47 protein-coding genes, 2 rRNA genes, 3 pseudogenes and 1 riboswitch (2 of these 53 running past the window's edge) are annotated in these 57,671 nt (G+C 40.5%); of the genes and pseudogenes, 26 read left to right on the top strand and 26 right to left on the bottom strand.

The window, feature by feature from the left end; translation table 11 throughout:
• The 4 genes in view from BC751_RS10680 to BC751_RS10665 are tightly spaced (at most 49 nt apart) and all read left to right on the top strand, a layout consistent with a single transcriptional unit that may run on beyond the window.
• Nucleotides 1-1,023: the 3' portion of a bifunctional UDP-3-O-[3-hydroxymyristoyl] N-acetylglucosamine deacetylase/3-hydroxyacyl-ACP dehydratase gene (locus BC751_RS10680; RefSeq protein WP_130275517.1), read on the top strand. It extends 372 nt beyond the left edge of the window; 1,023 of the gene's 1,395 nt are visible here — the last part of the coding sequence; its start codon lies beyond the left edge, outside the window; the stop codon is at nt 1,021-1,023.
• Entirely contained in the window at nt 1,020-1,799 is a 780-nt protein-coding gene (gene lpxA / locus BC751_RS10675) for an acyl-ACP--UDP-N-acetylglucosamine O-acyltransferase (protein ID WP_130275516.1), read from the top strand. The genes BC751_RS10680 and lpxA overlap by 4 nt, the downstream gene beginning before the upstream one ends.
• 2 nt (nt 1,800-1,801) lie before the next feature.
• Nucleotides 1,802-2,437 carry an ABC transporter ATP-binding protein gene (locus tag BC751_RS10670; RefSeq protein WP_130275515.1) on the top strand — a complete coding sequence of 212 codons (636 nt, stop codon included), beginning with the start codon at nt 1,802-1,804 and terminating at the stop codon, nt 2,435-2,437.
• A gap of 49 nt (nt 2,438-2,486) precedes the next feature.
• Nucleotides 2,487-2,960, top strand: a complete 474-nt coding sequence (locus BC751_RS10665) for a hypothetical protein (RefSeq protein WP_130275514.1) — start codon at nt 2,487-2,489, stop codon at nt 2,958-2,960.
• 57 nt (nt 2,961-3,017) lie between these two features.
• Here the strand turns inward: BC751_RS10665 and BC751_RS10660 are convergent, their stop codons facing one another.
• Nucleotides 3,018-5,405, bottom strand: coding sequence for an endonuclease MutS2 (locus BC751_RS10660; RefSeq protein ID WP_130275513.1), 2,388 nt, complete (start codon nt 5,403-5,405; stop codon nt 3,018-3,020).
• A 5-nt stretch (nt 5,406-5,410) separates the two neighbouring features.
• Entirely contained in the window at nt 5,411-5,749 is a 339-nt protein-coding gene (locus tag BC751_RS10655) for a DUF4296 domain-containing protein (protein ID WP_130275512.1), read from the bottom strand.
• A 173-nt stretch (nt 5,750-5,922) separates the two neighbouring features.
• Between BC751_RS10655 and BC751_RS10650 the strand changes: the two genes are divergently transcribed.
• From BC751_RS10650 to BC751_RS10640, 3 genes are read left to right on the top strand one after another with little or no spacing between them, the layout of a single operon-like run.
• Nucleotides 5,923-6,801, top strand: coding sequence for a DUF58 domain-containing protein (locus BC751_RS10650; RefSeq protein ID WP_130275511.1), 879 nt, complete (start codon nt 5,923-5,925; stop codon nt 6,799-6,801).
• 55 nt (nt 6,802-6,856) lie between these two features.
• On the top strand, nt 6,857-7,699 hold the full coding sequence (locus BC751_RS10645; RefSeq protein ID WP_165389826.1) for a heme biosynthesis protein HemY: 843 nt from the start codon (nt 6,857-6,859) through the stop codon (nt 7,697-7,699).
• Nucleotides 7,686-8,732, top strand: coding sequence for a vWA domain-containing protein (locus BC751_RS10640; protein ID WP_130275509.1), 1,047 nt, complete (start codon nt 7,686-7,688; stop codon nt 8,730-8,732). Before BC751_RS10645 ends, BC751_RS10640 begins: the two co-directional genes overlap by 14 nt.
• A gap of 2 nt (nt 8,733-8,734) precedes the next feature.
• Here BC751_RS10640 and BC751_RS10635 read toward each other — a convergent pair whose 3' ends face one another.
• From BC751_RS10635 to BC751_RS10620, 4 genes are all read right to left on the bottom strand, one after another.
• Nucleotides 8,735-9,364 (bottom strand): hypothetical protein, encoded by a 630-nt coding sequence (locus BC751_RS10635; RefSeq protein ID WP_130275508.1) that lies wholly within the window; start codon nt 9,362-9,364, stop codon nt 8,735-8,737.
• A 17-nt stretch (nt 9,365-9,381) separates the two neighbouring features.
• Nucleotides 9,382-10,752: a cystathionine beta-synthase gene (locus tag BC751_RS10630; RefSeq protein ID WP_130275507.1), complete on the bottom strand. Its 1,371-nt coding sequence runs from the start codon at nt 10,750-10,752 to the stop codon at nt 9,382-9,384.
• Nucleotides 10,753-10,897: 145 nt separating this feature from the next.
• Nucleotides 10,898-11,770 carry an ROK family protein gene (locus BC751_RS10625; protein WP_130275506.1) on the bottom strand — a complete coding sequence of 291 codons (873 nt, stop codon included), beginning with the start codon at nt 11,768-11,770 and terminating at the stop codon, nt 10,898-10,900.
• An 84-nt stretch (nt 11,771-11,854) separates the two neighbouring features.
• Entirely contained in the window at nt 11,855-14,182 is a 2,328-nt protein-coding gene (locus BC751_RS10620; RefSeq protein WP_130275505.1) for a PIG-L family deacetylase, read from the bottom strand.
• A gap of 161 nt (nt 14,183-14,343) precedes the next feature.
• Here BC751_RS10620 and gndA point away from each other — a divergent pair, with 161 nt between their 5' ends.
• Both gndA and BC751_RS10610 read left to right on the top strand, forming a co-directional pair.
• Complete coding sequence (gene gndA, locus BC751_RS10615; protein ID WP_130275504.1) at nt 14,344-16,269, top strand: NADP-dependent phosphogluconate dehydrogenase; 1,926 nt, start codon at nt 14,344-14,346, stop codon at nt 16,267-16,269.
• A gap of 6 nt (nt 16,270-16,275) precedes the next feature.
• Nucleotides 16,276-17,655: an amidohydrolase family protein gene (locus BC751_RS10610; RefSeq protein ID WP_130275503.1), complete on the top strand. Its 1,380-nt coding sequence runs from the start codon at nt 16,276-16,278 to the stop codon at nt 17,653-17,655.
• Nucleotides 17,656-17,705: 50 nt separating this feature from the next.
• Here the strand turns inward: BC751_RS10610 and BC751_RS10605 are convergent, their stop codons facing one another.
• Nucleotides 17,706-17,900 carry a cold-shock protein gene (locus BC751_RS10605; protein WP_130275502.1) on the bottom strand — a complete coding sequence of 65 codons (195 nt, stop codon included), beginning with the start codon at nt 17,898-17,900 and terminating at the stop codon, nt 17,706-17,708.
• A 90-nt stretch (nt 17,901-17,990) separates the two neighbouring features.
• Between BC751_RS10605 and BC751_RS10600 the strand changes: the two genes are divergently transcribed.
• Complete coding sequence (locus tag BC751_RS10600) at nt 17,991-18,485, top strand: SixA phosphatase family protein (protein WP_130275501.1); 495 nt, start codon at nt 17,991-17,993, stop codon at nt 18,483-18,485.
• A gap of 135 nt (nt 18,486-18,620) precedes the next feature.
• Here BC751_RS10600 and BC751_RS10595 read toward each other — a convergent pair whose 3' ends face one another.
• The 3 genes from BC751_RS10595 to BC751_RS10585 all read right to left on the bottom strand — a co-directional run bounded on the left by BC751_RS10595 (nt 18,621) and on the right by BC751_RS10585 (nt 22,427).
• Nucleotides 18,621-19,361: an SDR family NAD(P)-dependent oxidoreductase gene (locus BC751_RS10595; RefSeq protein ID WP_130275500.1), complete on the bottom strand. Its 741-nt coding sequence runs from the start codon at nt 19,359-19,361 to the stop codon at nt 18,621-18,623.
• An 82-nt stretch (nt 19,362-19,443) separates the two neighbouring features.
• On the bottom strand, nt 19,444-20,496 hold the full coding sequence (locus BC751_RS10590; protein ID WP_130275499.1) for a YncE family protein: 1,053 nt from the start codon (nt 20,494-20,496) through the stop codon (nt 19,444-19,446).
• On the bottom strand, nt 20,493-22,427 hold the full coding sequence (locus BC751_RS10585; protein WP_242617436.1) for a TonB-dependent receptor: 1,935 nt from the start codon (nt 22,425-22,427) through the stop codon (nt 20,493-20,495). The genes BC751_RS10590 and BC751_RS10585 overlap by 4 nt, the downstream gene beginning before the upstream one ends.
• A gap of 162 nt (nt 22,428-22,589) precedes the next feature.
• Nucleotides 22,590-22,805, bottom strand: a riboswitch (cobalamin riboswitch).
• Between the two features lie 105 nt (nt 22,806-22,910).
• On the opposite strand from BC751_RS10585, the gene BC751_RS10580 reads away from it, so the two are divergent.
• The 4 genes from BC751_RS10580 to BC751_RS10565 all read left to right on the top strand — a co-directional run bounded on the left by BC751_RS10580 (nt 22,911) and on the right by BC751_RS10565 (nt 26,837).
• On the top strand, nt 22,911-24,062 hold the full coding sequence (locus BC751_RS10580) for an ABC transporter substrate-binding protein (RefSeq protein ID WP_130275498.1): 1,152 nt from the start codon (nt 22,911-22,913) through the stop codon (nt 24,060-24,062).
• Nucleotides 24,052-25,083 carry an iron ABC transporter permease gene (locus tag BC751_RS10575; protein WP_130275497.1) on the top strand — a complete coding sequence of 344 codons (1,032 nt, stop codon included), beginning with the start codon at nt 24,052-24,054 and terminating at the stop codon, nt 25,081-25,083. The genes BC751_RS10580 and BC751_RS10575 overlap by 11 nt, the downstream gene beginning before the upstream one ends.
• Nucleotides 25,083-26,081 carry an ABC transporter ATP-binding protein gene (locus tag BC751_RS10570; protein WP_130275496.1) on the top strand — a complete coding sequence of 333 codons (999 nt, stop codon included), beginning with the start codon at nt 25,083-25,085 and terminating at the stop codon, nt 26,079-26,081. The genes BC751_RS10575 and BC751_RS10570 overlap by 1 nt, the downstream gene beginning before the upstream one ends.
• 135 nt (nt 26,082-26,216) lie before the next feature.
• Nucleotides 26,217-26,837: a helix-turn-helix domain-containing protein gene (locus tag BC751_RS10565; protein ID WP_130275495.1), complete on the top strand. Its 621-nt coding sequence runs from the start codon at nt 26,217-26,219 to the stop codon at nt 26,835-26,837.
• A 47-nt stretch (nt 26,838-26,884) separates the two neighbouring features.
• On the opposite strand, the gene BC751_RS10560 is transcribed toward BC751_RS10565, so the two are convergent.
• Nucleotides 26,885-28,558 carry an IS1182 family transposase gene (locus tag BC751_RS10560; protein WP_130273766.1) on the bottom strand — a complete coding sequence of 558 codons (1,674 nt, stop codon included), beginning with the start codon at nt 28,556-28,558 and terminating at the stop codon, nt 26,885-26,887.
• Nucleotides 28,559-28,706: 148 nt separating this feature from the next.
• Between BC751_RS10560 and BC751_RS10555 the strand changes: the two genes are divergently transcribed.
• Nucleotides 28,707-29,678 carry a c-type cytochrome gene (locus BC751_RS10555; protein WP_130275494.1) on the top strand — a complete coding sequence of 324 codons (972 nt, stop codon included), beginning with the start codon at nt 28,707-28,709 and terminating at the stop codon, nt 29,676-29,678.
• Nucleotides 29,679-29,820: 142 nt separating this feature from the next.
• Here the strand turns inward: BC751_RS10555 and BC751_RS10550 are convergent, their stop codons facing one another.
• From BC751_RS10550 to BC751_RS10535, 3 genes and pseudogenes are all read right to left on the bottom strand, one after another.
• Nucleotides 29,821-30,183, bottom strand: coding sequence for a YraN family protein (locus BC751_RS10550; RefSeq protein WP_130275493.1), 363 nt, complete (start codon nt 30,181-30,183; stop codon nt 29,821-29,823).
• Nucleotides 30,184-30,189: 6 nt separating this feature from the next.
• Nucleotides 30,190-31,701: pseudogene (locus tag BC751_RS10545) on the bottom strand (IS1634 family transposase).
• A 399-nt stretch (nt 31,702-32,100) separates the two neighbouring features.
• The gene (locus tag BC751_RS10535; protein WP_130275492.1) at nt 32,101-32,457 is read right to left on the bottom strand and encodes a YraN family protein; all 357 of its coding nucleotides are present in this window, start codon (nt 32,455-32,457) and stop codon (nt 32,101-32,103) included.
• A 113-nt stretch (nt 32,458-32,570) separates the two neighbouring features.
• Here BC751_RS10535 and lipB point away from each other — a divergent pair, with 113 nt between their 5' ends.
• The 4 genes from lipB (at nt 32,571) to lysM (ending at nt 35,661) form a co-directional block, all read left to right on the top strand.
• Nucleotides 32,571-33,287: a lipoyl(octanoyl) transferase LipB gene (lipB, locus tag BC751_RS10530; protein WP_130275491.1), complete on the top strand. Its 717-nt coding sequence runs from the start codon at nt 32,571-32,573 to the stop codon at nt 33,285-33,287.
• Between the two features lie 136 nt (nt 33,288-33,423).
• Entirely contained in the window at nt 33,424-33,825 is a 402-nt protein-coding gene (locus BC751_RS10525; protein WP_130275490.1) for a hypothetical protein, read from the top strand.
• Nucleotides 33,826-33,973: 148 nt separating this feature from the next.
• Nucleotides 33,974-34,714, top strand: a complete 741-nt coding sequence (locus BC751_RS10520) for a 3'-5' exonuclease (RefSeq protein WP_130275489.1) — start codon at nt 33,974-33,976, stop codon at nt 34,712-34,714.
• Between the two features lie 485 nt (nt 34,715-35,199).
• Complete coding sequence (gene lysM, locus BC751_RS10515; protein WP_130275488.1) at nt 35,200-35,661, top strand: peptidoglycan-binding protein LysM; 462 nt, start codon at nt 35,200-35,202, stop codon at nt 35,659-35,661.
• Nucleotides 35,662-35,715: 54 nt separating this feature from the next.
• Here lysM and BC751_RS10510 read toward each other — a convergent pair whose 3' ends face one another.
• Nucleotides 35,716-36,465 carry a hypothetical protein gene (locus BC751_RS10510; protein ID WP_165389825.1) on the bottom strand — a complete coding sequence of 250 codons (750 nt, stop codon included), beginning with the start codon at nt 36,463-36,465 and terminating at the stop codon, nt 35,716-35,718.
• A gap of 308 nt (nt 36,466-36,773) precedes the next feature.
• Here BC751_RS10510 and rnr point away from each other — a divergent pair, with 308 nt between their 5' ends.
• Genes rnr through BC751_RS10495 form a run of 3 tightly spaced genes read left to right on the top strand, consistent with a single transcriptional unit; the run spans nt 36,774 to nt 40,574 of the window.
• A complete protein-coding gene (rnr, locus tag BC751_RS10505; RefSeq protein WP_130275486.1) occupies nt 36,774-38,969 on the top strand; it encodes a ribonuclease R in 2,196 nt (731 codons plus the stop codon).
• Nucleotides 38,941-39,930, top strand: coding sequence for a polyprenyl synthetase family protein (locus BC751_RS10500; RefSeq protein WP_130275485.1), 990 nt, complete (start codon nt 38,941-38,943; stop codon nt 39,928-39,930). The genes rnr and BC751_RS10500 overlap by 29 nt, the downstream gene beginning before the upstream one ends.
• 14 nt (nt 39,931-39,944) lie before the next feature.
• Entirely contained in the window at nt 39,945-40,574 is a 630-nt protein-coding gene (locus tag BC751_RS10495) for a rhomboid family intramembrane serine protease (protein ID WP_130275484.1), read from the top strand.
• 34 nt (nt 40,575-40,608) lie between these two features.
• Here BC751_RS10495 and BC751_RS10490 read toward each other — a convergent pair whose 3' ends face one another.
• The 3 genes and pseudogenes from BC751_RS10490 to BC751_RS10480 all read right to left on the bottom strand — a co-directional run.
• The gene (locus BC751_RS10490; protein ID WP_130275483.1) at nt 40,609-40,923 is read right to left on the bottom strand and encodes an HPF/RaiA family ribosome-associated protein; all 315 of its coding nucleotides are present in this window, start codon (nt 40,921-40,923) and stop codon (nt 40,609-40,611) included.
• Between the two features lie 285 nt (nt 40,924-41,208).
• Nucleotides 41,209-42,123: a cation diffusion facilitator family transporter gene (locus BC751_RS10485; protein WP_130275482.1), complete on the bottom strand. Its 915-nt coding sequence runs from the start codon at nt 42,121-42,123 to the stop codon at nt 41,209-41,211.
• A gap of 213 nt (nt 42,124-42,336) precedes the next feature.
• Nucleotides 42,337-42,435: pseudogene (locus tag BC751_RS10480) on the bottom strand (IS1595 family transposase); the annotation flags it as partial.
• Nucleotides 42,436-42,550: 115 nt separating this feature from the next.
• On the opposite strand from BC751_RS10480, the pseudogene BC751_RS10475 reads away from it, so the two are divergent.
• A pseudogene (locus BC751_RS10475) lies at nt 42,551-44,062 on the top strand (IS1634 family transposase).
• 80 nt (nt 44,063-44,142) lie between these two features.
• Here BC751_RS10475 and BC751_RS10470 read toward each other — a convergent pair.
• The 4 genes from BC751_RS10470 to rplU form a co-directional block, all read right to left on the bottom strand.
• Nucleotides 44,143-45,063, bottom strand: a complete 921-nt coding sequence (locus tag BC751_RS10470) for an IS1595 family transposase (RefSeq protein WP_130274191.1) — start codon at nt 45,061-45,063, stop codon at nt 44,143-44,145.
• A gap of 181 nt (nt 45,064-45,244) precedes the next feature.
• The gene (locus BC751_RS10465) at nt 45,245-48,313 is read right to left on the bottom strand and encodes a WD40/YVTN/BNR-like repeat-containing protein (RefSeq protein ID WP_130275481.1); all 3,069 of its coding nucleotides are present in this window, start codon (nt 48,311-48,313) and stop codon (nt 45,245-45,247) included.
• Between the two features lie 153 nt (nt 48,314-48,466).
• Nucleotides 48,467-48,727 carry a 50S ribosomal protein L27 gene (gene rpmA, locus BC751_RS10460; RefSeq protein WP_130275480.1) on the bottom strand — a complete coding sequence of 87 codons (261 nt, stop codon included), beginning with the start codon at nt 48,725-48,727 and terminating at the stop codon, nt 48,467-48,469.
• Nucleotides 48,728-48,759: 32 nt separating this feature from the next.
• The gene (gene rplU, locus BC751_RS10455) at nt 48,760-49,071 is read right to left on the bottom strand and encodes a 50S ribosomal protein L21 (protein WP_130275479.1); all 312 of its coding nucleotides are present in this window, start codon (nt 49,069-49,071) and stop codon (nt 48,760-48,762) included.
• A 662-nt stretch (nt 49,072-49,733) separates the two neighbouring features.
• Here rplU and BC751_RS10450 point away from each other — a divergent pair.
• The 3 genes from BC751_RS10450 to BC751_RS10440 all read left to right on the top strand — a co-directional run bounded on the left by BC751_RS10450 (nt 49,734) and on the right by BC751_RS10440 (nt 54,595).
• Complete coding sequence (locus BC751_RS10450; protein WP_130275478.1) at nt 49,734-50,714, top strand: ribonucleoside-diphosphate reductase small subunit; 981 nt, start codon at nt 49,734-49,736, stop codon at nt 50,712-50,714.
• 36 nt (nt 50,715-50,750) lie between these two features.
• Nucleotides 50,751-53,150 (top strand): ribonucleoside-diphosphate reductase subunit alpha, encoded by a 2,400-nt coding sequence (locus tag BC751_RS10445; RefSeq protein WP_130275477.1) that lies wholly within the window; start codon nt 50,751-50,753, stop codon nt 53,148-53,150.
• Between the two features lie 239 nt (nt 53,151-53,389).
• Nucleotides 53,390-54,595 (top strand): IS256 family transposase, encoded by a 1,206-nt coding sequence (locus BC751_RS10440; RefSeq protein ID WP_130274032.1) that lies wholly within the window; start codon nt 53,390-53,392, stop codon nt 54,593-54,595.
• A gap of 453 nt (nt 54,596-55,048) precedes the next feature.
• Here the strand turns inward: BC751_RS10440 and BC751_RS10435 are convergent, their stop codons facing one another.
• The 4 genes from BC751_RS10435 to BC751_RS10420 all read right to left on the bottom strand — a co-directional run.
• Complete coding sequence (locus BC751_RS10435) at nt 55,049-55,927, bottom strand: IS3 family transposase (RefSeq protein ID WP_165389788.1); 879 nt, start codon at nt 55,925-55,927, stop codon at nt 55,049-55,051.
• Nucleotides 55,924-56,304, bottom strand: a complete 381-nt coding sequence (locus BC751_RS10430) for a transposase (RefSeq protein ID WP_130275476.1) — start codon at nt 56,302-56,304, stop codon at nt 55,924-55,926. The genes BC751_RS10435 and BC751_RS10430 overlap by 4 nt, the downstream gene beginning before the upstream one ends.
• 281 nt (nt 56,305-56,585) lie before the next feature.
• Nucleotides 56,586-56,697 (bottom strand): 5S ribosomal RNA (gene rrf, locus BC751_RS10425).
• A 177-nt stretch (nt 56,698-56,874) separates the two neighbouring features.
• A 23S ribosomal RNA gene (locus BC751_RS10420) occupies nt 56,875-57,671 on the bottom strand; it runs 2,082 nt beyond the window's last position.

Below are 57,671 nucleotides of genomic sequence, written 5' to 3'. Positions count from 1 at the left end.
GCGTTGAGGAGATTTTTCGAAGTTCCTGAAAGTATAACTTACAGGGACCCCTCCCGGGAAGTGGAATTAGCTGCGCTACCTTTGGACGATTATAGGGTTACCGTAATGGTAGATTATAATTCTCCGGTCTTGGGAAGTCAGCATGCCTCCATTACCAATATTTCCCAGTTTAAATCCGAAATAGCTTCTTGCAGGACTTTTTGTTTCCTTCATGAGCTGGAAACCCTTTACAATCAAAACCTGATCAAAGGAGGAGACCTCAACAATGCCATTGTAGTGGTAGACAGGGTAGTTGAGGACTCTGAATTGGAGCACTTGGCAAAAATGTTCAACAAACAAAAGGTAGAAGTCCGCAAGGAAGGCATCCTTAATAATGTTGAACTCCGGTATAAAAACGAACCGGCAAGACACAAACTCCTGGACGTCATAGGAGACTTAGCATTGGTGGGAAGACCACTTAAAGCACAGATATTGGCTGCGAGACCAGGGCATGCGGCCAATGTGGCTTTTGCAAAAAAACTCAAAAGAGCCTGGGAAAAAATAGGCCCCACCCATATCCCATATTATGATCCGAAACTACCTCCTGTGATGGATATCAATCAGATCAGTAATATCCTTCCACACAGGTATCCTTTTCAATTATTGGACAAAATCATCTACCTGGACGACACGGTAGTTGCTGGGGTTAAAAATGTCACCATCAACGAACCTTTTTTCATGGGGCATTTCCCCAATAACCCTGTAATGCCAGGAGTATTACAGGTTGAAGCAATGGCACAGACAGGCGGTATTTTGGTATTAAGTACCGTAGAAGACCCTGAAAATTACTGGACTTACTTCCTGGGTATAGAAAGCTGCAAATTCAGAAAAATGGTATTACCTGGGGACACCTTGGTATTCAAATGTGAGCTATTAGCTCCTATCAGAAGAGGGATAGCCAAAATGAAAGGAGAAGCTTTTGTTGGAAACACCTTGGTTTGTGAAGCCGTTATGACCGCCAGCATTGTAAGAAAAGAATCATGATCAGCAAACTAGCCCATATAGACCAGAATGCCAAGATCGGCGAAGGTGTGCACATTGACCCATTCACCATGATTCATGGTGATGTAGAAATTGGGGAGGGCACATGGATCGGTTCAAATGTCACTATTTATCCCGGTGCCAGAATAGGCAAAAACTGTAAAATTTTCCCCGGTGCGGTAATCGCGGCTATTCCCCAGGACCTCAAATTCCAGGGGGAGGAGTCTACTGTTGAAATCGGCGACAATACCACCATCCGTGAATGTGTGACTATCAGTAGGGGGACCTTAGACAAAAAGACCACCAAGGTAGGAAATAACTGCCTTTTAATGGCTTATGTTCATATCGCCCACGATTGTATCGTAGGCAACAATGTGATAATTGCCAACGCGGTACAAGTAGCCGGCCATGTGACCATTGATGATTGGGCCATCATCGGTGGAAGCAGCGCCATCCACCAATTTGTAAAAATAGGTATGCACGCCATGATCTCAGGTGGATCTTTGGTGAGAAAAGATGTACCTCCTTACACAAAAGCAGCCAGAGAACCTTTGAGCTATGCAGGTGTGAACAGCCTTGGATTGCGAAGAAGAGGCTTTTCAGCAGAGACGATCAGCCATATTCAGGAAGTTTACCGGTACCTGTTCCTCAACAGTCTGAACAACAGCCGGGCACTGGAAGAAATCGAAATCAACCTGCCTGCCACTAAAGAAAGGGATGAGATTGTTAACTTTATACGCTCTTCGGAAAGAGGGGTAATGAAGGGTTACATCAGCTAAACATGTTGGAAATCAAGCTAAATTCCATTGGGAAGCGTTTCCAATTTGATTGGATCTTTAAAAACCTTTCGGTACAAATCAGCAAAAACACTGCTTGGGCGATTACAGGAAGCAATGGTTCAGGGAAATCTACTTTGATTAAATGCATTGCAGCCATTAATCCCCTTACAGAAGGTAAAATTGAATATCTTTTTGAGGGGAAAAGTATTCCCGAGTCGGAAATTTTTAACCATTTGGCGATTTCAGCTCCCTATTTGGAATTACCGGAGGAATTCTCTTTGAATGAACTCCTCCAATTTCATTTCCGGTTCAAAAAGCCTTTAAATAATTTGTCATTTGAAGAAATGATGGAAAACATGTACCTGAAAGAGCACAGGAATAAACCCATCAACCAATTCAGCTCAGGCATGAAGCAAAGACTGAAACTGGGGCTGTGTTTTTTTTCGGATGTTCCTTTGATTTTACTGGATGAGCCAAGTTCTAATTTGGATGAGAAGGGGCTCAATTGGTACCTGGGACTTATCGGTGAATTTGGGCAAAACAAAACAATCTTAGTATGCTCCAATGACCCTAAGGAATATGGTTTTTGTCAACAAAAAATCCATGTGGAAGATTATAAGCCGAAGCAAAAACTTTGAATCTTCAATCTTATTTATAATTTTACAATGATTTAAAATTAAATTTTCCATGAAACAAATCATTTTTAGCCTTATTATAATGGGATGGGCAGTTTTTTCTACTTCATGTGGTGAAAAAAGAACGGATCCTGAGCCCCAAAAAACTCCCGAAGAACTGGCAATTTTAGACCTTACGGGAGGTACATCCCAAACTTGGACCGTTGCCGGAGGTGGCTCTGTACAACGGGATGGTCGATCTGAAACCAATATCTATCAGAATTTTGAAATCACCTTTGCTGCTACCAACAAAACCTATCAGACTTTCAACAATAATGGCCTATTTGCTGCCAACGGCAATTGGGAATTTGTTTCCGGCCGAGTAGATAGGATTAGGCTCTCTGGAACAGCCCCTGCCTCGGGTCAGGAAATATCCTTTACCCGTACAGGAAATGACCTGAGACTACAATTTACCATTCCTGTTCCAGGTGCAAGAGTTGAAGCTGTGGCAGGAGGATACACTTTTAACTTGAGAAGAAAACAATAATAACCACCAATACATAAATAAAAAGTCCAACTTAGCAAATGTTGGACTTTTTTGGTTTTATCCCTTTAGAGTGACCAAGGTTACCCCTGCCCCTCCCCTGTCGGCATGTTCATCTTCGATTTTGGCTACGGGCTTCATTCCCCTCAGGATATTCCTTGTGACTTCGCGCAATACCCCGTCTCCTTTACCATGGACTATTCTCAAATCTTTCAAACCCAACATATATCCATCATCAACAAAGTTTTGCACCAAACTTAAAATCTCTTCTGCCCTCTTTCCCCTGATATCCAGATTTGGCGAAAACTCCATCATTTTGGCGTTGGCATCATAACCTGTCCTCTTGGCAAAGGACTTTTTCTCCTTCTTCATTTCCGCATGGGAAATTTTTTCCAAGCGGTTGAGCTTGACCGTAGATTTAAGGTCACCGATGCTGATTTCGGCTTCCTTTTTCTTGATGGAAAGCACCTGTGCAATAGCACCATTATCTTTTAACCTTACATAATCTCCTTCATGAATTTCGCCTCCCACTACTTTAACTTCAGGAGTCACGGGAACTCTTTTCTCAGGTTTGACTTCTTGTTTCAGGGTTTCTATTTCTTCCCTTACCCTTTTGGAAATGGCTGTATCTGCCTTACTTTCCTTTATTTCTTTAATCGATGCCTCAATTTTTCTGTTAACCTGATCCAAAAGCGCCTTTGCTTCAGCTTTGGCCTCTTGGATGTATTGCTTTTTATTGGATTCAATGGTTTCCTTTAGCTGGTTGTATTCTTTCATCCGCTGCTCCAGCAACCTTTCTTTCCTCTGCGTCTCGGAAATCAACTGTTCATATTTTACCTTTTCATTTTCCAACTTGGTGAGAAGCCTGTCATATTTCACTCTCTCTTCTCCAATATGTTCTTTGGCATAAGCAAGAATATCCTTGTCTATCCCGATTTTAGAGGCAATTTCCAAGGCAAAAGAACTGCCGGGTTTTCCGATTTCGAGCTGGTACAAAGGTTCCAGTTTGTCCACATCATATCGCATCGCCCCATTTATCAGTCCCTGGTTTTTGGCGGCTACTTGCTTCAGGTTACCATAGTGCGTGGTAATCACACCATAAGCCCCTGTTTTATTTAAAGCCAAAAGTATTCCCTCTGCAATTGCCCCTCCAAATTGCGGTTCTGTCCCTGTGCCAAATTCATCAATGAAAAGAATGGTCTTCTTATCGGAAAACTGGGTAAAATACTTCATGCTCAAAAGATGGGAGCTATAGGTACTCAGGTCATTCTCAATATTCTGTTCGTCACCGATATCGATGAAAAAGTTATCAAACAAACAACATACAGAATGTCCGTCCATTGGAACCAATAAGCCACATTGAAGCATATATTGGACCAAAGCCACTGTTTTTAGTGTCACCGATTTCCCACCAGCATTAGGTCCTGATATTACCAGCAGGCGTCTGTTATGGTCCAGTTGGATATTTAAAGGAACAATATTTTTCCCCTGCTGCTTCAAAGCAAACTCCAACAAAGGATGTCTGGCATTTGACCAGTTTATCTGCCTGGTCTTTTCTAAAACCGGCCTACTGGAGGAGGTCTTAATGGCAAACTTTGCCTTAGCGCGGATAAAATCAACCATGCCCAGAAAATGAAAAGCCTTTCTCAGTTCAGGGATATAAGGCCTCAGGATATCTGTAAGCTGGGTCAGAATTTTCTGGATTTCACGTCGCTCCATGTATTCCAGGTCCTTCAACTCATTGTTGATATCCAATACCTCTGCAGGTTCCAAAAATACCGTCTGACCTGTTGCAGATTCATCATGAATAAAACCCTTAATTTTTCTTTTGTTTTCCGCTAATACTGGAATTACCATTCTACCTCCCCTTATGGTGATGGAAGCATCTTCGGGGGTGTAGCCCTTGGACCTGGCATCTTTGAAAATTCTTTCCAGAACTTTCCTCAAGCGGTTTTCCTCATATAAAATCTGTGAACGGATCAGAGAAAGTTCCCTGGATGCATTATTTCTTATTTTTCCCTTTTCATCAATAATCCTTTCTATTTCGCGTAAAAGATCATTATTAAGATTTACCAGGCCCAATAATTCAAAAAGCTGCGGGTATTCCGTTTGATGGTCAAGAAAGAATTCAATACATCGACTGAGGGTAATCAAGGCAAGCTTGATCTCATGAAAATCCTCTTCATATAAAAATGTCCCTGGAACCTTGGCCCTTTCCAGATAAGGATAAATATTGGTGAAATTGGAAGAAGGGAAGAACTCTCCGGATTCTATGATACGTTTGAACTCATCGGTCTGATCCAAAAGTCGATTGACCAACTTCAGGTCTTTTGAAAAAGACATTTTATCTACAAAATCCATCCCCAAACTACTGGTACACTCCTCCTTAAGCAGCTCCCTTATCTTTTGAAAATTGATTTTTTCCTCGAGATTTTTTGGATATAACATGGTGATTATTGGTTACCGGATTTTTCAATTACATGTAAAGAATCAATGGTCCTTGCATATAAGCGGTCCATTATCCTTGCATCTCTCATGTAATACTCCAAACTTTTTCTAAAAACCGAATCCGGGACTTGATGTTTTTCAAAAATTTCCTTTTCAAACAAAGGGTAAAGCACCTTGGATGAATCATAATGAATGGGAAATGTACTTACCAGTCCTTCAGCCATATGGATATCCACCAGTAATTCCACCATTTTGTCTTCATCCAAAATACCTTCCGGTGTTTTGTTTTTTGCACAGGAGACAAGCAGCAACAATGAAATACTATATAATATCAACTTTTTCACCCTGTAAAAATAAGACGAATAAATTGAATTTGGATACCTCCCACAAAACAGGCGGGCAACTCTTAAATAATCTTAAATCCAAGGTCTTTTTGGATAAGAAAATGACAGCTTTCCAAATAGACTTTTTATTATTCACCACATAGCCTTAAATTAGGCTCCCGAATACCATTTGCATGAATCAACTCCTTAAAAAGCTCAGAAAATATGAAATCATGATCCGAAAGGTGGCCAACAACCATCTTCAGGGAGACTACCGCTCTATTTTCAAGGGGGCCGGACTGGAATTTGATGACCTCAGGCCTTATCAATATGGGGATGATGTAAGGACTATTGAGTGGAAGGTTTCTGCAAAAGGGCACGGGACATTTGTAAAAACCTTCAAAGAAGATAAAGATCAGTCGGTTTATTTTCTTTTGGACATTTCCGGCTCACAGGATATTGGAGAAAAAGGAAGAAAAAAGATCGATCTTGGTAAAGAAATTGCAGGGGTATTGACCTTAGCTGCAATATTTGAAGGAAGTCAGGCCGGTTTGATTTCCTTTTCCGACCAAAAAGAAAAAATCATCCTTCCAGGAAAAGGTCCAAAACAAGGGGTGAAAATCATTCAGGGTATCTTCAAGCATGAGAACAAATCCTTAAAGACAAACCTCAAGGAGATGTTCAATTTTGCCCTCAACCATATCAAAAAGCGAAGCATCATCATCGTTATTTCCGACTTTATTGATGAAGGTTATGAGAGGCCATTCAAGGCTTTGGCAGAAAAACATGATTTGGTAGCCATACAGGTTACAGACCCAAGGGAATCTGCCCTTCCTTCTTTGGGTATTATCCCCATCTATGACAAGGAGGAAGGTAAAACCACATGGGTGAATACGGCATTTGGTTCGTTCTCAAAAAAAATTGAAGACACCTTCACGACAGAGCGGACACATCTTCAGGATATCTGCAAGAAAAACCAGATCAATTACCTGAACATCAATACCAAAGAAGACATCGTTCTTCCCCTGATTGAACTATTCAAGCGAAGAAACCGTACCATGAAACGTGGATAAAAAATTGAAACATATCACGCTTTTCCTATGCTTAACTTTGACCTCTTGGCTTACTATGGCCCAACAACCGGTCGAAGTTGAAGGTTATTTTCTACAGGATTCTGCTAAACTCGGAGAAAGGGTGGCCTATGTCCTGAAGGCTAAATATGGCAAAGGGCAGAATATAGTTTTCCCGGACACCACTTACGATTTCTCCCCCTTTGTTCTGCTTGAAAAGAAAACGTTTATCAGTGCCTCTACCGAAGAATATACCCTGGACAGCGCCATCTATTTTGTTTCCAACTTTTCCCTGGATCCCGTGGTCGAATTTTCCATCCCTGTATTTGAAGTATTCAAATACGACAGTTTGATTTACAAACCTTTGGAATCCTCCCTGGCCCTGAAACTCATGATTGATCAAATTCCTGATGAGCTGGTTTTCAAGGACAATAATGTTTACCAACCTATTGAGACCAGTTTCAACTATCCTCTGATGATTGCTTTGGTTCTGGTGTTGGCTTTAGTTGGTATTATTGTATTCTTTTTCTTCGGGAAACAGCTATCCAGACGGTGGGAAATCTGGATGGAAAAAAGGAAATACAAAAGGTTTGAGCAAAAGTGGAGAAAAGCTGAATCGTCTTTCACAGCTGAACCGAGCATGGAACATGCGGATGAGTTATTGGGACTCTGGAAAACTTACATGGAACATCTAAAAGCCAGACCTTTTAGGGAATGGACCACGACAGAGATTTCTTCCTTCCTGGAGAACAAAGAAATCATCAAAGATTTCCGAGAAATCGAAATGATCATTTACGCCGGGAAATCAGGTAAAGACCTGCCGCAAGCTTGTCAGAACCTTTGGAACATTTGTTCCCAATCTTTCCAACAGAAAATCACCCCAACCGATGAACGCCAATAATGTAGCTGATTTTTTTTCTTTATACTGGTTTTCCCCGGACACTTTAAGGTCATTTGAATGGGAAAATATTTGGGCTTTGCATTTGCTATGGTTGGTCCCTTTGCTTTTCTCCTTGAGAAAATTCATCAAGTTTTTAAAAAATCCTGTTCTTGAACTTTCTCTACCTGGGAGTGTATCCCAAAGCAATCCATGGACATACCTAAGGTTGATCCCAGGTTTGTTTTTTTTGCTGGGAACTTTTATGCTGATTATTGCACTTGCCCGTCCCCAACGGACCAATGAAAGGGTCGAGCAATACACAGAGGGCATTGACATTATGATTGTTCTGGACATATCCGAATCCATGGACCTTCAGGACTTCCAGCCCAATAGACTAGAAGCAGCAAAAGAAACAGCCATTGAATTTATCAACGGACGCTTTGGGGATAGGATCGGCATGGTGATTTTTTCAGGCGAAGCTTATTCTTTGGCTCCTTTGACAACAGATTATGCATTGCTTACCGACTTGGTCAAAGACATCACATTCAATATGATGGATGCCAAAGGAACTGCTATCGGCAGTGCGCTTGCTGCGGGTACCAACCGCATGCGTGAATCGGAATCCAAGTCAAAAGTCATGATTTTATTGAGTGACGGGGAAAACAATGCGGGGAATGTGGACCCGATATTTGCCGCACAATTAGCAGCTGCACTGGATATAAAAATCTACACCATTGCTGTTGGTAAGGATGGTATGGTCCCCTATGGAGTGGATTTCTTTGGGAGACCTCAGATGATAGAAAGTTACCTGGATGAAACCACCCTCCGTGAAATCGCGGAAATCGGAGGCGGAAGATTCTACCGGGCATCAGATGACAATGCTCTGGAGAAAATTTTTGATGAAATTGACAACCTGGAAAAAGCCGAAATCATAGAATCAAGATATAAAGAAACGGTAGATTACTACCGTTCCTATCTATTTTGGGGTATTCTCTTATTCTTAGGTTGGCTAGGTTTGAAGAGCACCTTTTTCAATAATTTCCTACTGGATTGATTTTACTCCGCAAAAACATCACGCGTTAGGTCTTCAAATAAAATGTAAGTTGCATAAAATGTGACAGGGATAGTGACTGGAAGCAAAAATCCAAGAGGCAGTAGCCCGATAAGGTTAATGACTACCAAAATAAGGGAAAATGCAAAGAATTTCCACCACCTCACAGTGATCAGTTTCCTGCTTTCTTCCAGCGCCGTCCAAAAGTCAAAACCTCCAAATATGGCCATCAGAACTGAAAAACTGTAAGCCACTGCCAGATAAATCCCCGGTATTATAAAAGCAAAAAACCCCAAGGCGGTCAGTATCTGTCCTATAAGCCAAATGGAAATCACTGCCCAAGCCACACTGAAACCTTTGAAGAAATCGGGATATACCACAGGCTGGCCCATACTGATTTTATTTGCTACAAAGTAGAATCCTGAAAATAAAGGGGGAGCCAATAAAAGTGCATAAAGAAAAGTTACCTCCCTAAGATATAGCGCAAATAAAAGCTGTAAGCTTATGATCAAAAGGGTGTAAGAGAAACTCAATAAGGGCTGGGCCAAAAACATCCTGAATCCTCTTTCCAGAATATTGGCAATATCAAAATCATAACCCCTCTCCCTTAATTGGGATAACTTTTCTTTATTCATGTACTGTGAATTCAACCTCAGGACTTGGTAATGGCTTCCAATATATCATGTTTGGTGATGATGTGTATCTGATGGTTATCATCTCTGACCAAAACCGCTTTTTCTTTATCAACCATTGAAGAAAGCACATCTAAGGTGCTGTCAAGAGCCACAAATTTCATGGAAGATTCCATGACATCTGCCACCGCGGCATCTTTAAGTTCTGGGTTCTCAATGATTTTGCTGAGTATTTTACTGTCTGTGATACTTCCTACTACCTGACCGTCTTCCATCACAGGAATCTGGGACACGCTTTTTCCATTCATCAGTGCGATTGCATCTTTAACCTTGTCTGATTTTTGGGAAACTACCAATTGGTATGAGCCATTCCTGGAAGCGATAATATCCCTGGCAGTCCCAAAAGTTTTATCTTCCATAAAGCCATGATTCCTCATCCAATCATCATTGTAGATTTTACCAAGGTAGCGGGTACCATGATCGGGAAGGATGATGACCATCCTGTCTCCATCTTTCAAATTTTCTTTGGCATATTCCAATGCCCCGTGAACAGCAGACCCACATGACCAACCCACAAATAGTCCCTCTTCCCTTGAAAGCCTTCTGGTCATTACGGCTGCATCTTTATCCGTCACTTTGATGAAATGGTCTATCAAATCAAAATCAACATTTTTTGGGAGGATATCTTCTCCAATACCTTCAGTCAGGTAAGGGTAGATCTCATTTTCATCGAAAATTCCTGTCTCTTTATATTTTTTAAAGACCGAACCGTAGGTGTCGATGCCCACTGTAACAATATCCGGATTCATTTCCTTCAAGTACTTAGCTGTACCGCACATGGATCCCCCTGTGCCTACTCCTGCTGCATAATGCGTGATTTTTCCCTCTGTGTCTTTCCAGATTTCCGGACCGGTAGTCTCATAATGTGCCTGGGCATTGGAAAGATTATCGTATTGATTAGGATAAAAAGAATTTGGAATTTCTTGATTCAAACGCTTGGCTACCGAATAGTAAGATCTGGGATCTTCAGGGGCCACATTGGTAGGACAAACAATTACTTCCGCTCCTACTGCCTTAAGAATGTCTATTTTCTCTTTGGACTGCTTATCTGCCATTGTAAAAATACATTTATATCCTTTGGCAATAGCGGCAAGCGCCAATCCCATACCCGTATTTCCACTTGTACCTTCAATGATAGTTCCCCCTGGCTTTAATATGCCGGCCTTTTCAGCATCCTCAACCATTTTGACAGCCATCCTGTCTTTCATTGAGTTTCCGGGATTGAAATATTCGACTTTTACCAATATTTCTCCCTTAATACCTTTATTGACCTTATTCAAACGGATCAACGGAGTATTTCCTATGGTCTCAATGATGGAATTATAAATCATAACTTTTGGGTTCTTTTTCCGCGCAAGTTACAAATTATTTCAGAGGGCAGGAACCGTCCCCCTTTAAATCCAAATATTATTTTGAAATAGAATAACACCGAAAGCCCTTTTGGGGCTCCATATTTAAATCACTCTAAAAAATGGATCAAATAGAATCTACCGATACTGCAAATTCATCTACCAGAGCCGCAGCCCCATGAATGGCTGTTTCATCTAAAGCAGATATAAGAATTTTTAAATTGGAACTGACAGAAGGATACTTAAAAGTAGCAATATTGGCCAGCATACTGTCTTTAAAAAAGGGATATGCCTTCCGTATTGAACCTCCCAAAACAATGGCCTCAGGGGCCAGAGCATAGAGAATGTTTTTAATAAGTTCACCCAAATGATGACCAAATTCACTGAAAGCCCTCAATGCCTCCGGATCGTCCTCCAAGGCCTTTTTATATAAAGATTTGGGTTTTCTCCCATAGTTGGAAAGAAAAAACTTACTGCTGCAATAAAACTCAAAATCCTTATCCAAATAGGGAACAGAACACCACTCGCCCGCTGCACAGTTAAATCCACAATACAGATGTCCATTGACAATTATTCCTGTCCCCACTCCAGTTCCAATGGTAATTCCCACGACATGCTTAAATACCTTGGCCGCTCCAAATTTATACTCTCCAAGTGCAAAACAATTGGCATCATTATTTAAATAAACCGGTTTCCCAAACCTGCTTTGCAAAAAGTCCCTGAGAAAAACTTTGGTGAAAGAGGGAATGTTGCCCAGGTTCAAAACGATCCCGTTTTCCGTATCGATCAAACCCGGAATACCTATTCCTATTGCAGAAAAATCAAAATCAAGATAAGTGCCAATGAAATCAGCGATGGTGTCCAAAATTACCTCTTGGCTTTCAAGAAAAGGGGTGTCTATACTGCGAACATTATGCAGTTTGCCATTGATCATCACTCCGGCCTTGATAGTGGTGCCTCCAATATCCAGTCCTAAAATAACTTGAGAGGGTTTAAGCATAAAGCTAAATTTTCAAAGTTTAAAAAAGGAAAAAGAAGAATGGCATTTCCATTCTCCTTCCCTTTTGCTCCTATTTTTTTATCATCAGATCATACCTTCAATGGATTTTTCCAATTCTCTGGCATGCGCCAAAAACTCCTCCACATTCATGTCTTTGAAGAAAATCAACCCGTGACTGGACCTAACTTTTGCCGTTTCATGAAGGTAGAAATAATTCTTGCCCAGCAACAACTGGATATCATTTAGCTGGCTTACCCATATTCTTTTGGCCACAGTGCTGAATTTGCCATTGTGTGAGTAACTTGGGAAAGAGGCATTCACCTGGCTGAGATAGCAATTGGCAAAAGAATCTTCCATTACTGCCATATCACCCAAAGAGACCGGTACGATGACGTTGGCCTCATGAGGCTCAAACTTGAACCAAACGTTCCTGTAGCCTATTATTCTCAGTTCACTCAAATCCTTCTCCTCTCCCCACTGTCTGACTGCCTCTGCTGTAGCTTGCAAAACCTTGTAATGGGTATCTGGACCAGATCCTTCGGGATCAAGGGTCAAGCTGATTTTTGTTGGATTGATCCTTCTGAACATCTCCACGATGGGTTCCACATCGCGCTTTTTGTCAGGTTGCTCGGTAAATATGTCTCCTGTATAAAATCCCAGTCTCAGGTGATGTACATTTTTGACCTGAACACCAAAATGCGCCCAAACCAACTCTTCCTCAAACTCACGGATCATTCCTTTAAGTTTTTGGATTTTGGAAGGATTCTTTTCACCATCATAACTGTTCCTCAAAATGCTGATAACATCGTTGATTGTCTCTCTGAGTTTATGCTTATTTTTCACTTCAAAAATCTCGACCAAGGCCCTCACTACCCTGTGACTTAGTCCTCGCTTCCTTCCTTCAACATCCTCTGCAGCAACCTTTGTAAGGTAATGGTATACATCCTTATCTGTTTTGAGCTTGTACCCAATTTCAAAGAAATCATCATAGTTCACCATCTGGATTTGTCCCTCATCCAAAAGTTTTCTGGTATGGAGCAAGGTCTCAATCACAAAAGTATTGGTTACAGCAGTGAACCCAGATGTGAGCACCGAAAAGTGGGCCTGATTGCTGTTTTCCTGAAGTTGATTGGTAATATGAGGCAAAATCCCCAATGAAATATCATCATGATGAGGGCCAGTATGGAGAATTACCTGATCCTTTTCCTTGGTTGTTCCCCTGTTCAGCTTCTCTACAATACTTTTCATTACCTGACTCACTGTATCTTCCGAAAGATTGGGAATCATTGAAGTATATTTGTCACTCTTCAGGTCTTCCAATTTCAACCTGTGGCCATACTTTCCTAACTTTTTGCAAAGTTCAATAACCGACCTTTCGGTCTTTTCCCATGTCCATTCCCCTGACTTATAATAACTGTCCACAGAATCGGTCAAACGGACAGCAGCACCCTTTGTCAGATAGAACCTGCCATTTTTGAGTTTTTGAAGGACTGTAGCGGGATATATGTTATTGAGACTATGCTCTAAGGAATCTTTAACGATTTGGGCTTTGGCTTCTCCTGCGGCAATGATTATGGCCACCGCATCTTTATTGTAGGTAATGGTCTCCAAACCGATGGTGATTACCAATCGGTTGGCTGAAACTTCTATTCCTCCCAAATCACCCGCAGCTACGGCCTGAGTTTCAAAATTAGTCTCTGTCAAGCGGGTAGGAGAAAACAAATGCGACCCTCTGGTATTGAACGCAATATGACCATCAGGTCCTATACCCCCTAAGAAGAAACCTATACCTCCTAAATCCCTGATCCTTTGCTCATAATCAGCGCACCATTGGTCAATCATGTAAATGGATTCTTGCTGGATTTTTTCAAAAGCATTTATCGGATCCCTGAACCTTAAGGAAAGATCCACCTTCAAATCAGGAAATAACTCTGCGAAATGTTTGCCCTGTGCCAAAGGAATTTCATCTGAATTGATCAAAATGGCTTTTTCTTTACTTAAGCCAAATCCCTCCAGGTAAAATTTGTTGACATAGTGAAAAAAACTATTGTTTTGCTTTGAAGAGATCGGGTAAAACTCATCAATCTGCACAAAAGTCAAATCCTTCAAAACCGGTTTTTTGGTTTTACCCAAATTATACTTCTCCCTTATTTCTTTCCCCTTTTTAGAGTCCCAATTTTCCAATAGGTATTGGGTCCATTTGATAAAGTATTCAGGGGTTTTTCCAGTAGGCAAACTGATAACGCCTTGCGGATTTTCTGCTGCCCATTCAAGAAATCTACATGCCGTGATCAATCCAAGTTTTGGAAAGTTATCAACGGTCAGATATGGGATCTTTGTGCTGATGGAAGTAATTCCAGACTCAGCCTGGAAGGCCTTTTCTACTTCGGAAAGCGGATAATTGCTGAGCATATGAAGGGTTTTAAGGTTAACTGTGATACAAAATAAAAAACTTTTGTTTAAAAAAACAAACTTTAATAAAATTTTTAAAAAAGTAATTTCCGTTCAATAAAATATATTAAGAGAAAAATCCGCCATTTTCACTGTGAAAATTAAAATTGCTAAATTGGACCATGATATGTATTGTTACCGGTGTCTCTGGAAGTGGAAAAACCACGATTGGCACCCTTCTTTCGGAAAAAATCAAACTGCCATTTTTTGATGCGGACGATTTTCATCCCAGCGCCAACGTGGAGAAAATGTCCCAGGGAATACCCTTAACTGACATGGACCGCATGCCATGGCTAAATCATTTGGCTGAAAAAATCCAAGAATGGGAAAAAAGCGGTGGAGCAATTCTTGCCTGTTCAGCCCTTAAAGAGGCTTATAGGTCAATCCTCCAATCTGTGCCTCATAATTTTTGGATACACCTTCAAGGGGAGAAACTCATTTTAGAGGAAAGGCTCAGAAACAGGAAAAACCATTACATGCCCCCGGGATTGCTGACTTCTCAGTTGGACACTTGGGAACAGCCTGCTTATGGTCTTCATTTAGACATAAAAAAATCCCCTGAAGAACTGGTGCAGACCATTTTGGATCATATCTTTTCAGAAAGCCCCAAATCACATGTAGGAATTATCGGAATGGGGGTCATGGGCAAAAGTCTTGCCTTAAATATGGCGGAGAAAGGAATACCTGTGGCTGTGTACAATAGGCATGTTCCGGGAAAAGAAGAAAAAATTGCTTCAGATTTTGCCGCAAAGAATCAGCAATTCCCTCTACTTCAAGGATTTGACGACCTCGAAGTATTTGTAAGCGCCCTTGAACTCCCAAGAAAAATTCTGTTGATGATTCCTGCGGGTGAGGCCATTGACCTCCAAATTGAACAATTGCTCCCTTTGATCAATGAAGGAGACATTATCATTGATGGAGGTAATTCTTTTTTTGAGGATTCCAATAGAAGAAGTGACGAACTTTCCAAAAAAGGAATTCACTTCCTTCCAATGGGGGTATCAGGCGGAGAAGAGGGCGCAAGAAAAGGACCTTCGCTCATGCCCAGTGGCAATAAGGCTGCCTACGATCTGATGTCAGCCTACTTGGAAAAAATCGCTGCCAAAGATAAAAAAGGAATGGCATGCGTAACATATGTTGGTCCTCAGGGAGCTGGCCATTTTATCAAAATGGTCCACAATAGTATAGAATATGGTGAGATGCAGGCCATAGCAGAGACCGTTCATTTGCTCCGCTTTGGCTTAAAGCTTAGCCTTCCTGAATCCGCAAAGGTCCTTAGAAACTGGATTACCGGAGGACTGAAAAGCTATTTTCTAGAAATCACAGCGGATATTCTTGAAATAAAAGAAAATAATGAATTCCTTTTGGACATGATCCTCGATCAGGCAGAGCAAAAGGGTACAGGAGGTTGGTCCATTCAAACAGCCCTAAAGTACAATAGCCCCTACAGTTCGCTTTTTGAGGCTGTAACGGCAAGACAGCTTTCTGCCAATAAAAAGGATAGAAGCGATTTATCACAAATTTTTCATCACCGGTTCAGGGCATTTGCGGAGGATAAGGTGCTTATGTTAGAACACCTGAAAAATGCCTATGCCCTAACCCGAATTATTAACCATGAAACGGGTTTTAAACTGATGCAAAATGTTTCAGATGCTTTGGAATGGAATCTGAACTTTTCAGAGATCGCAAGAATATGGACCAATGGATGTATCATCAGGTCCTCACTAATGGAGGATTTGGCAGAATTCTTCCAATCCAACCATTCCATATTCCACCACAAAGCTTTAATTGGGAAAATTAAAGAATGGAAACCCGATTTGGCATATATTGTGGGAATGGGACTCCAACATGACTTTGCCTTACCGGTCATGTCTGCTTCCTTAAACTACCTTCTTGGCAGGATCACAGATGACTCTTCCGCTAACCTTATCCAGGCCCAAAGGGATTATTTTGGTGCCCATACCTATAAAAGAAAAGATGACCCTGAAGGGTTGCCAAGACATACAGACTGGACCACCCTTAAATACAAACAATTAAACTTAAAATAGCCCAACATGAAGCAATCACTTAATGTCTTGATATTATTATGTTTAGGAGTCTTATACCAACACATTCCGGTCCAGGCTCAGGAATATCTTGTAAAGAATATCCATCTCATCACTTTAAACAATGAAGATGTCATCGAAAACCAGGCTATTCATGTAAAGGATGGGAAAATCCATGATATATATGCCATGTCAGGGCTATCATCAGGCTTAAAAAGTATTGATCAAATAGACGGTAATGGGGCTTTTGCTTTTCCGGGCCTTGCTGAAATGCATTCCCACATCCCGATTACAGAAACAGGGGACTTTTCATATGTTCAGGACGTGATGTGGCTTTACCTTGCCAATGGCATCCTGAATGTGAGGGGGATGATTGGACATGTTTCCCATTTGGAACTGAAAAGGAAAATTGATACCGGAGAAATAATCGCCCCAAGAATATTTGCTGCAGGACAATCTTTAAATGGAACATCTGTGGAATCCCCTGAAATGGGCGAAAAAATGGCAAGGGAACAAAAGGCTTCAGGCTTCGATCACCTTAAGTTACATCCAGGGCTTGATATGCCCCGCTTTTTGGCTATAGCCAATACCGCCAAAGAAGTAGGGATCAAATTCGGAGGGCATGTTTCACTGGATGTTGGTCTGGAAAATTCCCTGAAACATGGTTATCGCTCAATAGAACATATGGATGGCTATATCGAAGCTTTGATAGCGGATAAGTCCAGACTTGATCTGCAGGTAGCAGGCCCTTTCAGCATGTTACTGGTCAAAGAAGCAGACATGACTAAACTCCCGGCTATGGTTCAACTAACCTTGGATACTAAGGCTTGGATTGCACCCACCTTGACATTGTTTGAAAGATTTTTTGGATATATCCCCGCTGATGAATTCAGGTTGGAAGAAGACATGAAATATATGCCAGGTATTCAGGTTCAACAATGGGTCAACCAGAAAAAACTATTGGAAAATCAAGGTGTACTGAAGGAGGAAAATGTAAGACCATACTTGGAATTCAGGCAAAAGCTATTGAAGACACTCTATGATGCGGGAGTTCCCATCCTATTGAGTTCAGATTCCCCCCAAGTCTTTAATGTACCAGGTTTTTCAATTCATAATGAAATCAAATCCATGTATGAATCTGGTCTTAGTCGCTTGGATATTTTGAGGTCAGGCTCCAGAAATGTTGCCATTTATTTTGAACAGGAGGGGGAATTTGGAGAATTATCAAAAGGATCGGCAGCAGATTTTGTCTTGCTTTCAGGAAATCCATTGATGGATTTGAATGAATTAAAAAACATTCAAGGGCTGATGCTCCGTGGGAATTGGATCAATCAGGAAAAACTGAAAGCGGAATTGAAAAGAATCGAAGAGAAAAATGTCCGTAAATAAAAACGCCCTCTTAGGAGGGCGCTCTTAATTTCCTGACCTAATCGATACTATTACATTACTTTTTTAACATTTATAGCGTTAGGACCTTTTTTGCCGTCTTTTACATCATAAGTAACTTTGTCGTTCTGAGCGACTTTGTCTACCAAGCCTGTGGCATGGACAAATATATCACTTTGAGACTCGTCATCAATGATAAATCCAAAGCCTTTGGCATCATTGTAGAATTTTACTGTTCCGGTAAGCATGATAAATTTAAGAATTATGTGGTTAAATGTAACATAAATGTAAACAAGACTACTTAAAAAAACAAAAAATAATTTTGCTAAATTACCGAAATGAAAAAGCTAGTACTCATCCGGCATGCAAAATCTTCCTGGGACGACCCATTTTTAAATGATCATGAACGTCCATTGGCAGAACGTGGTCTTAGGGATGCGCCCCGAATGGCGCAAAGATTAAAGAAAAAAGAGATATTTCCTGATGCCATAATTTCATCAGATGCCGCAAGAGCGAAATCAACTGCCCTGATTTTTGCAGAGAACCTCCATTTTCCTAAAGAAAAGATCAAATTCACTGAAACGCTCTATATGGCTTCTGCAAGTAATATTCTCAATGAAATAAAAAAATCGAAAAAAGACATTAAAACCCTTTTTGTTTTTGGCCATAACCCGGGATTTAATGACCTCATAGACAAATTAGGAGGAGATATTGACAATCTACCTACCACAGGAGAATTCGGGTTTAAGTTTGACGTGGATGATTGGGAGGAAATCAGCAAAAAAAATGCAAAAGTCTGGTTTTTTGACTATCCCAAACGAAAAGAGGATTAAGGGCTATTTCAATCCGAATTAATGCTTTATCTAAAACCCATTTCATTATGAAATCTCAAATTTGTGCTTTAATACAGCATACTATATTGCATTCTATTTTTGTTTTCCTTAGTAAAAAAAAGGATTGTTTCTTTTTCAATACTCCCTGACATCCTGTAAAACAGTCTGGAAACGGTCCGGATTCCGGATCAATTCTAACAACTTTTGGGCTGCATACTCCGCTGTGCTGAGCAGGTTATTCTCTTTTAATCCCACAAATTTTGAAAGGGAAGAAAAGGAACCTTCATCTGCTGATCGGATTTCTGATTGCATGTCTGTATCTACCACGCCGGGAGCGACGGAGAATACCCTGATACCTGTTTTGTCCAAGCTTGCCTCCAACGAAGCTGCCTCGCTGAGCATATTGATGGCTGCCTTAGATGCAGAATAACATGCCCAACCGTCAATGGCTTTTTTGGCGGCCCCGGAACTGATATTGATAATCAAGCGCTCAGCATCCTTTCTATGGGCAAAACGCTGGATAAAAGTATTCATCAAAATAGTCGGAGCTACGGTATTTAACATGAATATTTTCCGGATACTTTCAGGATCCAATTTACCCAGATGCTTAATTTCGCCAATCCAACCTGCATTGTTTATCAGGACAATTTTTCGAAAATTATCATTTGGAAAAATTTTTTCCAGATTTTCTATGATCTGGCCCATATCTGAAAGATCCAAATTCAAACCGGAAAACCCAGGACCCGCTATAGGTTTTTGAGACCTGGAAATTCCAATAACCTTGTTATTCTGGTCCTTCAACAACAACTCCACCAAGGCTCTCCCAATCCCTTTACTTGATCCTGTGACAATGAATAAATTACAGGCTATTGACATGCTTTCTATGAATCTTTTTATCGCTAATCTATCAGCTTAAATTAAACCATCCAAAATTCCGGAGCTTTGTTTGGTTTTTTATTTACCTCATCAAAAACCCAGACGGCCCCCTACCAGCTGGAATTGTTTTCTTCTGTATGCCGCTTTGGTCAAGCACTATCACTGTACCATTTCCTTGGAATGCATTATTATCAGCAATATAAATTTCCTTCCGATCGACATGATACCCTATTCCGTAAAATCCAGACCCGGTAAAAAGCTCCGCACTGATCACCTCTCCGGTTGCAACTTTCACTTTAGCTACGGCGTCATTATAGCTGGGCCAACCAGTGGATGTAATCACCAGTAACTCCCCGCTGTCAGTAAGGGCAAAATTTGAAGTAGCACGGGCCAAAGAAACTGATACTGTATTGATAATTTCTATATTATTTCGATTGATTTCATGGAAGTAAACCTTTTCCGAATCTCTCGCAAACAAATACAACTTCCCCTCCGATTCAAAAAACCGTGTAGGCATTCCCTCCAAAGCAATGGTCTTGACAAGCTCATCTGTGGCTAATGAAACAACTTCTAACTTTTTTGCATCTGAACATCCAATGAGAAGCTGATTACCCGCTACAAACATCCCCTCGGGACGTGTGGATACAGGGATTTTTTTACTGACTGTACCACCATCCAAGTGATTTACAATAGCTATATAGGAATTAGGGTTGTTAAAATTGGCATCATAAGGCCCCCAGTCGGAGATATACATTTTTTGATTGGCAATTACCAATGAGCGGCTAATGTCCAACCCGGAAGTAACTGCTCCTCTACTTGTAAAATCTTTCAGACCTACTACCTCCACTTTCCCCGTATTGGCCACCAAATACAACCTTCCTTCGGATGCAACCATATCTTGTAATAATCCGGCGAATGGCCTTCCATTTTTTGACTCAAAAACATTTTGTTGGATCGTTCCTGTAGCTGGGTCATAATGATAAACTTCTCCATCATTAGCTCCAAAAGCACCTTCGTTCATGATCAAAATACCTTTTTCAAATTCTCCCAAAGGAATCTGTGGGCTGTCTTCCATGCAGGAAAAAAGAGATAAAAGCCCAATTAACGCTAATCCATAAATGCTGAATTTTCTCATAATTTTATCTGTATATTGATTTGATAATTTCTTCCCGGCATTGCCCTAAGTCGCAGGACCTGATAGGAGGTATTAAATACATTGTTTAACTGAAATCCCAAGCTACCTTTTATCTTAAGGGCATGAATTTCCCCAATCCTAAATCCCCAATCCCAAAGGGCGTACGGTGTCAAATAGGAAATATTGTCCATTGCTTCAAATCTGGCACCTGTAAAATGATAATTGAGGTAACTATGGATCCATCCCCTTTTGACCCCAATAAGGGATTGGAATTTATGAATAGGGGTATAAGGCAGTTGATTGCCAGCACTTCGGTCATTTTCGGAAATATTGGTCTGATTGATTGCCCTGGTCCAGTTATAATTACCCTGCGCCTCAAAAGTCCAATTTCCCAATTGATAATCCGCATTGAAAGCATATTCGATGCCCTTATTGTGAACCTGTCTAATATTTTCGGGAGACCAAATATTTCCCTTTGGAATCCAAATGATCCAATTATCAACCCACATGCGGTAATGTGTAAGCTGTTGGTTCAGCTTAAATCTTTCATTTTTAAAAAGATATGAAACGCCGAGTTCCCCACTCCAAGAAGATTCAGGCAATAAACCCCTATTCCCCCCTGGTTCCCAAAACCTGTCGTTCAGTGTGGGAATTTTGAAGCTTCTTGCTCCATTGACATGTAATTTCAACTCATTTACTTTCTTTGAAAACAGTATCCAGTCAGCGCCCAAACTGGGTGTAAAAGGGGCTAAAATACCATCATAAACAAATTGCCTGAGGTTTATGGAAATTTTCAAATCTTCTGCTACACTAAAATTGGTGCTTTGATACAGCTCAATTCTGTTTTCCTTTGCCTCATAGGTACTCAACTTACCATGCACGTGAGTATACCGCACCCCAGATTTACTTGAAATTTTTGGACTGATCTCCCAGTCCATATCACCAATGAGAAAAAACTGTGAAGTATTATTTTCAATGCTATTGAAAATAAGCTGGTCCCTGACCATTCCTGTTTTAAAATTCCAAGTCTTCTTGATCCCAAAATTGAAATAATCCAAAACCCATCGCAAACTCCTGTCCTCTTGACTATCCAGGGTATTGGAACCCATAACCGGCTGAATTTCCCTCTCCGTCTGATTGTACCAAAGGGAACTGCTGATCAGCTGATTTGGCTTGATTTGGAAGGCAAGATCCTGTGAAAATCCTTCCTGATAAAAAGCTGCATGCTCCTGTCTTTCTATTGGAATTCCAGGTTTGGCAAGGTTGGGAAAGGGAAAGTCATTTTCTGCAATATTTCTGTAAACTCTTGTCCTGAGCGAAATACGTTTGTTAGAAAAGCCATATTGCAGCTGTTGGTTCCAACGCCCAAAGCTGCCCAAATTGCTATCAGTCTGAAAAGAATGACCTTGACCAAATTTCAGCCTGGAATTCAAATGTACAGTGCCACCAATGGCATCTGTGCCATACAAAGCTCCTCCACTTCCTAAGTGAAGTTGAACCTCATCGAATGCTCCCACGGGGAGAATGGAAAAATCTGTTTGTCCCAAGGAGGGGCTATTAATAGGTAGGCCATTCCAAAACACCGCATTGTGTCCAGCCGAAGTCCCGCGCATGGTCAGAGAGGCCAGCATACCGGGACCATACTGTCTCAAAAACAAACCTGTACGCTGTTGAATCAGATCAGACAATCCAAATCCTTGAAAATCTCTCAAATCTTCGGATTTGATGGCTTTTATCTGTTGTCCATGGGTGTATTTGTCCAAGGCTGGTGAGAAAACCTCCACTTCACCGAGATGCACTGTATCCTGAGGAATTCCTTCTGTTATAATTTCTGAAAGTCCATAATGGTGCCTGCCTACTTTTTTATGGAAAGCAGCCTCAGGTACCAAGGAGTAAAAACCCTGATAAAACAACAGCAACCAAGCAATCAATGTCTTTTGAATTAAATGAAGTGGAACACCTATTTAACCCAAAGCCATACCGTGTAAATAATTGAGATAGAATAATGTGAGTAGATCATCTTTCTTTTCAGAAATAATCAAAAGAAAGATTGATACCCGTAGATTTTACCTCAGCCTTTCACCCGAAAGCTTTGAATATGAAGAAAAATGGCAGGTCTCCTGGCTTCCCTGGACTTACCGGCCTTCTCACCCCAATAAAATGAGGCAATGGCATAGAGGAAGGCAAATCTCTATCCCGACGAGGTCGGGATGGGGTTACAGTTGCGGGGACAGCTCCGGTTTCACACCGGATTCCCTTTTAATCCCGAGTTCCAAAAAGGTTCGGGAACCGTTTTTCTGGTGCAAACATAATAAATTTTATCGGAAAAGTGTTTAAATTTAAATATTGAAATTTTTAATCCTGCCTTTTCAATTGGGCTACCTATCTTTGGGGCTAAATTCAAGCCCGATAGTATGAAAGCATTATTTTCAAATAAACAGAGCATCTTTTTTCTTTTATTTCTGGCATTGCTTTCATGCCAACACGCTGAACAAAAAACCGACCTGGATTACAAGCTCCTGGAATTGGATTACGCCGAGGGATTTAAGGTGTACCAAGGAATAGGTTTTAAAGTTTTAGAAGTACTTCAAGCTTTCCCCGGAAAGCATCAGCCCTTTAGGTATCTGGTGATGGAACAACAAGGTGAAATCCCAAAAGGAAAATTTGACGCCATCATCCAATTACCTGTCAAAAAAGTAATCCTTACCTCAACTACCCAAATTCCCCATTTGGAATATTTGGGAGAAAGTTCAACATTGATCGGATTTCCAAATCTTGACCTGATTTCCTCTGAAAAAGTAAGGAAAATGATCCATCTTGGAAAAGTGAAAGATTTGGGAAAGGGAGCACAGACCAATGTTGAAATGGTCATCGATCTAGCGCCTGATTGGATTATGATTTCTACCTTGGGTGAAGATTTACGAAACCTGGACCTTTTTCAAAAATCCGGTATTCCAGCCCCCTTGAATGGGGAATATCTGGAGGGTCATCCCTTAGGAAGGGCAGAATGGATCAAGTTTACCGGAGCTTTATTGGGCAGGTGGGAGGAAGCGCATCAAGCTTTTGAGGCCATCAAAAATGCTTATGAAGAGGCTGAGGCCTTGGCTAAAAAGAATGATCAAACCCATAAGCCAAAAATAATGTCTGGTGTGATGTATAAAGACATATGGTATGTTCCTGGAGCCGACAGTTGGGGAGCTAAACTAATCCAGGCAGCAGGAGGGGATTACGGTTTTAAGGATCATCCAGGAACAGGAAGCATACAATTGAGTTATGAATACGTGTTTGAAAAGGCACAGGACGCTGATTTTTGGATTGGCGCAGCTGATCACAATTCTTTGGAGGAAATGGGGAAAGCTGACCCAAGGTATACCTATTTCCAAGCTTTTCAGAAGGGACAAGTATATACTTACACGAAGAAAAAAGGGATCAAAGGTGGGGTGGAATACTTTGAATTGGGATATTTAAGACCTGACCTCATTCTTAAGGATTTAATCAAAATCATGTATCCTGATATATTACCGGATTATACCCCATATTTTTACAGCCGACTGAATGAAAAATAAACCCATATATATCACTTTTCTATTGGGGCTGATTATTTGCCTTTTGCTGTTTATCCTGAATCTTTCGATTGGATCAGTGCATATTCCATTCCCTGACATTGCATCGAGAATCACAGGAAAACCATTTTTGAAAGCTTCCTGGGAAACCATCCTAATGGAATTCCGTCTACCAAAGGCGATCACTGCAATACTAGCCGGAATCAACCTCTCTATCAGCGGATTACAAATGCAGACCTTTTTTCGAAATCCCTTAGCAGGCCCTTATGTTCTGGGAATAAGTTCTGGGGCTGGATTGGGAGTGGCAATTATGGTAATGGCAAGTACTGCATTCGGGTGGGTTATTTATTTTGGCCAACTTGGAGTCTGGTCTATCATCATTTCAGCCAGTTTAGGGGCTATCCTTGTCCTTCTCCTCATAAGCTTTACAGCGTGGAGAGTCCGGGACAGTATGACTTTACTGATTGTAGGACTAATGTTTGGTTCGGCAGTATCAGCTATTGTTGCTGTCCTTTCTTATTTTTCGGGAGCAGAGCAGTTGAAGCTTTTCACCGTTTGGTCAATGGGGAGTTTGGGCATCAGCTCTTATACGCAATTATTGGGATTGTTGATTGCAAGCCTCCTAGGGCTGCTACCCGCCTTATTCTTGCTAAAATCCTACAATGCCATGCTCTTGGGTGAGGCCTATGCCGAAAGTATGGGAATAAACATTAAAAGACTAAGATGGGGGATAATTCTGAGCACTGGTATTCTCGCAGGAAGTACCACAGCCATATGTGGCCCAATTGCATTTATCGGAATTGCTGTTCCCCATATGGCAAGATTAATTTTTAAATCAGGGGACCACCGGATCCTGCTACCAGGTTCTGCTATTGCAGGGGCTATCATTATGCTTTTTTGTGATGCAATAAGCCAACTACCCGGAAGTGCACAGACTTTGCCGATCAATGCTGTAACTTCTTTAATAGGGGCACCCATGGTCATTTGGTTGATATTGAGAAGAAATTTTTCAAAAGAGTTCTAATGGACAAACAAAACTCCATATTAAAAGCAGAAAGTCTTTCCATAGGCTATCACAAAGCAGGAAGAAAAAAAGTGGTAGCTGAAAACCTGAATTTCCATTTGGAAAAAGGCAAACTTACTTGCTTGTTAGGTCCAAATGGAGTAGGAAAATCGACTTTGATCAAAACAATCATGGGGCAAATTCCAGCTATTCAAGGAAACATTACCCTTTTGGAAAAACCTCTCAGAGAATACAGTTTACATGAAATTTCTAAAAAAATCTCTGTAGTACTTACAGAAAAGGTAAGTACAGGTTCACTTACAGTCAGGCAATTGGTTGAACTGGGAAGAATTCCGCATACCGGCTGGTTAGGTCAGCTCAGACAGCAGGACAAAGAGAAAGTAGAAAAAGCCATTGAGGCCACCAATATCCAATACTTGAGCGAATGCCACTTAAGCGAATTAAGTGATGGACAACTTCAAAAAGCCATGATTGCCAGAGCCTTGGCTCAGGATGGCGAAATTTTAATTCTCGATGAACCCACTGCTCATCTGGATCTTGTCAATAGACTGGAAATCATGCATCTTTTAAAAAAATTAGCCAAGAAAGCGCATAAAGCCATCTTGATCACAACGCATGACTTAGAGGTAGCCATTGAAACTGCAGATGTCTTTTGGCTGATGCAGTGTGGCATACCTCTGGTAATAGGGATTCCTGAGGACCTTATTATCCGAAATCAAATGAATGTTTTATTGCCAGGAAAAGGACTTGCATTTGACGCCCTTTCCGGTAAAATAATTCAAAAGGATCAAAAAAACAGCGTTAATATCGAAGGTCCCCAAATTCCCGTCATATGGATCAAAGCAGCACTGGCAAAAAAGGGGTTTTCAAAGCATTTAAAGGACCTTCACATTTTGGTAACAGAAGAGCCTTTTGCCATACAACTAATTGGAAATCAACAAACAAAAATATTTTACAGCATCGAGAGCCTGATTGATTTCTTAGAAGGCGCCAATTAAGCAAAAACCAAACAAAATTAAGTTTTATTGGTATAAATCAACCTTTTTCACTAAATTATGACTACAAACATAGAATAACGGAATTTTATTGCTAATTCCTGATCTGATTTTCCAAAAATTTTTCAACAAATAATCATGGAAAAAGACAATCTGAATTGGAAAATGAAAATTATTAATCCAATAAATACAAAGTTTTGTCTTGTACTTTTTACAATTATCTCAAGTTTTCAATACAGTTTTGGACAGGGTGGCATCCCAAATCTTCCGGAATCCTTGAAGACCATTCCTTTTGGCACAGAAATCAAAGAACTAAAACCAAATAAAATCCATGAAAAAATTTCAATTTTGGCGTATTCGGACATATTGGAAGTAAATACCTCTAGTGAAAAAGAATGGGGCCTTTACAATTGGCATGTCATTTTTCTAGGCTTATTCCTTGTTATTACCCAGGTCATTATTTTTTACTTCATTCGAAAATGGAAACAAAAAAAGAGAGTTACTCCTCTCGAAAAAAAACAAATTTTATATATCGGTTCTGATTTTGATTTTGAGAAAATCAATACCAAACTCCCAAGCCCGCTTACCAACAGGGAAATTGAAATTATCAATTTGGTCGAAGAGGGTCTTACCAATAGTGAAATTGCAACTAAATTATTTGTGAGTAAAAATACAGTTAAAACCCATCTCAAGAATATTTTTTCAAAAACGCATGCCATTAACAGGACGGATTTGATCCATAAGCTGAGAAGTTACTGATCTTTAGACCTTTTATTAAAGGGGCTGTCCGAAAAGGGCAGCTTTTTTTATGCCGCTATTTTTTGATTTTGAAAATCCAATGCCATTACCAGTGATCTTTGATTAGAATTTTCCTTTGGAACGTAAAATACCGGCCGACTATTGTAGGGTTTATAACCCAAAGATGATTTTTTAGATAGTTTTAGTCCAGAGTGCATACTTTTAGCCACCATTTTTCTCAGATTATGGCCAATTGCCATCAATAAGAACTCTAATTCCACTTTTTCTAAACCAGTGAGTGTAAATCTGTTGAATTTATTATTGCTTTTCAGCTGGCCAAACGCAGCTTCCGCCTCTATTGGTCTTTTGCTCCTGTGTTCAAGCCCCTTTTTATTCATTAGTTTTTCCTTGGCCTGCTGTTTTAAGAAGTTTAACCTATGGTTCACTTCGATTCTTCTGTTACCTGTCGCTTTGTGGCATTGTGCTCTTAAGGGGCATCCTTCACAGTTTTTTGCCTGATAATAAGTTACTTGAGATACATACCCATTGCTTGAAGTGCGCTTTCCTTGTCCAACATTCTCCATCCGCTGTCCCATGGGGCATACGTAAAAATCTTGCGCTGCATTGTAGAAAAGATTTTGGGGAAGAAAAGGATTGTTCTTTGTCTTCTTCTTTTGCTCCATGTGGAAGTAATTGTATTTCACATAGGCATCAACTCCCTTTTTTTCAAGCATTTCATAATTCTCCTCACTGCCGTATCCTGCATCAGCTACTATCTCTTTACTTTGTTTACTATACGATTTTTCAAAACTGTCCAAGTGGGATTTTAAAGTGGTGGTATCCCCTGCTGTTTGGTGGATAGTAGCATGGGTAATGAATTGATTTTCAGTTGATATCTGAGGATTGTAAGCGGGTTTTAGTTGTCCGTTTTTCATGTGGTCCTCTTTCATTCTCATGAATGTGGCATCATGATCTGTCTTACTGTACGAATTTCTATCCCCCAAAATCTCCAGGTCTTTTTCATACTTCTCCAGCTTGGGAAGATGTTCTTCCTGAAGTTTTTGAAGCTCCTTAGCAATCTTCTTTGAAGGCTCTTTTAGCTTTTTATTTATGGCTGAAAGCCGCTCCCTTAATTCTTCAGAATCAATTTTTTTAGGCAATTCTTCTTGATTAACTTCTTGATTATCTGATAGGATGCTTTCTTCGATATCTGATAAAACACTCTTGATCTTACCTTCTAACCTTTCTTTGTGCTTTTCAACTGTCTTACGCCAGACAAAAGTGTACTTATTGGATTTTGCTTCAATCTTGGTTCCGTCAATGTATTGTACATCAAGGCTTACATATCCCATCTCAACAAGCATTTTTACCACTTCGGCAAACAATGTCTTGATGGAGTCTTTTAAGATTTTACCGCGGAAATCGTTGATGGTTCTGAAATCGGGGGTTGAGTTTCCTGAGATAAACATGAAATGTATGTTCTCATTAAGTGCTTTGGCTATTTTCCTACATGAATACACATTGGATAAATAGCTGTAGAACAGCACTTTAATCATCATTCGTGGATGATAGGCTGATGTACCGCCTCCCTTGTATCTCTTTATAATATCACTGATATCCAAAGAGTTAACCACAGTGTCAACCAATCGAGCAGGGTGGTTATCAGGGATTTTATCAAAAATATTTGCCGGAAATAATTCTGGACAATTGCCAGTCTGATTTTTAAAAACTACCTTAGACATTGTTGTATTTTGTTCAACTCTAAAATAATAATTTTAGAGAAAATCAACAATAAAAAAAGGGTGTCTCGACTTTTCGGACACCCCCCATTTCATGAGCCGATTACTGACCTTTGTTTCATTATTTAACCAACAAAACCTTTTAACCCCTATGAAAAAGTTTTTAAAGATCATGGCTTATTTTGCCAGCGGACTGATAGCATTGATTATTATAGCTGTGGCTTATATCAGTTTGGCGCTTCCTAATGTAGGTCCTGCCCCCGAAGATCTTAAAGTGGAAATAACCCCTGAAAAAGTAGCACATGGAAAATATTTAGCTAATCATGTCATGTTATGTGCTGACTGCCATTCGGTCAGGGATTTCAGTCTGTTTTCCGGCCCACCAGTTCCCGGTACGGAAATGACAGGAGGAGAAAGATTTGACCAGACCATGGGCTTCCCCGGAGTCTTTATTTCCGCCAATATCACTCCATTTGGTATAGGAGACTGGACGGATGGCGAGATTTTTAGACTGATAACTACTGGTGTAAGAAAAGATGGCTCCCCCATTTTCCCTGTAATGCCCTATCACAGTTATGGCTTGATCGATCAAGAGGATATCGAGGCCGTAATTGCTTATTTACGGACTCTAGAGCCAGTTGAAACCGCCCATCCTAAATCAAAGGCCGATTTCCCATTCAACTTCATTTTGAGGACAATGCCGGCAAAAGCACAGCTGACCAAAAAACCGGATCCATCAGATTTAGTAGCATATGGAGGGTATTTGGTCAATGCCTCTGCCTGCGCTGATTGCCACACCAAATTCGAAAATGGAAGCTATACGGGTGAACGATTGGCCGGGGGAAGGTCATTTGAAATGCCAAACGGTACTTTGACAACCTCCAACCTCACGCCCCATCCAAGCGGTTTGGGAAATTGGACAAAAGAAATGTTTGTCCAAAGATTTAAAATGTATGGTGAGCATTATGTTCCTGAAAAAGTGGGAGCAGATGATTTCCAGACTATCATGCCCTGGATGATGTATGCCGGCATGAGGGAAAGTGATTTAGAGGCCATTTTTGCTTATCTTCAATCCTTGCCACCAGTTGAAAACTATATCGAAAAATTCAAACCTAATATTTGATTTTTGGGAGTCATTGCACTACCCATCTCACATATTTAGGCTAAAAATAAATCCTATCCGGATTTGCCCGGCGAAAGGTCTTGCCTCCGATGGGAGGAGATGTATATGGCCATCAAGGCTAATTAGACATCTCCTCACTTTCCTAATAAAAGGCGTCTTCAAACTGCTTAAAGTGAAAGTGTCCACTTTTGTCTTTATAAACTCCCACAATATCAAAGCGGATGTCATAATGCCAATCTTTTTCGTGAATGAATTGGTCGGCAGCTTTGACGATTAATTTTCGCTTGGTAAAGTCAACAAACTCTTCGGCATAGCCATAGCCTGTTCCTGAACGGAACTTGACTTCTACAAATACCAATAATCCTTTATGTTTAAAGATCAGGTCTATTTCAGCATGTTTGTACCTATAATTGGCCTCCATAAATTCATACCCTCTACCTATCAGCCAATCTTTCGCCAGCTCCTCGGCCAGCTTTCCTTTTTCCTGACTTCGACACTGGGACACCCAAAATCAAAAACCGAACATTTTTGCGAGTTTTTGTTGACTTTCGTTCAAAAATAGGGTCTTTCTCAGCTTTTTACCTGAAGATTTGAGCTGTATTTCAACAGTGTAAATCCCTTTTGCTATTTCTATGGCTTTCTGAGGAGAAAGTTTTGGTCCTTTTTCCAATTACTGCCTTTCCAGTTCCTTAAACACTTTGTAAGCGACGAATGCGATGCTTATATGTGCTTCGATCCTGCGTTGTTTATAATGGAAAACAGGCCTGACTTTGATTTCATTTTTGGTTATCCTGAAGGCCTTTTCTATTTTCCAAAGGTTGTTGTAATTCTCAATGACCTCGTCTTTGTCAAGGTTTGTGTTGGTAATATACCCTTTGAGACCGTCCCATTTCCCATCCTGTTCAAACTTTTCAATATCAAGGGCAATCTTTACCTCCCCTTCCATTTTAAGATACTTGTTATAGCCCCTGTTGTTGATGTGGCTTTTGTTGAGCTTTCCTGATTTTAACTGTTTCTCGAGCTTTTTAAGACCTTTCTCCCTGTTGATCCTGTCTTTTTTGGCTCTTCTGTCTGAATAACTGACAACCATTCTGAGCCCGTCCTCCCAATCCAGCAGCCTGCTCTCGCCGTTTTCAAGTTCAAAAGCCAATATCCTCTCTTTACTTTTATCAGGGGAAGCTTTCAGCCTTGCTCCCAGAATAAACTCGTAACCGTTGTCCCGTAACTCTTTTACATTGCTTTTTGACAGTAAACCTGAATCGGCAACAACAATCGGAGCAGGTAAGCTATACTTCTTTCTAAAAGCTTCTATCACAGGGATCATCGTATGCCCTTCAAACTTGTTTCCCTCAAAAATCTCATAAGCCAGAGGATATCCCTCTAGTCCAACCAGCAGACCCAAAACAATCTGTGGATTTTGATGCTTTCCCTCCTTGGAAAAACCACTCTTTCTAAGATCATCTTCATGATCCACTTCAAAATAAAGCGTAGTAACATCATAGAAAACGATATTGATACTCCCTCCGAGTATTCTCTTGGTATGTTCAAAGCTGATCAGCTGGACCGTTTCCTTATAGTTGTTGTAAAGCTTGTCCATGTACCTGTAAAGGTCCTGAACCTGGAATTCGAGGCCGTGGTAGGTGAGCAGGTAATCACAGGTTTTAAGCTTGCTGGCAGGAAAACAGATCCTGGAATATACCAGCCACCTGAAGATATCATCTTGGATTGCGCTGAACCCAATATCATTGAAAATCCTGTCCAAAAGCAGCTCGGTACCTGAAACAGTGATGTTTTCAACACTTTCCAGAACAGAATCGGCAATCCGTTCTTCATCACTGAAGGGGATTTCAAGTGCTCCTTTATGGTTTTTTATCCATTCCTCCCCAAGAATAAAAAGTCTTTCAACCTCAGATCGATCAGAACTGCTTCCGATCGTTTTTACAACCTTGCTTTTACCTTTGATCTTCTCAATTACCTGAACACTGATCTTGCCACTTTTATTGGGTTTTCTCCGAACAAACATGCCTAAAAGTACAAAAAACCACCCCGGGACACCCAAATTGAGAATCTGAAAATTATAATGATCTATATTTCAATACTTTATGTAAAAATGGGACTGACGACTGTCGAAGTCAGGTGGGAGCAGATGATTTCCAGACTATCATGCCCTGGATGATGTATGCCGGCATGAGGGAAAGTGATTTAGAGGCCATTTTTGCTTATCTTCAATCCTTGCCACCAGTTGAAAACTATATCGAAAAATTCAAACCTAATATTTGATTTTTGGGAGTCATTGCACTACCCATCTCACATATTTAGGCTAAAAATAAATCCTATCCGGATTTGCCCGGCGAAAGGTCTTGCCTCCGATGGGAGGAGATGTATATGGCCATCAAGGCTAATTAGACATCTCCTCACTTTCCTAATAAAAGGCGTCTTCAAACTGCTTAAAGTGAAAGTGTCCACTTTTGTCTTTATAAACTCCCACAATATCAAAGCGGATGTCATAATGCCAATCTTTTTCGTGAATGAATTGGTCGGCAGCTTTGACGATTAATTTTCGCTTGGTAAAGTCAACAAACTCTTCGGCATAGCCATAGCCTGTTCCTGAACGGAACTTGACTTCTACAAATACCAATAATCCTTTATGTTTAAAGATCAGGTCTATTTCAGCATGTTTGTACCTATAATTGGCCTCCATAAATTCATACCCTCTACCTATCAGCCAATCTTTCGCCAGCTCCTCGGCCAGCTTTCCTTTTTGAGTGTGCTCTGCCATGACAAATATTGTTTAATTTTGAAAAGTCAAAAGATCAAAAATCTGACGTCTTTCCCAGTTCAAAGAACCATTGTGCTAAAAAAGGCGTTTTTTTATCACATCAAGGAAAAACTGTGAATCAAGTTATCAATAAAAAAGTAAAATTTCTAGACCTGGGAACTAAAGATTACAAAGAAACCTGGGATTTTCAGGAGGAAATTTTCGCCCAAATAGTAAATAAAAAAATCCAAAACAGGAAACTTACTCCTGAAGAACAGGAGGTAACTGAAAACTACCTGCTGTTTGTAGAGCATCCTCATGTATACACGCTGGGAAAAAGCGGGGAATTGTCCCATCTTTTACTCGATGAGGCGGGTCTTGCGGAAAAGCAGGCTACTTTCTACAAAATCAACCGGGGAGGAGATATTACTTATCATGGTCCTGGTCAATTGGTGGGGTATCCTATTCTTGATCTGGAAAATTTTTTTACAGACATCCATAAATACCTCAGGCTTTTGGAAGAAGCCATTATTTTAACTTTGGCGGAATATGGTATTGAAGCCGGAAGAATTGATGGACTTACAGGTGTTTGGTTAGATACTGTAGAACAAAAAAATCCTAGAAAAATATGTGCCATGGGGGTCAAATCCAGCAGATGGGTGACCATGCATGGCTTTGCATTTAACATCAATGCCAATATCGATTACTTCAACAATATTGTACCTTGCGGTATCCCTGATAAAGCAGTTACGTCTATGCATCTGGAGCTGGGAAAAGCAATTGATGAAAATGAAGTCAAAGAAAAAGTAAAAAAACATATAGCTGATCTGTTTGAAATGGAGCTGATTTGAAGTTAGAATTACTTTGAAATAAGCTTTTCGAAATAAAATTCGAATAACAAGTCTGAACGGCTGACAAAACGTCTTGTTTTTAAAGTTTTAAGTCCTAAGTCTTGGGTCTTGCATCCTAAATCAATCAACTAAAATCATGAAAAAGGATATAGATTTTCACCCTGTCACAGGAATCAAACTGGCCATTGCAAAAGAAGAAGTCAATGGCATTGAAGAATGGGCTGTTTATATCGTCAATCTTAATTTGATCGAACTCAATACAGTGATGATTACATCAAAGGGATATGGGACAATAGAAGGGGAAGAAAAGAAAACCTCTGTCTTAAGGCATATGATCAAAGAATTAGGCGCTGAATCCATTGCCAAAATTGAGCCCATAGACCCTGAACTTTTCGTATTGAACAATGAATATTGGTTAAGTTACTATATTTTGGATCAGATTTTTGACAAGAAGTTTGTGTTCAAAGCCAACACTGTCAACGAAAAGAACATACAGTACATTCCTGAATTGGGTTTGGAAGGCATTATCCATTCTTGATTCATCCGATTAAAAAGTATATTGAAATTGGAGATTCAGTGATAGAGGCTTATATTAAAGGGAAAAAAAGCTGTAGAAGACGGTAGAAAAGGTCTTCCAGTAGGAAGTATATCTCAAGTCAATTCAGCCTTTACCTAACTTTAGTTTTATGTCGGCCTTTTTTAACGGACTGGAGAACATCCTTTTTTTAGATATTGAAACAGCCTCTTTGGAAGCGGATTTTTCTTCACTTCCAGAAAGGATGAAATCAGAATGGCTTAAAAAAGAAAACCACATCAAGTCCAAAGCAGAAGAAATTGAACCCGGTTCCCTATTTTTCAATAAAGCAGGTATCTATGCTGAATTTGGAAAAGTAATCTGCATCGGGGTAGGTTATTTTCATTTTATGGAAGAAAGTGGCAAACTGGAATTCCGCACCAAAAGCTTCTGCGCAGACAATGAATATGACACCCTAGAAGGTTTTGTCCAACTTCTGGGAAAAAAGCCCTGGATTCTCTGTGCCCATAATGGCAAAGAATTTGATTTTCCATATTTAAGCCGAAGAATTTTAGTCAACCGTCTACCCCTTCCAGAACCCTTGCAAATAGCAGGCAAAAAACCATGGGAATTGCGCCATTTGGATACTTTGGAGTTATGGAAGTTTGGAGATTATAAGCATTACACCAGACTGGAACTTTTGGCTGCCATTTTTGATATCCCAACCTCGAAAGAAAGTATTGATGGCTCACAGGTCAATGAAGCTTATTACCTTCAGGGGAATCTTCAGGGAATCCGGGAATACTGCCTCAGGGACGTATGGGTAACTGCCCAGGTTTACATGGCTTTTCAAGGACTTCCCCCCGATATGGAAGTGCAGGTAATCAATAAGGATGCAGAACCTTCTGGTTAAAATCGGCCATTGATTTTATAAAATTTAAAAGTTACGTGTCTGCAATTTCAAAATTTAATCTATGCTTTTTCAAAGTTTATTTGTTTTTAACTTAAACTTGATAAGATGTTATTTCAGTGTTTTTATTGCTGAATCTTGAATTGTTTTTGAAAGTAAAACATTGATTTCCATATAAATGTACGCAACCGAACTTTCGAGATACAGCATTTTTACCTGATGTTAAACATAGCCTAAAGTCTTTTGTGAATTGTGCCGATTTTTAAACTATTCCCCTTGGATTTAAAAGAATTAAATAAGGCATTCCTAAAGACTAAGGAATTAATCCGAAGACAAGCCGAACTGAATAAACAACATCAAATAAAATGACAACAATCATGTAAAAACCAGTTGAATAACATATGGATTTCAACCACTTATCCGTCTTTTTTTCGTATTTTTAATTAAGTAAACAGTAAAATTATCATCATTAAAAAACAACTAAAACCATGGGTATATTCTCATTTATCAAAGGTGCCGGGGAGAAAATTTTCGGTAAAAAAGAAAAAGAAGCTCCTAAGGAAGAAATTCCTACCATCAGAGCAGCTGCTTTACTTGAACATGTAAAAAGCTTGGGTCTTCCATTTAAAAGACTTAAAATCAGCGTCAAAGATAACATGGTAACCGCTGAAGGAGAAGTGGAAAAACAGGAACATGCCGAAAAAATCGTTTTGGCAATTGGAAACGTAGAAGGCGTGGATCAGGTAGAAAATAAAATGCAAGTAATTGAACCCGCTCCCCAAGCACAGTTTCATACTGTGGTAAGCGGTGACAACCTCTCCAAAATTTCTAAAAAATTCTATGGTGATCCTAATAAGTACATGATCATTTTTGAAGCCAATAAGCCGATGTTGACACATCCGGATAAAATCTATCCAGGCCAGGTCTTAAGAATACCTCCGCTTGCATAAAAAAAAGCTCCGGAAATCCGGAGCTTTTTTTTATCACACCTTCTAAATAGGGCTTTATTTTTTTCTTTCATACACTTCAACCCAACCTTTCACCACCTCGGTAAGAACCAGGTTCTGATCCTTGAATTCAATGCTTTTCAATATTTCAACATTTTTCCCGGGAATTGCCTGTGTTGGAAAAACTTTAATATTATTTCCTACCAATTCCCAGGAAAGCATCTGTGACATTTCAAAAAGATCAGATGCCTTCAAACGGTGCTGGGGAGGAATATTCAATTCACGGGCCATTTTTTCATCAACATCCCTTATTCCCCTAATATCCAAAAGATATTTCCCATCGGGATTTATACTGGTCAGGTAATCTTTACCAGTCTCTTCTGAATATATTTTTTGACCATTTTCAACTCTGTACCGCTCTTTGAGAATCCAAACTCCTATGATACGGTTCCTTAATGATTTATTGGCTTCTGGGAAAATTTTTGAAAAATCATAATCCAAACTTTTGGATATCCTTTCCATTTTGATCCCTTTTCCGCTCTCTACAAAAACCATTTGCAGTTTTTTCTTAAAAATGGTCGCTTCAACTTCCTGTTCCTCTCCTTCCTTATCAAGGATACCTTTAAAGCCATTTTCCTGCTTTTTGCCAATAAAATCCTTTTGGGAAAGGGACTCATCAAACCACTCCCCCATCAGAATTCCTCCCTGCTCTCTGATTTTCAGCACATAAGTATTCCCATCCAAGTTTCCGCAAAAAACGCCTTCAACGCTTTGAGCCCGGGTGGCATGAACCAAAAAACTGATCAAACAATATAATAAAAATCGGCCCATAAAATTTCCATTTCCCTAAAATACACAATAACGCTTAGTTTACCATTTGTTTACCGCAAATTGATGGAACTATTTTCTTTCCGTTATCCTTTTAGATTTTAGGATAAAGTTTTTCAACTTTGGGATGAAAAGGAAAATTGCTTAATTCTTTTAACCTCTACAATCCCGATAAATTGAACACGCAAAAACACTTAATCACCAAAAATCACAAAAGTCCAGCGGATTTTTTTACCGTTAGGCTAAAACAATCATTATATTAAAAGAAAAAACAAACACTCATTTTTATGGGAAGAAAATCAAACAACAGAGGCCAACAGGGAAAGAAAAAAGGAGGAAAGATCATGGACTCTGCCCAGTTGGCAAGAAAAATCCTCAACTTTTTGGATAATAATTTTGGCAAGGAATTCAATGCCAAACAGATCATCAAGAAACTAGAAATCAGAGACTCCCTTACCAAAGGGGCTGTGGAACCGGTCATGCACAAACTTGCAGCAGCCGGCTCCATTTCAAAAAGTCCAAGAAACTATTTTGCGTCCATCAAAGAACCTGAATTCATTGAGGGCGAAGTGGATTATGTCAATCCACGATTTGCCTATATCCGTCCTGATGCTAAATATGATATGGAGGAAGATATTTTGGTCAAGGAGGCCGATCTCAAACATGCCCTCGACGGCGATAGAGTAAGGGTCATGGTTTATCCTTCCAAAGGAAGTTCCGGAAGAATAGAGGGGAAAGTCTTAGAAATCGTACAAAGGCTGAGAGATGAATTTGTAGGAAGGGTTGAAATATCTCCAAGGTTCGCCTTCGTGGTCCCGGATTTTAAAAAAATGCACCATGATGTATTTGTCCACAAAGGGGACCTCAAAGGGGCAGAGCACAACCAAAAGGTGGTCGTCAAGATTACTGAATGGAGGGAGGAAGACAAAAACCCTACAGGAAAGATCGTCCGGGTCCTTGGAAAAGCTGGGGAGCATGAAGTAGAAATTCATTCCATTATGGCTGAATTTGGGCTACCATTTGAATATCCCCAGGAACCAGTGGCAGAAGCCGAAGCAATTCCTGATGAAATTCCTCTGGAAGAAATCAAAAACCGCAGGGACATGCGGGAAGTTCCTACTTTTACCATTGACCCGGTTGATGCCAAAGACTTTGATGATGCCATTTCATACAGGAAACTGGAAAACGGTAATTTTGAAATTGGTGTCCATATCGCAGATGTCACCCATTATGTCAAACCCAAAACAAAATTAGAGCAGGAGGCTTATGATAGGGCTACTTCCGTTTACTTAGTGGACAGGACGATTCCCATGCTTCCGGAAAGGTTGAGCAACGGACTTTGTTCCCTAAGGCCCAATGAAGATAAACTTACATTCTCCTGTGTTTTTGAGATGGACGAAAATGCAGATGTCCTTAACTATTGGATCGGCAGGACTGTCACACATTCCAATAGAAGGTTTGCCTATGAAGAAGCCCAGGAAAACATCGACAACCAAGCCGGGGATTTTTATCAGGAACTCACGCTACTCAACGAACTGGCAAAAAAATTAAGAAAAAGGAGATTTGACAAGGGGGCCATCAACTTTGAAACTGTAGAGGTGAAATTCAAATTGGATGAAAAGGGAAAACCTTTAGGCTTAATGGTCAAAGAGAGAAAGGATATCCATAAATTGATCGAAGAATTCATGTTACTTGCCAATAGAACTGTGGCAGAATTCATCTATAATCGAAACAAAGGGAAGGATACTTTTGTATATAGAATTCATGATTATCCGGATATCGAAAAGTTGGAGACCTTCTCCAATTTTGCCAAAAAATTCGGACACGACATTAAAATTTCAGAAGGCACCAAAATTTCAAAAGTTCTGAATCAGTTAATGGATGAGATTGTTGGCAAACCTGAACAAAATATACTCGAACAATTGGCCATCCGGAGCATGGCAAAGGCAAAATATACCACTGAGCCAAAAGGGCACTTTGGCCTTGCATTCAAACATTACACCCACTTTACTTCCCCAATCCGAAGGTATCCTGACATGATGGTACATAGGTTATTGCAGCATTACCTGGATGGCGGAAAATCACCTGACCCAGAGGCCTGGGAAGAAAAATGTATCCATTCTTCTGAAAGGGAGAAGAGGGCCGCTGATTCTGAAAGAGCTTCCATCAAGTACAAACAGGTTGAATACATGTCCCTGGCCGAAGAAAAAGATTACGAGGGCATCATTACGGGTGTGACAGAATGGGGCGTATATGTGGAAATTACAGAAACCAAATGTGAAGGTTTGGTAAAAGTATCGGAGATGAATGATGACTATTACGATTTTGACGAAAAAAATATGCGCCTGATAGGTAGCCGAAATAAAAAAATCATCACTTTGGGTGACAAAGTGATGGTCAGGGTAGTTGCTACAGATATTGACAGAAGAACCATAGACTTGGAATTTGCAGATAATGAGCGAAAACAAAAACGACGTAAATAAGATTTTACAGGACCTGGAAAACCATATCCAGGGTTATTCTTACGGCACATCTCCCGTAGAACTATACGAGCCAATATCCTACATCATGAGCCTCGGCGGCAAAAGGATACGCCCGCTATTGACACTGCTTTCCTATGCCATGTACAAGGAAGATTACCAGGAAATCTTAACTCCTGCCATGGCAGTAGAAGTATTCCATAATTTCACCCTCATGCATGACGATATTATGGATAATGCCCCACTTAGACGGGGAAAAGCTACTGTGCATGAAAAATGGAACGCCAACACTGCCATACTTTCAGGAGATGTCATGTTGGTACGTGCTTATGATATGCTTTTGGACATCAACCCAAATCTGCTCCCCATTTGTCTGAAGCTGTTCAACCAAACGGCTGCTGAGGTTTGCGAAGGACAACAGCATGATATGAATTTTGAAAAAATGGACACGGTAAGCGAAAATGCTTACATTGATATGATCAGACAAAAAACCGCTGTCCTTTTAGGTTTTGCCTTGGAATTTGGCGCTATTCTGGCTGGTGCTCCCACAGATGATGCCAGGAAACTGTATGATTTCGGGGTCAACATCGGCATTGGCTTCCAACTGAAAGATGACCTGTTGGATGTCTATGCCGACAAGGAAAAATTCGGAAAACAGGTAGGCGGCGATATCATATCCAATAAAAAAACTTTCCTTTTGATCAAGGCGAAAGAGCTGGCCAAAGGGGAACAAAGAAATGCCTTGGAGCATTGGATAGGGGGAGCCTCTTTTGACAAAGAAGAGAAGGTACAGGCAGTAACCAAAATTTATGATCAAATCGGGATAAAAGCATTAACTGAAAAGAAAATGCAGGAATTTTTTGACAAAGGTTTTGCCCAATTTGCTTCCCTGAATGTTCCCCATGCTGATGCCTATAACACTTTGCTGAAAATCACCCAGGATCTTGTAAACAGAGAAAAATAATAAAGCTTTAGCCAATGGATTTAACTGCTACTATTATACTGATAGGTATTACTGTTTTGACATCCTATCAGGCCTGGAAAAAGCCTGACTTATTGGACCGTTGGATGTTTACACCATACAAGATCAAAAGAAAAAAAGAGTGGGACAGGTTTATTCTCTCTGGACTGATCCACAAGGATCAGATGCATTTGTTTTTCAACATGTTCACTTTTTTCTTCTTCGGCAGGGTCATTGAGATGTTTTTGCTATACCGATTGGGAAAGTCCACCGGGCTATTGACATTTATTCTTTTTTATTTAGGTGCGATAGTTGTTTCCGATCTTCCTACTTATTTCAAACACAAAGAAAATTACCAATACAGGGCTTTAGGAGCTTCCGGCGGGGTAGCCGCAGCAGTTTTTGCCAGCATCATCATCATGCCTTTATCAGACATATGCCTTTTTGGACTGATATGTCTCCCCGGATTTGTTTTAGGTATTCTATTTCTGGCATATACCATTGTACAGGCCCGAAGAGGGGATGACGGGATCAACCATGATGCCCACCTCTACGGCGCATTGTTTGGTATCGCCTTCGTATTGATTATTTCCCCACAGAGTGGATTAAATTTTATAGAGCAAATAAAAAGCTTCAGGCCATTTTGACCTGAAGCTTTACTGGTTTTACGGTGAAGAAGAATCAATCCTTTCCTTTTTGTAATTGACGGATATTTTTGTCAGTTACACTCCTCAACATCGTATTCCATCTATCCTTGGCTTTTTCTTCAGAAAAAACATCAGGACCTGGTATTCCAACCCGCATACCCAAAATTCTTTCTGCGGTTTTCCCTTTACCAGAGATATTCAAATAAATATCAACTGCATTGATGGTGGGCGTGAACCTCAATAATTTATCTATAGATTTTCTGATCTGGGCCTGCAATCCAACCGGCACATCAACTTGGTGCGCTTGGACATCAATTTTAATTCCTCGGTAATTCTCTGTGTAGTTCATCGCTTAAAATGATTTATGTGTTAATCAAAATTACTTAGGTCACATCCTAAAAATTATGACCTTTGTCATATTAGGACGAATTATTTTTCATATTGTTGGGAAGTTTTAGGATTTGACTTGTTATACAATATCCGGCTTGCAACTAAAAATCTGAAGCATAGGGTAATAAAAAATCAGCCAATTAATGTAATCCATTCCCTTCTAATTGAAATTTAATGATTTCCGTTATCTTTCTGTTCGTTCGATTAAGATAGGGCATGAGAATTGGCAGATTTTGTTTTTTTACTATATGGCCCACTTTCGGTCCAGGGTAAAGGCTACATTCAACCATTTTTTCAAAGTGATCGGCTTCATCTGATCTAAAATCTCCTGCCTAATCAGATCCTGCTCCTCCAAATTGGGCTGCCAACCTCCCGGGGCAACTACAAAGTCAATCTCGATAAACAATTTGGTTCCCGATTTAGAAACCCTAAGAAAAGATTCAGAAAACCCGTATTTGGACTCTATACCATCCACAATTTTTTTACAAAGCGCCATGTATTTGTCTTCAGCCTTCATGTCCAGGACTTCCTTAATCTGCCTCCCCATGTTTGTGATAGGAACCTTTAAAAAATACCCTGACACCAGCACCACCATCAAAGGATCCATATAAGGCATAAGGTAATTAAATCTGGTAAACCGTAAGCTATAAGCCAGCATGAAACCCATTAAAACTGCCAAACTCAAAAATGTATCCATCAACCATTGTTGTGCTTCTGCTTCCACCAAACCTGACTCAAGCTGATCCTTTTTCCTGTTGAGGAAAAAATAAAAAAGATAACAGCCTAATGTAGCTAATAAAGAATAAATGACCCCGGAACCAGCATTCACTTCCTGGCCTCCTGAAAGTAGAGTAGAAATTCCCGAAAACATGGAAAATAGACAAAGGATGGTAATAACCAGAAATTTTCCCAAAATAATCACCGGCTCTATCATTTCCTTCCCATAGGGAAACCTGTCAAAATCCTGTTTTTGCATATAAGCTGCCGTCACCAAAGAAATAGAAGACAAGCCCACACTGATCAATGAATATACCCCGTCAAATAGGATAATTTTGGAATGCACAAATACACCCCACACGATGGCGAAAATAGCAAAAAGCAAAGCCCCATATACCGAGACTTTGAGCAAATGATGTTCCCTGTCATATTTGGTCACCATAACAAGAAGTCGCTCCTTATTTCTTTACAAGTAATTAGCAGACTTAATTTACCAAGATTTAAGCTTGAAAAAACGCTGTTATGATTTTTTTTGAATCAAAAAGATTTCTTTTCGAATACCGGTTTTCATCCCGCATACAATCACCTGCTGATAACTCAATAAAAAAGAGGCTTTCCAAAAAAGAAAAGCCTCTTTTCAATAAGTCTATTATGATTATCCGCTTGTATACAAGTAGGGGCAAATGCTCGCAATAACAAGTCTATCAAAGAGTTTTTTACCAAAGTATCTTCGGTTTAGTTTATAACAGAATTCACCTGACTTCGACAGTCGTCAGTCCCATTTTTACATAAAGTATTGAAATATAGATCATTATAATTTTCAGATTCTCAATTTGGGTGTCCCGGGGTGGTTTTTTGTACTTTTAGGCATGTTTGTTCGGAGAAAACCCAATAAAAGTGGCAAGATCAGTGTTCAGGTAATTGAGAAGATCAAAGGTAAAAGCAAGGTTGTAAAAACGATCGGAAGCAGTTCTGATCGATCTGAGGTTGAAAGACTTTTTATTCTTGGGGAGGAATGGATAAAAAACCATAAAGGAGCACTTGAAATCCCCTTCAGTGATGAAGAACGGATTGCCGATTCTGTTCTGGAAAGTGTTGAAAACATCACTGTTTCAGGTACCGAGCTGCTTTTGGACAGGATTTTCAATGATATTGGGTTCAGCGCAATCCAAGATGATATCTTCAGGTGGCTGGTATATTCCAGGATCTGTTTTCCTGCCAGCAAGCTGAAAACCTGTGATTACCTGCTCACCTACCACGGCCTCGAATTCCAGGTTCAGGACCTTTACAGGTACATGGACAAGCTTTACAACAACTATAAGGAAACGGTCCAGCTGATCAGCTTTGAAAATACCAAGAGAATACTCGGAGGGAGTATCAATATCGTTTTCTATGATGTTACTACGCTTTATTTTGAAGTGGATCATGAAGATGATCTTAGAAAGAGTGGTTTTTCCAAGGAGGGAAAGCATCAAAATCCACAGATTGTTTTGGGTCTGCTGGTTGGACTAGAGGGATATCCTCTGGCTTATGAGATTTTTGAGGGAAACAAGTTTGAAGGGCATACGATGATCCCTGTGATAGAAGCTTTTAGAAAGAAGTATAGCTTACCTGCTCCGATTGTTGTTGCCGATTCAGGTTTACTGTCAAAAAGCAATGTAAAAGAGTTACGGGACAACGGTTACGAGTTTATTCTGGGAGCAAGGCTGAAAGCTTCCCCTGATAAAAGTAAAGAGAGGATATTGGCTTTTGAACTTGAAAACGGCGAGAGCAGGCTGCTGGATTGGGAGGACGGGCTCAGAATGGTTGTCAGTTATTCAGACAGAAGAGCCAAAAAAGACAGGATCAACAGGGAGAAAGGTCTTAAAAAGCTCGAGAAACAGTTAAAATCAGGAAAGCTCAACAAAAGCCACATCAACAACAGGGGCTATAACAAGTATCTTAAAATGGAAGGGGAGGTAAAGATTGCCCTTGATATTGAAAAGTTTGAACAGGATGGGAAATGGGACGGTCTCAAAGGGTATATTACCAACACAAACCTTGACAAAGACGAGGTCATTGAGAATTACAACAACCTTTGGAAAATAGAAAAGGCCTTCAGGATAACCAAAAATGAAATCAAAGTCAGGCCTGTTTTCCATTATAAACAACGCAGGATCGAAGCACATATAAGCATCGCATTCGTCGCTTACAAAGTGTTTAAGGAACTGGAAAGGCAGTAATTGGAAAAAGGACCAAAACTTTCTCCTCAGAAAGCCATAGAAATAGCAAAAGGGATTTACACTGTTGAAATACAGCTCAAATCTTCAGGTAAAAAGCTGAGAAAGACCCTATTTTTGAACGAAAGTCAACAAAAACTCGCAAAAATGTTCGGTTTTTGATTTTGGGTGTCCCAGTGTCGAAGTCAGGAAAAAGAGGCTTTCCAAAAAAGAAAAGCCTCTTTTCAATAAGTCTATTATGATTATCCGCTTGTATACAAGTAGGGGCAAATGCTCGCAATAACAAGTCTATCAAAGAGTTTTTTACCAAAGTATCTTCGGTTTAGTTTATAACAGAATTCATTGAGATAGTTTTGAAGCATCTTTTCTGAAACCATATGGTACTTCTGTAAATCCCTTTTAAGGTTGCTTATTGCTATATGTGCCCATTTGAGGTTGAACTTGCCCTCTTTTGTGGAAGATAATTCGCTCACGTGAACATCGATACAATCTTCTAGGTTAGCATAAGTCGTACTTTCATCAGTTTGGAGCACGGCTTTTTTGTCAATCAGTCCTTTTATCAGTTTTTCGGCTGTTTTTGCCTTCAAGTTATCTATTTTGACCATCTTGAAATATCTGCAGCTTTTGTCCTTTTCTCCAGTAATTAGGTCTTCAAGAATAGATGATTCAGCCATAACAGCGACAGTAGCTTGTTTTTGGCTTCCACGGCCTTTCTTCAGCTTCGTCTTTTCCGAAGATTTTGTTGCCTTGCTTACAAAAGCCTCATCATATTCAACCATATCTTCTAGTTTATATTGGCTGTCACGTTTACCCATTGCTTCCCGGAGCTTGTGATACAGTCTGAAAACAGTCTCGTATCTGCTATGACCCATCTGCCTCTGTAGTTCAAGGCAGCTAAATCCCTTCTTGGTTGCGCTTACAAGAGTCATTGCAAGCAACCAAGTCCTCAATGGTAACTTGCTGTTTTCCATAATAGTACCATTTTTCAGTCCTGTCCTAAATTTACAATGTTTACATTGGAACATATTGAGAGAATTAAGCCAGTAGTGATCCTTGGAATTACAATTCTTGCAAATGACACCTTCTCTTTCCCTTTGTTCCTTCAAGTAATGGATGCAACTTGCCTCATCAGGATATCTTTCATTGAATTGTAGAATATTCATGGCCTTCTTATTTATTTACAGCCAATTAAACACTTACAATTCAGCCCTGAAAGTTATTGACACTTATTGTCAAAGTATAAAATTTGCCCACTTGTATGTAGGCGGATATTCATAAAGTCTATTCAATTGAAATTAAAATGGGGTATTTTTTCTTGCCACTTCGCTAAAAAAACCTAGTCCATTATTTCAACTTCAATTCTGTCTTCAATTCTTCTACATTGAGGATATTGGCAATCCTTGAACGTTCAATTTCCCTGAATTTTGCTAATTGTACATCTATTTGACGGGTAATTTCAACCCTAACCTCTTCTGCTCCATCTGTAGGCCTCCATTCACCTGTACCTACAATGACATTGAGGTGTGCCAATTTATTGTTCAGACGGATTGGATAGTTTAGAGGATCCTGATTACTCCTATTCTGGGTTTGGTACAATTCCTTCTCAATATCTGAAATGGTTCTGAGAATTGGCTCAATGCTTCTTTTTTGCCTTGGATTCTTTTCCATTATCCCATTCAGTTCATCCCTGTACTTTCTGATCAAAATAATCGTCTCATGGGTCTCTGTGAGTTTATCCCTCACCTTCAATAAGAAATCATACTGTGCCTGTCTGTCCTCTTGGGTGGAAGGATATCTTGGGTCAGGCAATACTTTGAATCCCTGTTCCTGAACTTGTCCATCTACGATCAACAGCACGGTATAATCCCCGGGAACCACTTTAGGCCCTCTAAGGGGGCCGGACCACATGATCAAGCCATCAAAGCCTTTGGCATTTGGGATTCTTAAATTCCAATTGAATTCATTGGAACCCAACCTGTATTTTAAGGTATCCCCTTCAATCCCTTTAGAAGAAAACTCCCTCATGAGATTTCTATTCTGGTCATAAAATTCTATCCTAACCTCCTCTTTTGGCTCTTCCTTCAAATGATAATACACCAAAACCCCTCCGGGTCTATTTGTTCCTTCTGTTTTGGACTCCTTTCTTACTCCATCTAAAGTATAGCTATCCTGCGGCTTAAAAAGATAGAATGGTTTATTGGATACATCATTGGACAATTGATGGAGAACCGTCAAGTCATCAATGATCCAAAAACTCCTTCCTTGAGTTGCCGCAATCAGGTTGTTGTCTTTGATTGTCAGATCTGTGATAGGTACAATCGGTAAGTTCAATTGAAATGGCTGCCATAAGCCACCGTCGTTAAAGGAGATATACATTCCCGTTTCCGTACCGGCATAAAGGATCCCTTTTTTAACAGGATCGGCACGGACAACTCTTGTGAAGTGCTGGGCATCAATTCCATTCACAATTTTTGTCCAAGTCTTGCCATAATCGGTGGTTTTGAAAAGGTATGGTGCATAATTCCCGTTTTTATAAGCAGTGGCAGCAAAATACAAGCCTCCTTCTTCAAATGGATGACCTTCCATACTATTGATCTGGGTCCACTCAGGCAGGTCTTTAGGCGTTACATTTTCCCATGTTTTTCCATTATCCTTTGACACATGCACCAAGCCATCATCAGATCCCGCCCAAAGCACTCCTTTTTTCAATGGGGATTCAGCTGCAGCAAAAATGGTAGAATAATATTCTACAGATGTATTGTCTTTTGTAATAGGACCTCCCGAAGGGCCAAGTTTTTCCTTGGCATTTCTGGTCAGATCAGGACTAAAGGTCTCCCATGATTGGCCTCCATTGGTGGAACGGTGAAAATGATTGGACGTGGTATACAACACCTTCGGGTCATGAGGGGAAAAGAAGATAGGGAAATTCCACTGAAACCTGTATTTCATCCCTTCTGCTCCATGTCCCATTGGATTGTCAGGATAAACATTCACATTTCTAGCAGCACCTGTCCTGTGGTTCAGATATTGAAGGAGTCCACCATAATTACCGCCATATACCACATCATTATCGGTGGGGTCCACAGCCAACCAACCGGATTCCGACCCAGCACTTTCCTCCCAATCTTCCTCAGAAATTCCAGAACCTTCATTCCTATGGGATATTCTCATTGTACTATTATCCTGTTGCGCTCCATAAATCCTGTATGGAAAATGGTTGTCTGTAGTCACCCTATAAAATTGCGCTGTTGGCTGATTCATATAAGTCGACCAGGTATCTCCTCCATCAAAAGAAACCTGTGCACCACCATCATCCGCAATGACCATCCTCTTGTTGTCAGCAGGATCTATCCAAAGATCATGATGATCTCCATGCGGTGCATTGGCACTTTTAAAGGTTTTTCCACCATCAGTGGATTTATGATAACTCACATTCAATACATAAACTGTATTTTCATCTTGGGTGTCTGCATAAATTCGTGTATAGTACCAGGCCCTTTGTCTTAAGTTTCTATCATCATTGGTTTTTTCCCAGGACTCTCCTCCATCATCTGACCGGAAGACACCACCATCCAGATTCTCCACTATAGCCCAAAGCCTTTTGGAATTTACCGGTGATACAGTGATCCCCATTATACCCAACAAACCAGAAGGCAATCCTTTGTTTCTGGAAATCTCTTTCCATGTTTCTCCTCCATCGGTACTTTTGAACATTTTGGAACCTGGCCCACCACTTTCTAGGCTGAAGGGAGTCCTTTTAACTTCCCAGGTAGTTGCATAAAGCACTTCGGGATTATTGGGATCCAAGATCAAATCTACGGCACCGGCCTGGGGATTGGTAAACAATTTTCTGCTCCAAGTCTTTCCTCCGTCAGTGGATTTATAAACACCTCTCAAATCAGTAGGCTTAAAAATATCACCCAAAACAGCAGCATAAACCACATCAGGGTTAGTAGGATGAATCCGTATTCTGGAAACAAATCTCGTTTCTTCCATACCAAGATGTTCCCAGGTTTTTCCTGCATCATTACTTCTCCAAAATCCATAACCATAAGAAACATTTCCCCTTACAGTTTTTTCACCTCCTCCTACATAGATGATGTTCGGATCAGATTCTGCAACTGCCACCGCACCAATGGACCCGCCAAAATAACCATCTGATATATTTCCCCAGGTCCTTCCTCCATCAGTCGTTTTCCAGACCCCCCCTCCCGTTGCACCGAAGTAAAAGGTATTTCGCTCAGAGGCCACTCCTGCAACAGCTGCAGAGCGTCCACCCCTATGTGGCCCTACCAAGCGCCACTGTACTGCATCATAAAGTTTTTCATCAAAGGTCTGTGCCCCGCCTTGGTTCTGATTACCAAAAGAGAATAGCAGTGCAAAGACCAAAATAATCTGTAATATTTTGTTCATAGCATGAAGGTTAGTTTAGTATTTGGGAATTTAGGGGTAAATCCTAAAAAAGAGGAAGAAAAAATGACTATTGGTAGAAAAAAGATATGAATATTGGGCAAAAAAAAAGCTCCCTTTTGCGGAGGGAGCTTTACTAATGGGAAATGGATTATCTTAAGCTTCAGCAGGTACTACGCTTACGTAAGACTTTCCATCAAATTTTTTCTTGAATTCAACTTTTCCATCAACAAGAGCAAACAAAGTATGGTCTTTACCCACACCAACATTCAAACCTGCATGATGTTTAGTACCTCTTTGTCTTACGAGGATATTACCGGCAACTACTGCCTCTCCCCCAAATTTTTTAACCCCTAGACGTTTGCTGTGGGATTCTCTACCGTTTTTGGAACTACCGACACCTTTCTTGTGAGCCATAATTTTATACGTTTATGATTTCCTGAGAAATCTTACAATGTGATGTTTTCAATCAAAATTTTAGTGAACTCCTGTCTGTGACCGTTTTTCTTTTTGTAACCTTTTCTTCTTTTCTTTTTGAAGACGATTACTTTGTCACCTTTTACATGGTCAAGAATTTTTCCTGATACCTTGGCGCCAGTGATTATTGGAGCGCCGATTGATACAGTACCGTTGTCTTCTGCCAACAATACCTGATCAAATTCCACGGAAGCGCCAGCTTCGCCCTGCATTTTTGGTGCATAGACTTGCTGATCTTTTGTTACCTTGAACTGCTTTCCTGCGATGTTTACAATTGCGTACATAAATGTTATTTATTGCTTTAGGAAATTGGAGTGCAAATATAAACATTTCATCAATAGAAAAAAAGACATCATGATATTTTACAAGATAGTTTCTTCCACATCTCAATTCAAATGATAAAGATTTGATATCCGATATCCATTGTACACCTAATCGCTTGTTTCGAAATGAGTACTTTTGGGGCAAAAATATTCACTCTATTTACTCATTCAGATTTTTTTGCAAAGTCACAAGAATTATCAGGTTTAAATGACGATTGGAAAACTTTCCATAACTCAAAAGTCAGATTTACAACACTTTGAGAATTTTATTTTGCAAAAATATTTGGTTGATAAAAATTGACTATTGTTCAAAAGTATGCAAAAAATGGTCTTGGATTTTTTTTTTAAATTTCTGAAAAAAAGTTTCAAGCCGATGAGGACAAAGTTTTGATTAAAGTATTTATTTAATCTAAAAATTTTATTTTTTTGATTTACTGATATTTAAATGTTATTGACTATTAGTCAAAAAAACTACCCGGTTAGGGGTTTTGTTGGTTTTATTTTTGGAATATGATTAGCATATTTGTTCTGAGGCTGTTCCAAAGACAGCCTTTTTGTTCCAGTCTATGGTTGAAAATGAGGAGCCTACCTTGTGATCAAATAACCTTAAAAACAAAAGTGCGATGCAACAGATAGAACCAATTCTTCAAGAAAACAGTAACAGATTTGTCCTCTTCCCAATCCAGCATGACGACATCTGGCAATTTTACAAAAAAGCAGAGGCAAGTTTTTGGACAGCGGAGGAGATTGACTTGAGTCAAGATCTTAAAGATTGGAAAGATTTGAATGACGGTGAGAGACATTTTATCTCTCATGTACTTGCATTCTTTGCGGCAAGTGATGGTATTGTGAACGAGAATTTAGCCGAGCATTTTGTTGCTGAAGTACAGTATACAGAAGCCAAATTCTTTTATGGGTTCCAGATTGCAATGGAAAACATCCACTCGGAGACTTACAGTTTATTGATCGATACCTACATTAAAAACCCAGTTGAAAGAGACCGTCTTTTAAATGCCATCGAACATATAGACTGTGTAAAAAGAAAAGCGGAATGGGCCTTACGCTGGATAGAGAACGGCACCTTTCAGGAAAGATTGATTGCATTTGCCGCGGTGGAGGGAATATTTTTCTCTGGTTCATTCTGTTCTATTTTCTGGTTGAAAAAAAGAGGCCTCATGCCAGGCTTATCATTCTCCAATGAACTGATTTCAAGGGACGAAGGATTACACTGTGATTTTGCATGCCACTTGTATACCAAGCACGTAATCAATAAGCTTCCTAAGGAAACTGTCACCAGGATCATAACTGATGCCGTAGCCATTGAAAAAGAGTTCGTGACTGATGCATTACCAGTCAAATTAATAGGAATGAATGCTGACCTCATGTGCCAATACATTGAATTTGTAGCTGACAGGCTTTTAATGGAATTGGGATGTGATAAAGTTTGGAACAGCACCAACCCATTTGACTTTATGGATATGATTTCTCTACAGGGTAAAACTAACTTCTTTGAAAAGAGGGTAGGTGATTACCAAAAAGCCGGTGTCATGAAATCCAAAGAAACTTCAGATGCCCCTAAATTTTCTATTGAGGAAGACTTCTAATTTACTTATACCACCAAACCCAAATTTTCGAGCACCATGTTAGTAATAAAAAGAGACGGACGTAGGGAATCGGTAAGATTCGACAAGATTACAACGAGGATTGAGAACCTCTGCAATGGTTTGGATGGGAGATATATCCATCCGATAGAAGTAGCCAAAAAAGTTATAGACGGCCTCTATGATGGGGTCACCACCACGGAGTTGGACAATCTAGCCGCTGAAGTATGTGCTTCCCTTACTGTGAAGCACCCTGATTACGCGATTTTGGCGGCAAGAATTGCAATTTCCAATTTACATAAGACTACCAGTCAGTCTTTTTCCAATACGATGAAAAGGCTGTATACCTACATCAATCCAAAGACAGGTGAAAATGCTGCTTTGATTGCACCTGATGTATATGGTATCATCAAAAACCATGCAGCCAGATTGGATGAGGTAATTGATTATCAAAGAGACTTCGATTATGACTATTTCGGATTCAAAACCCTAGAAAGGAGTTATCTGATCAAATTAGACGGTAAGGTGGTAGAAAGACCTCAGCATATGTTGATGAGGGTGGCAGTTGGTATTCATAAGGAGGATATCGATGCTGCCATCGAAACGTATCACCTGCTTTCCCAAAAGTGGTTTACCCATGCCACTCCTACCCTCTTCAATGCCGGTACGCCCAAACCTCAATTATCCTCTTGTTTTCTTTTGACCATGAAGGATGACAGCATAGATGGGATTTATGATACTTTGAAGCAATGTGCCAAAATTTCCCAATCAGCTGGTGGTATCGGTCTCTCCATTCACAATATTAGGGCCAAAGGTAGCTATATCAGAGGTACAAACGGAATGTCCAATGGTATTGTCCCCATGCTGAGAAACTTTGATATGACTGCAAGGTATGTTGATCAAGGTGGTGGAAAAAGAAAAGGCAGTTTTGCAATTTACTTAGAGCCTTGGCATGCAGACGTCAAAGAATTCCTGGAATTGAAGAGGAACCATGGTAAAGAGGAAATGAGAGCAAGAGACCTCTTTTATGCCATGTGGATTCCTGACCTTTTCATGAAGCGTGTAGAGCAGAATGATGAATGGTCGCTTTTCTGTCCAAATGAAGCTCCAGGTTTAGCAGATTGCCATGGAGAGGAATTCGAAAAGCTATATGAAAAATACGAAAGAGAAGGCCGTGCCAGAGAGGTAGTTAAAGCCCAGGAACTATGGTTTGAAATATTGGAATCCCAAATTGAAACAGGAACTCCTTATATGCTTTACAAAGACTCAGCAAATAAGAAGTCCAATCAGCAAAATCTGGGGACTATAAAATCTTCCAATCTTTGCACGGAGATTATCGAGTACACTGCTCCTGATGAAGTAGCTGTATGTAATTTGGCCTCTATCGCCCTTCCAAAATTTGTAAGGACTGGACCTGATGGCAAATTATTCTTTGACCATCAAAAATTATATGAGGTAACCAAAGTTGCTACACGAAACCTAAACAAGGTAATCGATGTCAACTATTATCCAGTAGAGGAAGCTAGACGGTCCAATTTTAGACACAGACCAATTGGTCTTGGGGTACAAGGTTTGGCTGATGCTTTTATTATGCTCAGAATGCCATTTGAATCACAAGAAGCCAAGGGACTGAATGAAGATATTTTTGAGACCATCTACTATGCTGCTGTAGAGACTTCCATGGAATTAGCCAAAATCCAAGGGACCTACGAAACATATGAAGGATCACCAGCTTCAAAAGGCATATTGCAATTTGATATGTGGGGTGTGACCCCTAAATCAGGAAGGTGGCCATGGAATGAATTGAAAGAAAAAGTTAAAAAATACGGCCTGAGAAATTCCTTATTGGTTGCTCCAATGCCGACTGCTTCTACTTCCCAGATTTTGGGTAACAACGAATGCTTTGAGCCATATACTTCTAACATTTACACCAGAAGAACACTTTCCGGTGAATTCATTGTGGTAAACAAACATTTGATGAAAGACCTTATTGATCTTGGCTTGTGGAATGATACCATGAAAAACAGATTGATAGCGGCTAATGGTTCAGTTCAAAATATCCCTTCAATTCCCCAGAACATCAAAGATATTTACAAGACGGTATGGGAGATCTCCCAAAGGGTGATTATCGATATGGCCGCAGATAGAGGTGCTTACATCTGTCAATCTCAGAGTATGAACGTTTTCATGCAAGATCCAAACTTTGGCAAATTGACCTCTATGCATTTCTATGCTTGGAAAAAAGGATTGAAAACAGGCATGTATTACCTGAGGTCTCAAGCTGCAGCAAGCGCAATTCAGTTTACTGTGGATAAATCAGCCCTAGAAACAGAGAAAAGTGCTCCCATCACTGCATCAGATGTTTCAAAGACACAAAAGCAGGACGCTATAGCTTGTTCCTTGGACAATCCTGAAGGTTGTGAGATGTGTGGCAGCTAAAGATTATTTTAGAGTTCGTTTGATGGTAAAAAAGCGCCTGATGGTATCAGGCGTTTTTTTTCGGGACTATGACACAAACTGTGTAAGTTGGTTTCACTACTTACGAAGTTAAAGTTAAACCTCGAAATTCTCTGTGTGATTTAGAAGAAATCGCACAGGGAATTTGAGGAACCCGCGGTAGGCGCCCCCCGGTCTGTGTGTGGACAATTTCTTACCTTTATAACACACAGATTACAAAAATGAAAAAAGAAGATCTCCTAAATGATGACTTCCTCAAGCAGTTCAGGACTGCCGGGGAGCTTAATTCCTTCCTTCAACAGCTTCAGAAAAGAGCCGTTGAGAAAATGCTTGAAGGCGAGCTGGATGCCCATCTTGGCTATGAAAAGCATCAGAATTCCGATAATCCCAATTCAAGGAACGGCTATTCCACCAAAACAATAAAAAACACATTTGGGGAAGCTGAAATCAGAGTCCCAAGAGACAGGGACGGCAGCTTTGAGCCTGCCCTTGTGCCCAAACGCAGAAGCATGGCGGAGGGCGTTGAAAACGTGATCATTTCCATGTATGCCAAGGGAATGTCAAACCAGGACATCGAAGAACAGATCCGGGAGCTTTATGACATCAATGTTTCCTCCTCCACCATCTCAAGGGTTACCGGTGCCGTAGCGGAGGATATTGTTGCATGGAGAAACAGGCCGCTTGACCCTGTATACCTGATCGTTTGGATGGATGGTATATCCTTCAAAGTCAGGGAGAACTCCAAAGTGGTCAACAAGACCGTTTATATTGCCGTTGGCCTCAGAACTAACGGCCTTAAAGAGATCCTAGGCCTTTGGCTTGGCAAGAATGAATCTTCGGCTTTCTGGATGGGGGTACTCACCGACCTGAAAGCCAGAGGGGTTGAAGATATTCTCATAACGGCAACTGACAACCTGAACGGGTTTACTGATACGATAAAAGCTTCATTCCCCCAATCAGTCACTCAGATATGTGTCGTCCACCAGATCAGAAACGCATGTAGATATGTCGCATGGAAAGACCGCAGGGCGTTTACAAGGGATATGAAGGAAATTTATACCGCCCCTACAAAAGATGCTGCTTGGGCTGCCCTGAACGATTTTGCCAAAAAATGGGAATCCAAATACGCTTATGCCATCAAAAGCTGGAGGGACAACTGGGATGAACTCACCGTTTTCTTCGATTACCCGGCTGAAATCCGTAAAATCATCTATACCACCAACCTGATTGAAAATCTCAATGGAAAGATCAGAAAATACACCAAAAACAAGCTCTCTTTCCCGACAGATGATGCCGTAATGAAGTCTGTTTTCCTGGCTGCAAGAGAAGCATCGAAAAAATGGACTATGCCTATCAGAGACTGGGGAGCTATTCTTAACAGTTTCCTGCTTATATTTGGTGATAGGGTCAGGCTTCTTGATACCTGACAATAAAACCATAATTTGAAGTTTACACACTTATCGGGATAGTGTCTTTTTTTCTTAGAAAACATAAAATGATTATGGTCTTCACATTATCATCTTATAGAGATTATTACTGTACAATTTACTAAGTACCAAAAAAGCTCTTAAAAAGAGCCATGGCCGTTTATTGTCAAATGTTTTTAGCTTTAAAAATTATCTTCCTTTTTGTGCCCCGAGTTTGACATTTCTGATCAGTGAGGCACAAATTGAAAAAAATTTTTAGAGATTTTTTTGTTCCACAACTTGTCCCGAATTTCGGGAACAGTGACAAAAGCAAACAAAAAATCCACCCTGACCTGTTGTCACGTCCTGATTTTACTTGACACTTTTTTCTTTGTTTTTTCTTTTATTTTCAATCCTCTTAAATGCCCTAGAGCCCAAGTAAGGAGACCTGTCAAGGCCGGAGCGAAGCGACGTTTATATAGCCTTGACAGGTCTCTGTCTTGGGCTACTTTTGCGTTTGAGAGATGAAAACACTGTTAGTCCCTCATGTACCTCAATCGGCTTCTTCATATTTAATGAACAATGTGGCCTCTTTTCATTGTAGGCCCATACTCCATGCCTTACTGCTGCAAACGCTTCTTTGAGATTCTTAAACCTGTCCCCAAGTTTATATTCAATCTTCAGAATCCCGTTAACCCGCTCTGCCATTGCATTATCATAGCAATTCCCTGCTTCTCCCATACTGGACTTTATACCTTCCTTTTCCAGTAATTCAGTATAAATCTTACTGCAATACTGAAAGCCCCTATCTGAGTGATGAACAATGCCTTCTGTTGACGGACATTGTTCTATCGCCATTTTTAAGGCTTCTACAGCACATTTTGACTCAAGCGTATTCCCCAAATACCATCCTACTATCTTCCTGCTGTATGCATCGGTAATAAGATACAGGTACCTGAAGGAATCCCCGACACGGATATAGGTTATGTCCGAAACCCAGGCCTGATGGGCAGTGGTCCAGACATTGCCATTGAACAGATCCTCATATTTACTGTAGCGCATAAATGACTGCGTTGTAACAACATACTTCCTCTTGCGCTTGACCAGCAAGCCTTCAGAACGCAACAACTCAAAGAGCCTGTCCCTTCCTATGCTGATCTCCAACCTCACCGCATCTTCTCTGATCAACTCCTGAAGCTTTCTTGTGCCCATCATCGGATGCGTCCTCCGGTAATCCCGGACAAGCTCCAATACCAGGTCGTATTGCGCTTCCTCCTTCAACTTGGAGTCCATCCAACCATAATATGCTGACCTACTGTAACCAAAGTAAGTACAACCGGACTTAACGCTCACTTCTTCAGGCCTTTTTGAAACAGTCCGTTGCCAAAGTTTTTTTTTAAATCCGTCTTGTATTCATCATTTGAAACATCTATCAGCGTCTCAAGCATCTTGTTGGCAACTATCGAATCGGCCAAGGCAAGTTTTAACCTCTTGTTCTCCTCTTCCAGTTCCTTAAGTCTTCTCTTCTCATCCATAGTCTCTATTCTAACCCTTTTGTTCAACAAATGATCCCTGCCAAAGGACCTGACCCACCTCTGGATCGTCTCCGCTCCTCTAATATCATACTTCTTTTGTAGATAAGAATAGGAACTTCCATTTTCCAGCTCCTCTACTACTTGCTTCTTGAAGCTAATACTGTACCTGTTAAATTCCCGAACCGTTTTTGTCATTTTTTTCCTGTTTTTAGTTTGACTTAATCTGTCAAGCTATTTCAGGACGTGACACCTGTGTCTTGTGTCTTGTGTCTTGAATCTAATCTCTAGTCTCTCGCCTCTCGCTTCTAACCTCTTGCCCTATAAACGCCAAAAGCCTTCCAGTTTCCTGAAAGGCTTTTAAATAATGTGGCGGCGATCCCGGTTCCCGGGACAGGCTCTACCCTCCCGGGTGCAACCCCTTCCGTATTGTGCGCAAAACACAAAAGCCTTCCAGTTTCCTGAAAGGCTTTTAAATAATGTGGCGGCGACCTACTCTCCCGGGTGTAACCCCAGTACCATCGGCGCTGCAGGGCTTAACTTCTCTGTTCGGGATGGGAAGAGGTGGGACCCCTGCGCTGGGCCGCCTATGCTTTTAGATATAAGACCGAAGACACAAGACATAAGACTTAGCTCTGTCTGGCTTCCGGTCCATATATTCAATATCTTAAGTTCTGTTGACGTGCACCGAGTCCCAAGTCTTGTATCTTGTGTCTTGTGTCTCACGTCTAAAATGATCATGTCTCGCGGAAAATGCAACAGGCAGACTTCAGTAAGCTTTCGGGCTATTAGTACTGCTCGGCTTTGTCATTACTGACTTTACACCTGCAGCCTATCAACGTCATCGTCTCTGACGGCCCTGTTCGGAAGTCTCATCTCGGAGGGAGTTTCGCACTTAGATGCTTTCAGCGCTTATCTCTTCCCGACGTAGCTACCCGGCAGTGCAGTTGGCACCACAACCGGTACACCAGCGGTCAGTCCAACCCGGTCCTCTCGTACTAAGGTCAGGTCTCCTCAAACTTCCCACGCCCGCAACAGATAGGGACCGAACTGTCTCACGACGTTCTGAACCCAGCTCGCGTGCCACTTTAATGGGCGAACAGCCCAACCCTTGGGACCTTCTCCAGCCCCAGGATGTGACGAGCCGACATCGAGGTGCCAAACCTCCCCGTCGATATGAGCTCTTGGGGGAGATCAGCCTGTTATCCCCAGAGTACCTTTTATCCTTTGAGCGACGGCCTTTCCATTCAGTACCGCCGGATCACTATACCCGTGTTTCCACCCTGTTCGGCTTGTCGGCCTCACAGTCAAGCCCCCTTATGCTATTGCACTCCGCGCACGGTTACCAAGCGTGCTGAGGGAACCTTTGGAAGCCTCCGTTATCCTTTTGGAGGCGACCACCCCAGTCAAACTACCCACCAAGCAATGTCTCCCAATCACGTTGGGATTAGATACCAGGCAAACAAAGGGCGGTATTTCAACAGCGGCTCCACCGTGCCTGGCGACACAGTCTCACAGCCTCCCGCCTATCCTACACATCGTTTACCCGATACCAATGCTAAGCT

The sequence above is a fragment of the Cecembia calidifontis genome, assembly GCF_004216715.1.
Taxonomy (GTDB): Bacteria; Bacteroidota; Bacteroidia; order Cytophagales; family Cyclobacteriaceae; genus Cecembia_A; species Cecembia_A calidifontis.
Note: the sequence above shows the minus strand (reverse complement) of the source record. Positions and strands in the feature narration are given on the sequence as shown.

What these genes read in the sequence shown, in the direction of transcription:
- lpxA (WP_130275516.1), top strand. Translation starts at nt 1,020, where the DNA reads ATGATCAGCAAACTAGCCCATATAGACCAGAATGCCAAGATCGGCGAA.
- BC751_RS10670 (WP_130275515.1), top strand. Translation starts at nt 1,802, where the DNA reads ATGTTGGAAATCAAGCTAAATTCCATTGGGAAGCGTTTCCAATTTGAT.
- BC751_RS10665 (WP_130275514.1), top strand. Translation starts at nt 2,487, where the DNA reads ATGAAACAAATCATTTTTAGCCTTATTATAATGGGATGGGCAGTTTTT.
- BC751_RS10660 (WP_130275513.1), bottom strand. Translation starts at nt 5,405, where the DNA reads ATGTTATATCCAAAAAATCTCGAGGAAAAAATCAATTTTCAAAAGATA.
- BC751_RS10650 (WP_130275511.1), top strand. Translation starts at nt 5,923, where the DNA reads ATGAATCAACTCCTTAAAAAGCTCAGAAAATATGAAATCATGATCCGA.
- BC751_RS10645 (WP_165389826.1), top strand. Translation starts at nt 6,857, where the DNA reads ATGGCCCAACAACCGGTCGAAGTTGAAGGTTATTTTCTACAGGATTCT.
- BC751_RS10640 (WP_130275509.1), top strand. Translation starts at nt 7,686, where the DNA reads ATGAACGCCAATAATGTAGCTGATTTTTTTTCTTTATACTGGTTTTCC.
- BC751_RS10635 (WP_130275508.1), bottom strand. Translation starts at nt 9,364, where the DNA reads ATGAATAAAGAAAAGTTATCCCAATTAAGGGAGAGGGGTTATGATTTT.
- BC751_RS10630 (WP_130275507.1), bottom strand. Translation starts at nt 10,752, where the DNA reads ATGATTTATAATTCCATCATTGAGACCATAGGAAATACTCCGTTGATC.
- BC751_RS10625 (WP_130275506.1), bottom strand. Translation starts at nt 11,770, where the DNA reads ATGCTTAAACCCTCTCAAGTTATTTTAGGACTGGATATTGGAGGCACC.
- BC751_RS10620 (WP_130275505.1), bottom strand. Translation starts at nt 14,182, where the DNA reads ATGCTCAGCAATTATCCGCTTTCCGAAGTAGAAAAGGCCTTCCAGGCT.
- gndA (WP_130275504.1), top strand. Translation starts at nt 14,344, where the DNA reads ATGATATGTATTGTTACCGGTGTCTCTGGAAGTGGAAAAACCACGATT.
- BC751_RS10610 (WP_130275503.1), top strand. Translation starts at nt 16,276, where the DNA reads ATGAAGCAATCACTTAATGTCTTGATATTATTATGTTTAGGAGTCTTA.
- BC751_RS10605 (WP_130275502.1), bottom strand. Translation starts at nt 17,900, where the DNA reads ATGCTTACCGGAACAGTAAAATTCTACAATGATGCCAAAGGCTTTGGA.
- BC751_RS10600 (WP_130275501.1), top strand. Translation starts at nt 17,991, where the DNA reads ATGAAAAAGCTAGTACTCATCCGGCATGCAAAATCTTCCTGGGACGAC.
- BC751_RS10595 (WP_130275500.1), bottom strand. Translation starts at nt 19,361, where the DNA reads ATGTCAATAGCCTGTAATTTATTCATTGTCACAGGATCAAGTAAAGGG.
- BC751_RS10590 (WP_130275499.1), bottom strand. Translation starts at nt 20,496, where the DNA reads ATGAGAAAATTCAGCATTTATGGATTAGCGTTAATTGGGCTTTTATCT.
- BC751_RS10580 (WP_130275498.1), top strand. Translation starts at nt 22,911, where the DNA reads ATGAAAGCATTATTTTCAAATAAACAGAGCATCTTTTTTCTTTTATTT.
- BC751_RS10575 (WP_130275497.1), top strand. Translation starts at nt 24,052, where the DNA reads ATGAAAAATAAACCCATATATATCACTTTTCTATTGGGGCTGATTATT.
- BC751_RS10570 (WP_130275496.1), top strand. Translation starts at nt 25,083, where the DNA reads ATGGACAAACAAAACTCCATATTAAAAGCAGAAAGTCTTTCCATAGGC.
- BC751_RS10565 (WP_130275495.1), top strand. Translation starts at nt 26,217, where the DNA reads ATGGAAAAAGACAATCTGAATTGGAAAATGAAAATTATTAATCCAATA.
- BC751_RS10560 (WP_130273766.1), bottom strand. Translation starts at nt 28,558, where the DNA reads ATGTCTAAGGTAGTTTTTAAAAATCAGACTGGCAATTGTCCAGAATTA.
- BC751_RS10555 (WP_130275494.1), top strand. Translation starts at nt 28,707, where the DNA reads ATGAAAAAGTTTTTAAAGATCATGGCTTATTTTGCCAGCGGACTGATA.
- BC751_RS10535 (WP_130275492.1), bottom strand. Translation starts at nt 32,457, where the DNA reads ATGGCAGAGCACACTCAAAAAGGAAAGCTGGCCGAGGAGCTGGCGAAA.
- BC751_RS10525 (WP_130275490.1), top strand. Translation starts at nt 33,424, where the DNA reads ATGAAAAAGGATATAGATTTTCACCCTGTCACAGGAATCAAACTGGCC.
- BC751_RS10520 (WP_130275489.1), top strand. Translation starts at nt 33,974, where the DNA reads ATGTCGGCCTTTTTTAACGGACTGGAGAACATCCTTTTTTTAGATATT.
- lysM (WP_130275488.1), top strand. Translation starts at nt 35,200, where the DNA reads ATGGGTATATTCTCATTTATCAAAGGTGCCGGGGAGAAAATTTTCGGT.
- rnr (WP_130275486.1), top strand. Translation starts at nt 36,774, where the DNA reads ATGGGAAGAAAATCAAACAACAGAGGCCAACAGGGAAAGAAAAAAGGA.
- BC751_RS10500 (WP_130275485.1), top strand. Translation starts at nt 38,941, where the DNA reads ATGAGCGAAAACAAAAACGACGTAAATAAGATTTTACAGGACCTGGAA.
- BC751_RS10495 (WP_130275484.1), top strand. Translation starts at nt 39,945, where the DNA reads ATGGATTTAACTGCTACTATTATACTGATAGGTATTACTGTTTTGACA.
- BC751_RS10490 (WP_130275483.1), bottom strand. Translation starts at nt 40,923, where the DNA reads ATGAACTACACAGAGAATTACCGAGGAATTAAAATTGATGTCCAAGCG.
- BC751_RS10485 (WP_130275482.1), bottom strand. Translation starts at nt 42,123, where the DNA reads ATGGTGACCAAATATGACAGGGAACATCATTTGCTCAAAGTCTCGGTA.
- BC751_RS10470 (WP_130274191.1), bottom strand. Translation starts at nt 45,063, where the DNA reads ATGAATATTCTACAATTCAATGAAAGATATCCTGATGAGGCAAGTTGC.
- BC751_RS10465 (WP_130275481.1), bottom strand. Translation starts at nt 48,313, where the DNA reads ATGAACAAAATATTACAGATTATTTTGGTCTTTGCACTGCTATTCTCT.
- rpmA (WP_130275480.1), bottom strand. Translation starts at nt 48,727, where the DNA reads ATGGCTCACAAGAAAGGTGTCGGTAGTTCCAAAAACGGTAGAGAATCC.
- rplU (WP_130275479.1), bottom strand. Translation starts at nt 49,071, where the DNA reads ATGTACGCAATTGTAAACATCGCAGGAAAGCAGTTCAAGGTAACAAAA.
- BC751_RS10450 (WP_130275478.1), top strand. Translation starts at nt 49,734, where the DNA reads ATGCAACAGATAGAACCAATTCTTCAAGAAAACAGTAACAGATTTGTC.
- BC751_RS10445 (WP_130275477.1), top strand. Translation starts at nt 50,751, where the DNA reads ATGTTAGTAATAAAAAGAGACGGACGTAGGGAATCGGTAAGATTCGAC.
- BC751_RS10440 (WP_130274032.1), top strand. Translation starts at nt 53,390, where the DNA reads ATGAAAAAAGAAGATCTCCTAAATGATGACTTCCTCAAGCAGTTCAGG.
- BC751_RS10430 (WP_130275476.1), bottom strand. Translation starts at nt 56,304, where the DNA reads ATGACAAAAACGGTTCGGGAATTTAACAGGTACAGTATTAGCTTCAAG.